Origin of the sequence: Micromonospora sp. NPDC050795 (assembly GCF_044456785.1) — a bacterium.
Lineage (GTDB): Bacteria > Actinomycetota > Actinomycetes > Mycobacteriales > Micromonosporaceae > Micromonospora.
Genome location: NZ_JBITGE010000016.1, coordinates 56233 through 113903, shown reverse-complemented (window position 1 = coordinate 113903; position 57671 = coordinate 56233). Strand labels below are relative to the sequence as shown.

Annotated in this window: 51 protein-coding genes (2 of these 51 only partly in view); 22 read left to right on the top strand and 29 right to left on the bottom strand. The window is 72.3% G+C overall.

Annotated elements, in window-relative coordinates; translation table 11 throughout:
• Positions 1–216, bottom strand: partial view of a glycine cleavage system aminomethyltransferase GcvT gene (gene gcvT / locus ACIBEF_RS16555; RefSeq protein ID WP_396794137.1) — the start only. It extends 915 nt beyond the left edge of the window; the window shows 216 of its 1131 coding nt (coding positions 1–216); it begins with the start codon at positions 214–216; its stop codon lies beyond the left edge, outside the window.
• A gap of 162 nt (positions 217–378) precedes the next feature.
• Here gcvT and ACIBEF_RS16550 point away from each other — a divergent pair, with 162 nt between their 5' ends.
• A complete protein-coding gene (locus ACIBEF_RS16550; protein ID WP_396794136.1) occupies positions 379–1953 on the top strand; it encodes a leucyl aminopeptidase in 1575 nt (524 codons plus the stop codon).
• 48 nt (positions 1954–2001) lie between these two features.
• Here ACIBEF_RS16550 and ACIBEF_RS16545 read toward each other — a convergent pair whose 3' ends face one another.
• Positions 2002–2328, bottom strand: a complete 327-nt coding sequence (locus ACIBEF_RS16545; RefSeq protein ID WP_355007761.1) for a hypothetical protein — start codon at positions 2326–2328, stop codon at positions 2002–2004.
• 178 nt (positions 2329–2506) lie between these two features.
• Between ACIBEF_RS16545 and lpdA the strand changes: the two genes are divergently transcribed.
• Together lpdA and sucB are read left to right on the top strand one after the other, a co-directional pair.
• Positions 2507–3898 (top strand): dihydrolipoyl dehydrogenase, encoded by a 1392-nt coding sequence (gene lpdA / locus ACIBEF_RS16540; protein WP_396794135.1) that lies wholly within the window; start codon positions 2507–2509, stop codon positions 3896–3898.
• 67 nt (positions 3899–3965) lie between these two features.
• Positions 3966–5810, top strand: coding sequence for a 2-oxoglutarate dehydrogenase, E2 component, dihydrolipoamide succinyltransferase (gene sucB / locus ACIBEF_RS16535; protein ID WP_396794134.1), 1845 nt, complete (start codon positions 3966–3968; stop codon positions 5808–5810).
• A gap of 62 nt (positions 5811–5872) precedes the next feature.
• Here the strand turns inward: sucB and ACIBEF_RS16530 are convergent, their stop codons facing one another.
• Positions 5873–6808 (bottom strand): SDR family NAD(P)-dependent oxidoreductase, encoded by a 936-nt coding sequence (locus ACIBEF_RS16530; RefSeq protein ID WP_396794133.1) that lies wholly within the window; start codon positions 6806–6808, stop codon positions 5873–5875.
• Positions 6809–6960: 152 nt separating this feature from the next.
• On the opposite strand from ACIBEF_RS16530, the gene ACIBEF_RS16525 reads away from it, so the two are divergent.
• Together ACIBEF_RS16525 and ACIBEF_RS16520 are read left to right on the top strand one after the other, a co-directional pair.
• Positions 6961–8298, top strand: a complete 1338-nt coding sequence (locus ACIBEF_RS16525; RefSeq protein ID WP_396794132.1) for a low temperature requirement protein A — start codon at positions 6961–6963, stop codon at positions 8296–8298.
• Positions 8299–8412: 114 nt separating this feature from the next.
• Entirely contained in the window at positions 8413–8895 is a 483-nt protein-coding gene (locus ACIBEF_RS16520) for a hemerythrin domain-containing protein (RefSeq protein WP_396794131.1), read from the top strand.
• Between the two features lie 55 nt (positions 8896–8950).
• On the opposite strand, the gene ACIBEF_RS16515 is transcribed toward ACIBEF_RS16520, so the two are convergent.
• Positions 8951–9346, bottom strand: a complete 396-nt coding sequence (locus ACIBEF_RS16515) for a MerR family transcriptional regulator (protein ID WP_396794130.1) — start codon at positions 9344–9346, stop codon at positions 8951–8953.
• A 56-nt stretch (positions 9347–9402) separates the two neighbouring features.
• On the opposite strand from ACIBEF_RS16515, the gene ACIBEF_RS16510 reads away from it, so the two are divergent.
• Positions 9403–10392 carry an aldo/keto reductase gene (locus ACIBEF_RS16510; RefSeq protein ID WP_396794129.1) on the top strand — a complete coding sequence of 330 codons (990 nt, stop codon included), beginning with the start codon at positions 9403–9405 and terminating at the stop codon, positions 10390–10392.
• Positions 10393–10555: 163 nt separating this feature from the next.
• Complete coding sequence (locus ACIBEF_RS16505; protein WP_396794128.1) at positions 10556–11455, top strand: TIGR01777 family oxidoreductase; 900 nt, start codon at positions 10556–10558, stop codon at positions 11453–11455.
• A 100-nt stretch (positions 11456–11555) separates the two neighbouring features.
• Here ACIBEF_RS16505 and ACIBEF_RS16500 read toward each other — a convergent pair whose 3' ends face one another.
• On the bottom strand, positions 11556–12797 hold the full coding sequence (locus tag ACIBEF_RS16500) for a PHB depolymerase family esterase (RefSeq protein ID WP_396794170.1): 1242 nt from the start codon (positions 12795–12797) through the stop codon (positions 11556–11558).
• 212 nt (positions 12798–13009) lie between these two features.
• Here ACIBEF_RS16500 and ACIBEF_RS16495 point away from each other — a divergent pair, with 212 nt between their 5' ends.
• The 4 genes from ACIBEF_RS16495 to ACIBEF_RS16480 all read left to right on the top strand — a co-directional run bounded on the left by ACIBEF_RS16495 (position 13010) and on the right by ACIBEF_RS16480 (position 17374).
• Positions 13010–14842, top strand: a complete 1833-nt coding sequence (locus ACIBEF_RS16495) for a DUF2079 domain-containing protein (protein ID WP_396794127.1) — start codon at positions 13010–13012, stop codon at positions 14840–14842.
• Between the two features lie 57 nt (positions 14843–14899).
• Positions 14900–16207, top strand: coding sequence for a hypothetical protein (locus ACIBEF_RS16490; protein ID WP_396794126.1), 1308 nt, complete (start codon positions 14900–14902; stop codon positions 16205–16207).
• An 85-nt stretch (positions 16208–16292) separates the two neighbouring features.
• Positions 16293–16934 carry a lipoyl(octanoyl) transferase LipB gene (gene lipB, locus ACIBEF_RS16485; protein WP_396794125.1) on the top strand — a complete coding sequence of 214 codons (642 nt, stop codon included), beginning with the start codon at positions 16293–16295 and terminating at the stop codon, positions 16932–16934.
• Between the two features lie 47 nt (positions 16935–16981).
• On the top strand, positions 16982–17374 hold the full coding sequence (locus ACIBEF_RS16480; RefSeq protein WP_355007775.1) for a VOC family protein: 393 nt from the start codon (positions 16982–16984) through the stop codon (positions 17372–17374).
• A gap of 49 nt (positions 17375–17423) precedes the next feature.
• Here ACIBEF_RS16480 and aspS read toward each other — a convergent pair whose 3' ends face one another.
• Entirely contained in the window at positions 17424–18710 is a 1287-nt protein-coding gene (gene aspS / locus ACIBEF_RS16475; protein WP_396794124.1) for an aspartate--tRNA(Asn) ligase, read from the bottom strand.
• A 453-nt stretch (positions 18711–19163) separates the two neighbouring features.
• On the opposite strand from aspS, the gene lipA reads away from it, so the two are divergent.
• Positions 19164–20159, top strand: coding sequence for a lipoyl synthase (gene lipA / locus ACIBEF_RS16470; RefSeq protein ID WP_355007777.1), 996 nt, complete (start codon positions 19164–19166; stop codon positions 20157–20159).
• Between the two features lie 53 nt (positions 20160–20212).
• Entirely contained in the window at positions 20213–21916 is a 1704-nt protein-coding gene (locus ACIBEF_RS16465) for a hypothetical protein (RefSeq protein ID WP_396794123.1), read from the top strand.
• Between the two features lie 171 nt (positions 21917–22087).
• Here the strand turns inward: ACIBEF_RS16465 and ACIBEF_RS16460 are convergent, their stop codons facing one another.
• Both ACIBEF_RS16460 and ACIBEF_RS16455 read right to left on the bottom strand, forming a co-directional pair.
• On the bottom strand, positions 22088–25195 hold the full coding sequence (locus tag ACIBEF_RS16460) for an AAA family ATPase (protein WP_396794122.1): 3108 nt from the start codon (positions 25193–25195) through the stop codon (positions 22088–22090).
• Complete coding sequence (locus ACIBEF_RS16455; RefSeq protein WP_167362519.1) at positions 25192–25362, bottom strand: hypothetical protein; 171 nt, start codon at positions 25360–25362, stop codon at positions 25192–25194. Before ACIBEF_RS16455 ends, ACIBEF_RS16460 begins: the two co-directional genes overlap by 4 nt.
• A gap of 207 nt (positions 25363–25569) precedes the next feature.
• Between ACIBEF_RS16455 and ACIBEF_RS16450 the strand changes: the two genes are divergently transcribed.
• Positions 25570–26256 (top strand): DUF4191 domain-containing protein, encoded by a 687-nt coding sequence (locus tag ACIBEF_RS16450; protein WP_145779624.1) that lies wholly within the window; start codon positions 25570–25572, stop codon positions 26254–26256.
• A gap of 372 nt (positions 26257–26628) precedes the next feature.
• On the opposite strand, the gene ACIBEF_RS16445 is transcribed toward ACIBEF_RS16450, so the two are convergent.
• Positions 26629–27027: an RDD family protein gene (locus ACIBEF_RS16445; protein WP_396794120.1), complete on the bottom strand. Its 399-nt coding sequence runs from the start codon at positions 27025–27027 to the stop codon at positions 26629–26631.
• A gap of 262 nt (positions 27028–27289) precedes the next feature.
• Here ACIBEF_RS16445 and glnA (ACIBEF_RS16440) point away from each other — a divergent pair, with 262 nt between their 5' ends.
• A complete protein-coding gene (glnA, locus tag ACIBEF_RS16440) occupies positions 27290–28714 on the top strand; it encodes a type I glutamate--ammonia ligase (protein ID WP_238647541.1) in 1425 nt (474 codons plus the stop codon).
• Between the two features lie 335 nt (positions 28715–29049).
• Here the strand turns inward: glnA (ACIBEF_RS16440) and mptB (ACIBEF_RS16435) are convergent, their stop codons facing one another.
• The 5 genes from mptB (ACIBEF_RS16435) to ACIBEF_RS16415 are packed head-to-tail and all read right to left on the bottom strand — an operon-like array spanning position 29050 to position 37352.
• Positions 29050–30492, bottom strand: coding sequence for a polyprenol phosphomannose-dependent alpha 1,6 mannosyltransferase MptB (gene mptB, locus ACIBEF_RS16435; RefSeq protein ID WP_396794119.1), 1443 nt, complete (start codon positions 30490–30492; stop codon positions 29050–29052).
• Between the two features lie 14 nt (positions 30493–30506).
• Positions 30507–31907 carry a polyprenol phosphomannose-dependent alpha 1,6 mannosyltransferase MptB gene (mptB, locus tag ACIBEF_RS16430; protein WP_396794118.1) on the bottom strand — a complete coding sequence of 467 codons (1401 nt, stop codon included), beginning with the start codon at positions 31905–31907 and terminating at the stop codon, positions 30507–30509.
• Between the two features lie 48 nt (positions 31908–31955).
• Positions 31956–33575 (bottom strand): hypothetical protein, encoded by a 1620-nt coding sequence (locus ACIBEF_RS16425; RefSeq protein WP_396794117.1) that lies wholly within the window; start codon positions 33573–33575, stop codon positions 31956–31958.
• Positions 33568–36585, bottom strand: a complete 3018-nt coding sequence (locus ACIBEF_RS16420; RefSeq protein WP_396794116.1) for a bifunctional [glutamine synthetase] adenylyltransferase/[glutamine synthetase]-adenylyl-L-tyrosine phosphorylase — start codon at positions 36583–36585, stop codon at positions 33568–33570. The genes ACIBEF_RS16425 and ACIBEF_RS16420 overlap by 8 nt, the downstream gene beginning before the upstream one ends.
• Positions 36585–37352 (bottom strand): type 1 glutamine amidotransferase, encoded by a 768-nt coding sequence (locus tag ACIBEF_RS16415; protein ID WP_396794115.1) that lies wholly within the window; start codon positions 37350–37352, stop codon positions 36585–36587. Before ACIBEF_RS16415 ends, ACIBEF_RS16420 begins: the two co-directional genes overlap by 1 nt.
• A 101-nt stretch (positions 37353–37453) precedes the next feature.
• Here ACIBEF_RS16415 and ACIBEF_RS16410 point away from each other — a divergent pair, with 101 nt between their 5' ends.
• Complete coding sequence (locus ACIBEF_RS16410) at positions 37454–38389, top strand: LD-carboxypeptidase (protein ID WP_396794114.1); 936 nt, start codon at positions 37454–37456, stop codon at positions 38387–38389.
• A 106-nt stretch (positions 38390–38495) separates the two neighbouring features.
• On the opposite strand, the gene ACIBEF_RS16405 is transcribed toward ACIBEF_RS16410, so the two are convergent.
• Complete coding sequence (locus tag ACIBEF_RS16405) at positions 38496–39374, bottom strand: virginiamycin B lyase (protein ID WP_396794113.1); 879 nt, start codon at positions 39372–39374, stop codon at positions 38496–38498.
• A 186-nt stretch (positions 39375–39560) separates the two neighbouring features.
• Here ACIBEF_RS16405 and ACIBEF_RS16400 point away from each other — a divergent pair, with 186 nt between their 5' ends.
• A complete protein-coding gene (locus tag ACIBEF_RS16400) occupies positions 39561–40031 on the top strand; it encodes a hypothetical protein (protein ID WP_396794168.1) in 471 nt (156 codons plus the stop codon).
• Positions 40032–40345: 314 nt separating this feature from the next.
• On the opposite strand, the gene ACIBEF_RS16395 is transcribed toward ACIBEF_RS16400, so the two are convergent.
• The 4 genes from ACIBEF_RS16395 to glnA (ACIBEF_RS16380) all read right to left on the bottom strand — a co-directional run bounded on the left by ACIBEF_RS16395 (position 40346) and on the right by glnA (ACIBEF_RS16380) (position 43615).
• A complete protein-coding gene (locus ACIBEF_RS16395; RefSeq protein ID WP_357207162.1) occupies positions 40346–40729 on the bottom strand; it encodes a VOC family protein in 384 nt (127 codons plus the stop codon).
• Positions 40730–40911: 182 nt separating this feature from the next.
• Positions 40912–41604, bottom strand: a complete 693-nt coding sequence (locus ACIBEF_RS16390; RefSeq protein WP_396794112.1) for a helix-turn-helix transcriptional regulator — start codon at positions 41602–41604, stop codon at positions 40912–40914.
• Between the two features lie 145 nt (positions 41605–41749).
• Positions 41750–42175 (bottom strand): DUF350 domain-containing protein, encoded by a 426-nt coding sequence (locus tag ACIBEF_RS16385; RefSeq protein ID WP_210787425.1) that lies wholly within the window; start codon positions 42173–42175, stop codon positions 41750–41752.
• A 90-nt stretch (positions 42176–42265) separates the two neighbouring features.
• Positions 42266–43615, bottom strand: a complete 1350-nt coding sequence (gene glnA, locus ACIBEF_RS16380) for a type I glutamate--ammonia ligase (protein WP_355008887.1) — start codon at positions 43613–43615, stop codon at positions 42266–42268.
• A gap of 320 nt (positions 43616–43935) precedes the next feature.
• Between glnA (ACIBEF_RS16380) and ACIBEF_RS16375 the strand changes: the two genes are divergently transcribed.
• Together ACIBEF_RS16375 and panB are read left to right on the top strand one after the other, a co-directional pair.
• Positions 43936–45693, top strand: a complete 1758-nt coding sequence (locus ACIBEF_RS16375) for an NAD+ synthase (protein ID WP_396794111.1) — start codon at positions 43936–43938, stop codon at positions 45691–45693.
• Between the two features lie 209 nt (positions 45694–45902).
• Positions 45903–46748, top strand: coding sequence for a 3-methyl-2-oxobutanoate hydroxymethyltransferase (gene panB, locus ACIBEF_RS16370; RefSeq protein ID WP_396794110.1), 846 nt, complete (start codon positions 45903–45905; stop codon positions 46746–46748).
• Between the two features lie 49 nt (positions 46749–46797).
• Here the strand turns inward: panB and npdG are convergent, their stop codons facing one another.
• From npdG to ACIBEF_RS16350, 4 genes are all read right to left on the bottom strand, one after another.
• The gene (gene npdG / locus ACIBEF_RS16365) at positions 46798–47496 is read right to left on the bottom strand and encodes an NADPH-dependent F420 reductase (RefSeq protein ID WP_091409546.1); all 699 of its coding nucleotides are present in this window, start codon (positions 47494–47496) and stop codon (positions 46798–46800) included.
• A 148-nt stretch (positions 47497–47644) separates the two neighbouring features.
• Positions 47645–49075 (bottom strand): RNB domain-containing ribonuclease, encoded by a 1431-nt coding sequence (locus ACIBEF_RS16360; RefSeq protein WP_396794109.1) that lies wholly within the window; start codon positions 49073–49075, stop codon positions 47645–47647.
• A gap of 80 nt (positions 49076–49155) precedes the next feature.
• Positions 49156–50007 (bottom strand): histone, encoded by an 852-nt coding sequence (locus tag ACIBEF_RS16355; RefSeq protein ID WP_396794108.1) that lies wholly within the window; start codon positions 50005–50007, stop codon positions 49156–49158.
• Positions 50008–50089: 82 nt separating this feature from the next.
• Entirely contained in the window at positions 50090–50293 is a 204-nt protein-coding gene (locus tag ACIBEF_RS16350) for a hypothetical protein (RefSeq protein ID WP_357194484.1), read from the bottom strand.
• Between the two features lie 174 nt (positions 50294–50467).
• Between ACIBEF_RS16350 and ACIBEF_RS16345 the strand changes: the two genes are divergently transcribed.
• The gene (locus ACIBEF_RS16345) at positions 50468–50965 is read left to right on the top strand and encodes an NUDIX hydrolase (RefSeq protein ID WP_396794107.1); all 498 of its coding nucleotides are present in this window, start codon (positions 50468–50470) and stop codon (positions 50963–50965) included.
• Between the two features lie 14 nt (positions 50966–50979).
• On the opposite strand, the gene ACIBEF_RS16340 is transcribed toward ACIBEF_RS16345, so the two are convergent.
• Both ACIBEF_RS16340 and ACIBEF_RS16335 read right to left on the bottom strand, forming a co-directional pair.
• Positions 50980–51315: a PadR family transcriptional regulator gene (locus tag ACIBEF_RS16340; RefSeq protein WP_396794106.1), complete on the bottom strand. Its 336-nt coding sequence runs from the start codon at positions 51313–51315 to the stop codon at positions 50980–50982.
• A 20-nt stretch (positions 51316–51335) separates the two neighbouring features.
• Positions 51336–52208, bottom strand: a complete 873-nt coding sequence (locus ACIBEF_RS16335; protein WP_396794105.1) for a GyrI-like domain-containing protein — start codon at positions 52206–52208, stop codon at positions 51336–51338.
• Positions 52209–52351: 143 nt separating this feature from the next.
• Here ACIBEF_RS16335 and ACIBEF_RS16330 point away from each other — a divergent pair, with 143 nt between their 5' ends.
• Entirely contained in the window at positions 52352–52942 is a 591-nt protein-coding gene (locus ACIBEF_RS16330) for a GrpB family protein (protein ID WP_396794104.1), read from the top strand.
• Positions 52943–52982: 40 nt separating this feature from the next.
• Here the strand turns inward: ACIBEF_RS16330 and ACIBEF_RS16325 are convergent, their stop codons facing one another.
• Complete coding sequence (locus ACIBEF_RS16325) at positions 52983–53585, bottom strand: GNAT family N-acetyltransferase (protein ID WP_396794103.1); 603 nt, start codon at positions 53583–53585, stop codon at positions 52983–52985.
• A 66-nt stretch (positions 53586–53651) separates the two neighbouring features.
• Here ACIBEF_RS16325 and ACIBEF_RS16320 point away from each other — a divergent pair, with 66 nt between their 5' ends.
• On the top strand, positions 53652–54527 hold the full coding sequence (locus tag ACIBEF_RS16320; protein WP_396794102.1) for a transglutaminase domain-containing protein: 876 nt from the start codon (positions 53652–53654) through the stop codon (positions 54525–54527).
• A 45-nt stretch (positions 54528–54572) separates the two neighbouring features.
• Here ACIBEF_RS16320 and ACIBEF_RS16315 read toward each other — a convergent pair whose 3' ends face one another.
• The 3 genes from ACIBEF_RS16315 to ACIBEF_RS16305 all read right to left on the bottom strand — a co-directional run.
• The gene (locus ACIBEF_RS16315; protein WP_396794101.1) at positions 54573–55514 is read right to left on the bottom strand and encodes a redoxin domain-containing protein; all 942 of its coding nucleotides are present in this window, start codon (positions 55512–55514) and stop codon (positions 54573–54575) included.
• Positions 55515–56741 (bottom strand): epoxide hydrolase family protein, encoded by a 1227-nt coding sequence (locus ACIBEF_RS16310; RefSeq protein ID WP_396794100.1) that lies wholly within the window; start codon positions 56739–56741, stop codon positions 55515–55517.
• 158 nt (positions 56742–56899) lie between these two features.
• A protein-coding gene (locus ACIBEF_RS16305; RefSeq protein ID WP_396794099.1) for an SDR family oxidoreductase crosses the window boundary here: on the bottom strand, positions 56900–57671 show its 3' portion. It continues 65 nt past the right edge of the window; 772 of the gene's 837 nt are visible here — the last part of the coding sequence; the start codon falls outside the window, past its right edge — the gene reads right to left on this strand; the stop codon is at positions 56900–56902.

Here is a 57671-nt window from a genome sequence, read left to right as displayed (position 1 = left end):
GCCGCTCACCCGGGCCTTGCCCAGGTGTGACACGTCGAAGACCCCGACCGCCGTACGCACCGCGGTGTGCTCCTTGAGCACCCCGCCGCCGGCGTACTCCAGGGGCATTTCCCAGCCCCCGAAGGGGGCGAACTTGGCTCCGGCGGCGGTGTGCCGCTCGTGCAGCGGGGAACGGCGCAGCCGGGTCGCGGCGGCGTCGGAGGTCACGTCGGTCATGGGTGGCAACTTACCGGGGGCAACGTCGCTGGTTAGCATCGGCGGGAGCCCGCTGGCGCTGTCGGCGGGACAGCCATGACGTCCGGCGGGTAGGTTCCGCCGGAGACCTTCACCGCTGGTACGCGACGCCGCGACCGGCCCGGCCCGCCCGGAGTAGCTTCAGTGACTTCACCCCGCACCACCAACCTGAGCCTGGTCGACACCGACCCGGCGGAGCTCGCCGTCGACGCGATCGTGATCGGCGTGCACAGCCAGACCGGAGAGCAGGGCGCCACCAGCGGCCTCGCCGGCACCCTGCTGCTCGCCAGCGGCGCCGAGAGCATCGCTGCCGCGTTCGACGGCAAGCTGACCGAGACCCTCGCGCTGCTCGGCGCGACCGGCGGGCCGGGTGAGGTCATCAAGCTGGCCACCCTGGGCACCGTGACGGCCCCGCTGGTCACCGCGGTCGGGCTCGGCCCGGAGCCATCGGGTGCCGCCCCGGCCCCGGAGACGCTGCGCCGGGCCGCGGGTGCGGCGATCCGGGCCCTGGCGGGCGCACCCACTGTCGCGCTGGCGCTGCCGCTGCCGGACGACGCAAACGCGTCGGCCGAGCTGCGCGCGGTCGCCGAGGGCGCGCTGCTGGGTGGGTACCGGTTCCCCGGTTACAAGACCCGGCCCCAGCCGACCCGGCGCGAGCCGGTGGCCGAGGTGCTCATCGCGGTTCCGGACGCCGCCGACGCGGGTGCCCAGGCGGAGGTCGTCCGGGCGCAGGCGGTGGCGGGCGCGGTCCGGATCAGCCGGGACTGGGTGAACACCGCGCCGAACGAGCTGCGTCCGCCGTCGTTCGCCGACGCGGTCGCCAGCGCGGCGCGCGAGGCGGGCCTCGGCGTCGAGGTGCTCGACGAGGCGGCGCTGGCCGCTGGCGGGTACGGCGGCATCGTCGCGGTCGGGCAGGGCTCGGAGGCCCCGCCGCGGCTGGTGAAGCTGACCTACACCCCGCAGGACGGCGGCAACGGCAAGCGGGTCGCGCTGGTCGGTAAGGGCATCACCTTCGACACCGGCGGCATCTCGATCAAGCCGGCGCAGGGTATGTGGGAGATGAAGTCCGACATGGCGGGCGCCGCCGCGGTGGGCGCGGCCATGCTGGCGATCGCCGCGCTGAAGCCGACGGTGGCGGTCAGCGCGTACCTGCCGATGGCGGAGAACATGCCGTCGGGCACCAGCTACCGGCCGGGTGACGTGATCACCATGTTCAACGGCAAGCGGGTCGAGGTGCTCAACACCGACGCCGAGGGCCGGATGATCCTGGGCGACGCCATGGCCCGTGCCTGCGCGGACGGCACCGACTACCTGTTCGAGACCTCCACCCTGACCGGCGGCCAGGTCATCTCGCTGGGCAAGCGGATGGCCGGCGTGATGGGCACCCCGCAGCTGTGCGACCGGGTGAAGGTGGCCGGCGACGCCGTCGGCGAGCCGGCCTGGCCGATGCCGCTGCCCGACGACGTCCGTAAGTGCATGGAGTCGGATGTGGCGGACATCTCGCAGGTCAACGCCGGGATGGACCGGGCCGGTCACATGCTGCAGGGCGGCGTGTTCCTGCGCGAGTTCGTGGCCGACGACGTGGCGTGGGCGCACATCGACATCGCCGGGCCGGGCTACCACTCGGGCGAGCCGTTCGGCTACTGGACCAAGGGCGGCACCGGCGTTCCGGTCCGCACGCTGGTGCAGCTCGTCGAGGATGTCGCCGCCAACGGCTGACGGAACGGAAAGCGAGGGGCCCCCGGTCGACGCCGGGGGCCCCTTTCACTACCGCTCGGGGCGGCGTTTGCGGCGTTCGTTGAAGTCGCGCATCCGCTGCGGGTAGCCCATCAGCCGGACGTCGTAGACCGGGATGCCCATCCGGTACGCGAAGCGCCGGGCTCCGTCCGGGCCGTCGATGCGCCGACGGGTCCACTCCCCGTCGTCAGCGATCAGGATGACGGTGGTCTCGGTCACCGTCGTACGGGGTTCGATGTACGCCTCGACGCCGCGCCGACTCCGGATGAAGTTCTCCAAATGGTCCAGATCCCCACGACTGGCAGCACGGTCATGGCTCGGCACAGCCGCCTGTTTGCGGCGCCGGAACAAGCCCACCGGTTCTCTCCCCCACCGAGCGTCATCGACAACGGTGCCAAGGGTACGTGTCGATGACGTGTCGTTGGGCACCTCGGTACGCACCCTGTGCCCAGTGGTGACAAGATGACCGAGGTGGGGTGTGTCCGTGTTACACCTCTGTGACCCCCGATGCAGCGACGCGACCTGGGAGTTGGACGTGAGCGAGCCGAACGAAGCGACCTTCGACATTGTCATTCTCGGAGGTGGCAGCGGCGGCTACGCGACCGCGCTGCGCGCCGTCCAGCTGGGCCTGAAGGTCGCGCTGGTCGAGAAGGGCAAACTCGGCGGCACCTGCCTGCACAACGGCTGCATCCCGACGAAGGCTCTGTTGCACGCCGCCGAGATCGCCGACCAGGCCCGTGAGTCGGAGCAGTTCGGGGTCAAGGCCGAGCTGATCGGCATCGACATGGCCGGCGTCAACTCGTACAAGGACGGCGTGATCGCCCGCCTCTACAAGGGCCTGCAGGGCATGTTGAAGGGCAACAAGGGCATCACGATCGTCGAGGGTGCCGGCAAGCTGGTCGGCAAGAACGTGGTCGAGGTGGACGGCAAGCGCTACACCGGCCGCAACATCGTCCTGGCCTCCGGCTCGTACGCGAAGAGCCTGCCCGGCCTGGAGGTCGACGGCGAGCGGATCATCACCAGCGACCACGCCCTCACGATGGACCGGGTGCCGTCGTCGGTGATCGTGCTCGGTGGCGGTGTGATCGGCGTCGAGTTCGCCAGCGTGTGGAAGTCCTTCGGCGTGGACGTGACGATCGTCGAGGCGCTGCCCCGGCTGGTCGCCGCCGAGGACGAGGAGTCGTCCAAGGCGCTGGAGCGGGCGTTCCGCAAGCGGAAGATCAACTTCAAGGTCGGCAAGCCGTTCGAGAAGGTCGAGAAGACCGAGGGCGGCGTCAAGCTGACCATCCAGGGCGGCGAGACCGTCGAGGCGGAGCTGCTGCTGGTCGCCGTGGGTCGCGGCCCGAACACCGCCAACCTCGGGTACGAGGAGCAGGGCGTCACGATGGACCGCGGCTTCGTGCTGACCGACGAGCGGCTGCGCACCAGCGTGCCGAACGTCTACGCGGTCGGCGACATCGTGCCCGGCCTCCAGCTCGCGCACCGCGGCTTCCAGCAGGGCATCTTCGTCGCCGAGGAGATCGCCGGCCAGACCCCCGCCGTGATCGACGAGGTCGGCATCCCGCGCGTCACGTACTGCGACCCGGAGCTGGCGTCGGTGGGCCTCACCGAGGCCAAGGCCAAGGAGCAGTACGGCGCCGACAAGGTCAAGACGTACAACTACAACCTCGGTGGCAACGGAAAGAGCCAGATCCTCAAGACCACCGGCTTCGTGAAGCTGGTCCGGGTCGAGGACGGCCCGGTCGTCGGCGTACACATGATCGGCGCCCGGGTGGGTGAGCTGATCGGTGAGGCGCAGCTCATCTACAACTGGGAGGCGTACCCGGCGGAGGTCGCCCAGCTCGTGCACGCCCACCCGACCCAGAACGAGGCCCTGGGCGAGGCGCACCTGGCCCTCGCCGGCAAGCCGCTGCACGCGCACGCCTGATCATCCACAACCGCGGCGTCCGGCGACGGGCGAAGATCCCACCAGGGGAATGAAGGAGTCTCAGAACATGCCGGTATCGGTCACCATGCCCCGGCTCGGCGAGAGCGTCACCGAGGGCACCGTCACTCGCTGGCTCAAGCAGGAGGGCGACACGGTCGAGGTCGACGAGCCCCTGCTCGAGGTCTCCACCGACAAGGTCGACACCGAGATCCCGTCACCCGCTGCCGGCGTGCTGAGCCGGATCGTTGTCGGCGAGGACGAGACCGCAGAGGTCGGCAGCGAGCTGGCCGTCATCGCCGGTGAGGGCGAGTCGACCGGTGGCGGCGAGGCAGCCCCGCAGGAGCAGGCCCCGGCCGAGTCGGTCGAGCCGGCCGCCGAGCCGACGGCCGCCGCCGAGGGCACCGCGGACGAGGTGGCCCAGGACGAGGCCCCGGCCGAGACGCCGGCTCCGGCCGCCGCCTCGTCGGGCGAGGGCACCGCGGTGAAGATGCCCGCCCTGGGCGAGAGCGTCACCGAGGGTACGGTCACCCGCTGGCTCAAGCAGGTCGGCGAGACCATCGAGGTCGACGAGCCGCTGCTGGAGGTCTCCACCGACAAGGTGGACACCGAGATCCCGTCGCCGGTCGCCGGCACCGTGCTGGAGATCAAGGTCGCCGAGGACGAGACCGCGGCGGTCGGCGCCGACCTGGCGATCATCGGCGCTGCCGGCGGGGCCCCCGCCCAGGCGCAGCCCGAGCCGAAGCCCGAGCCGAAGGCGGAGGCCAAGCCGGCCCCGAAGGCCGAGCCGAAGCCGGAGCCCAAGGTCGAGGAGCCGACACAGGGCGCCTCGTACAGCGAGCCCGCCGCGGAGACCGAGAGCTCGGCGCAGCCGGCGAAGACCGAGCAGGCCGCGCAGCCTGCCGCGCCGACCTCGGCGCCGGCACGCCCGTCCGCTCCGGCGCCGGGTGCCGGCGAAGAGGCCGCCGGGTACGTGACCCCGCTGGTGCGCAAGCTGGCCAGTGAGCACGGCGTCGACCTGTCCGCGCTCAACGGCACCGGCGTGGGTGGTCGGATCCGCAAGCAGGACGTGCTGGAGGCGGCCGAGAAGGCGAAGGCCGCCAAGGCCGCTCCCGCCGCCGCACCGGCGCCGTCGGCCGCACCGTCGGCGGCTGCGGCCACCCCGGCCGCGAAGCCGCAGCCGAGCGGCAAGCGGGGCACCACCGAGAAGCTCCCCCGGATCCGCAAGGCCATCGCCAAGCGGTTGCACGAGTCGCTGCATGAGATGGCGCAGCTCACCACGGTGGTCGAGGTGGACGTCACCCGGATCGCCAAGCTGCGGGCGCAGGCGAAGGACTCGTTCGTGCAGCGGCACGGCGTGAAGCTGTCCTTCCTGCCGTTCTTCGCGCTCGCCGCCATCGAGGCGCTCCAGATCCACCCGATCGTCCAGGCCAGCATGGACCTGGAGGGTGGCACGATCACCTACCCGGCTGCCGAGCACCTCGGCATCGCGGTGGACACCGAGCGGGGTCTGCTGACGCCGGTCATCCACAACGCCGGCGACCTCAACCTGGGCGGCATCGCCAAGCGGGTCGCCGACCTGGCCGAGCGGACCCGGACCAACAAGATCAGCCCGGACGAGCTGGCCGGGGCGACCTTCACGCTGACCAACACCGGCAGCCGGGGCGCGCTCTTCGACACCCCGATCGTGCCGTCGCCGCAGTCGGCGATGCTCGGCACCGGTGCCGTCGTCAAGCGGCCGGTCGTGGTCAACGACCCGGAGCTGGGCGAGGTCGTCGCGATCCGGTCGATGGTCTACCTGGCCATGTCCTACGACCACCGGCTGATCGACGGCGCCGACGCGGCCCGCTTCCTGACCACTGTCAAGGAGCGGCTGGAGGCCGGCAACTTCGAGTCGGAGCTCGGCCTGGCCTGATCTACCGCAACGCCGAAAGGGCGCCCCGGTCATCGACCGGGGCGCCCTTTCGTCTGCCGTCCTCAGCTCTTGAGCAGAGCGGTCGACACCTGCCAGAGCCGTTCGGCGGCCTCCGGGTCCAGCGCGTAGTCGGCGACCCCGGTCCGCTGGCCCGGCTGGGCGGGGGCGGCCTCCTGGCAGTCCTCGAAGTAGCGCCCACCCACCTCGTCGAGCAGCGGTGACGCGGCGACCAGCACGGAGGTGGCGGCGCCCTGCTCGACGGTCTTCCAGGCCGCCGCGTTGCCCGACCGTATCCGGTCCAGTTCCTCCTTGCTCACGTAGCGCTGCAGGTTGGTCTGGATCGCGCCGGGCATCAGCGAGTTGGTGTAGATGCCGTCGTCGGACCAGCGCCGGGTCGCTTCCACGGCGAACAGCACGTTCGCCGTCTTGGACTGCCCGTACGCCTGCCACGGCTCGTACTCCCGCTTGTCGTACTGGATGTCCTCGAAGACCACCGGTGAGCGCAGGTGGGCGGCGGAGCTGACCGAGACGATCCTGGCCCCGTCGCCGGCGGCGAGTGCCGGGCGGAGCCCGTTGGCGAGCGCGAAGTGCCCCAGGTGGTTGGTGGCGAACTGCATCTCCCAGCCCTGCGGTGTGCGGGACAGCGGTGCCGCCATGATCCCGGCGTTGTTGACCAGGATGTGCAGGGGGCCGTCCCAGTTGGCCACGAAGTCGGCGATCGAACCCTGGTCGGCGAGGTCGAGCGGGGCGACCAGGACCCGGTCGTTGCCGGTGGTGCCGGTGATGTCGTTGGCGGCCTGCTGGCCCGCGTCCGGGTTCCGGACGGCCAGGGTGACCTCCGCGCCTGCGCTGGCCAGGGCGCGGGCGGTCTCCACGCCGATCCCGGAGGACCCGCCGGTGACGATCGCCCGCCGCCCGGCGAGGTCCACGCCCCGGATCACGTCCATTGCGGTGGAGTGGTGGGCGAACGAAGTGGTGATCGGGTTGTTGGTCGTCATTGTCCATCCTTGTCCGGGGTGGGCGGACCGAACGGCCCGCTGCGGGAGGCCGTGGCCCCGGTGTTTCCCCGACCCGGGCCGGAGGTAACGCCGGGCCCGTCACCCTCGCCGTTCGGGCCTCCGACCAGCCCGGACGCTGCCAGAGTGGGACCGTGGGCGGCTACCGGCGGGGTGGACAGCTGGGACCGGCCGTCCCGATCGCCCCGGGTGCCCGGGTGGACAAGTTCGAGGTCTTCTTCGACCTGGTCTTCGTCTTCTCGTTCTTCATCATCACCCGGGCCACCGCCGCGAACATCTCCGGTCGGCAACTGCTGCACGCCAGCCTGGTGCTCGCCGTGCTCTGGTGGATCTGGGTGGTGCACAGCCTGGTCGCCACCCGGGTCCGGCTCGGCGAGGGCTACGTCCCGGTGCTCATGGTGATCGCGATGGTCGCCCTGTTCGCGTTCGCGTTGGCGCTTCCGCAGGCGTTCACCGACCCGAAGGGGAGCGCCGCCGGCCCGATGCTGGTGGCGATCAGCTACGTCGTGGTCCGCGGCATCCACTGGATCCTCTATCAGCACGTGGTGCGGGACAGCCCGCAGGAGCGGCGGCAACTGCGGCGCTTCGCCCCGGAGCTGGCGGTGAGCATCGTGCTGCTGCTGGCCGCCGCGCTCATCCCGCCGCAGATCACCGACCCCGACCGGGCCGCCCTGGTCCGCGACGGGCTGTGGATCGCCGTGGTGGTGGTGCAGTACGCCACCGGCTTCATCGTCGGTACCTGGGGCTGGGGGGTGACCAGCGCCGAGCACTGGACCGAGCGCTACGACCTCATCCTGATCATCGCGCTGGGCGAGTCGATCATCTCGACGGGAGTGGGCGGCAACCTGCTCGGCAAGCCGGTCACCTGGCCGGCGGTGGCCGCCGCCGCGCTCGGCATCGTGGTCACCGCAGCCCTCTGGTGGGCGCACTTCGACTTCATCGGGCCGGCCGCCCGGATTGCCCTGCACGCGGCGGAGGGCGGCCCCCGGGTGGCGATGGCCCGTGACGCGTACGCGTACGCGTACCTGCCGATGATCGCCGGGGTAATCCTCTTCTCGATCGGCAACGAGCAGATCCTCCACAAGATCACCGACCCGGCCGGCGGGATCGCCGAGAAGATCGAGGGACCGGCGATAGCGATGTTCTTCGGCGGTCTGATCTGCTACTTCGCCGTCAACCTGCTCTTCCAGTTGCGCACCCTGCACACCGTGAGCTGGACCCGTGTCGGCGTCATAGTGGTTCTCACGGCTGCCCTTCCGGTCGGCCAGCACCTGCCGGCGCTGGGCGCGCTCATTCTCGCGACAGTGATCTGCGTGGCGCTGGTGGCCGTGGAGGTGGTGGTGATGGCGCAATCCCGGCACGCCCTGCGGGCCGCCGTCTTTCAGGAGCGGACCAGCCACGAGGCCCATGAGGCCGCCTGGCGGGCGCGCTGGCACGACGTCGAGGAGACCGACGAGCCGACCACGCCGTGATTCCCGGGTTTGGGGGCGCGGACCGCCGGCCCTAGACTTCGGCCCAGCGTCGCGGTGCACCCGGCCCGAAGGCCGCCGTGGGCATGGAGGCGCGGGGACAGCATGGGACGACACGTGCACCCAACCAATACACCGGCCGGCCGGCTCGCCGCCGTCGGCAATCAGATGATCGAGATCCACCTCTGGCTCAGCGCGGAGCTGGCCCGACTGCAGGCAAGCCTCGACACCCCGTCACGGAACCTGCGGGCGCACTGCCTCACCTTCTGCGCCGCGCTCGGCCGACACCACACCGGTGAGGACGCGGGCGCGTTCCGGCTGCTGGCCGAGGAGGCCCCCGAGCTGCGCCCGGTCATCGACAACCTGATCACCGATCACGAGGTGGTGGCGGGGATCCTGGAACGGGTCGAGGCACTGCTGGGCGGCGACGCGGCGGTGCCGGTCGCCCAGGTACGCGCCGAGCTGGCCGGGCTCGCCGCCCTGCTGGAGTCGCACTTCCGCTACGAGGAGAAGCGGCCGGTCACCGCCCTGAACGCGCTCACCGGTCGAACCGGAACGACAGAGGACCTGCTCGGCCTGTCCGCGCCCGGTTCCGGCTAGCCGGCCTCGGCGCGCATGGTTCTCCCTAGTCGGCCTGAGCGCGCACGGTACCCCTCTAGCCGGCCTGCTCGGCCTCCGAGCCCGGGGCTACAGGGAGTTGTCGCTCGTAGAAGCGGATCTTCTCCCGGAGGTGGTCGTACTGGCGCTGGAGCAGGCGCATCTGCTCCTCGACCTGCGCCGCGTGGTGGCACAGCAACTCGTGCCGCTCGTCGGTGGTGTGCTCGCCGTCGCGGGCCAGTTGCGCGTAGCGGCGCATCTGCGCGATCGGCATCCCGGTGTCCCGCAGGCAGCGGAACAGCACCAGCCAACCGAGGTCGTCGTCGGTGAAGACCCGCTGCCCGCCCGCCGTACGCTCGACGTCCGCGAGCAGGCCGATCTTCTCGTAGTACCGCAGGGTGTCCAGGCTGAAGCCGCTGCGGCGGGCGGCCTCCGAAGGGGCGTAACCGCTCATCTCGCGAGATGGTAGCGCTTGACCTGGAGCGCGCTCCAGGTTGGAGGCTGGTGACCATGACGACGACACGGACGCTGGGACGCAGCGGCATCGCGGTGAGCGCGATCGGGATGGGGTGCTGGGCCATCGGCGGCCCGCTCTGGGGTGACGACGGGCAGCCGTTCGGCTGGGGTGAGGTGGACGACGACGAGTCGATCCGCACCATCCACCGGGCGCTCGATCTCGGGGTGACCCTGTTCGACACCGCCAGCAACTACGGCGCCGGGCACAGCGAGCGGATCCTCGGTCGAGCCCTGGCCGGGCGGCGGGACACCGTGGTCATCGCCACCAAGTTCGGCAACGTCAGCGACGAGAGCACCCGGCGGGCGCTCGGCACCGACGCCAGCCCGGCCTTCGCGGTGCGCAGCCTGGAAGACTCGCTGCGTCGGCTCGGCACCGACCACGTCGACCTCTACCAACTGCACATCAACGCACTGCCGGTGCCCGCCGCGCTCGATCTGGTCGACACCCTGGAGGCCCTGGTCGACCAGGGCAAGATCCGGGCGTACGGCTGGAGCACCGACGACCCGGCCTCGGCGGAGGCGTTCGCGGCCGCCGGCCCGCACTGCGCCGCGATCCAGCACGACGAGTCGGTGCTGCGCGACAACGCCGCGGTGCTGGCGGTCTGCGACAAGCACGACCTGGCCAGCCTCAACCGCGGCCCGTTGGCGATGGGGCTGCTCACCGGGTCGACCCGGGCGGTCGGGGCGGACGATGTGCGCGGACGGGCACCGGAGTGGCTGGAATGGTTCACCGACGGCCGGCCGACGCCACGCTGGGTGGCCCGGGTCGACCAGGTCCGCGCGGCGCTCACCGCCGACGGGCGCACCCTGGCGCAGGGCGCGCTGGGCTGGCTGCTGGCGCGCAGCCCCCGTACCGTGCCGATCCCCGGCCTGCGCACGGTCGCCCAGGCCGACGAGAACCTGGCCACCCTGGAGCTGGGCCCCCTGAGCCCCGAGTCCCACGCCGAGGTGGAGCGCCTCCTAACCGACCTCCGCACCCCCTAACCCCACCCCACCCCCACCCCCACCCCCACCCCCGTCGATCTTGCACTTTCTGTCCTGGCAAAAGGGGTGTAGCGGGGCAGAGCGGCGACCGAAAGTACAAGATCGGCGAGGGTTGGGGCCGGCAGGTGCGTCCGGGGGCGGCGGTTTGAACGAAGATGGGGGTATGCGGATCCTTCTGGCCGGCGCGTCCGGCTTCCTTGGCACCCGGCTGGCCGACCTGCTCGTCCGCGACGGGCACGAGGTCACCCGGCTGGTCCGCCGGGGGCCGGGCGGGCCGCAGCAGCGACTGTGGGACCCGGCCGCCGGGCAACTCGACCCGACCGTGGTCGCCGAGGCCGACGCCGTGGTCAACCTGGCCGGCGCGGGCGTCGGCGACAAACGCTGGAACGACGACTACCGGCGGTTGATCCGTACCAGCCGGGTGGACACCACCACCACGCTGGCGACCACGATCGCCGGGCTGCCCGCCACGGACCGGCCCCGGGTGCTGCTCAACTCATCGGCGGTCGGCTGGTACGGCAACACGGGCGACCGGGCGGTCGAGGAGGACGCCCCAGCCGGCGAGGGTTTCCTGGCCGACGTCTGCCGGGTGTGGGAGGCCGCGACCCGTCCGGCCGAGGACGCCGGCGTACGCGTGGTCCGGCTGCGTACCGGCCTGCCGCTGCACCGCGATGGCGGCCTGCTCAAGCCGCAGTTGCTGCCGTTCAAGCTCGGCATCGCCGGACGGCTGGGCAGCGGCCGGCAGTGGCTGCCGTGGATCTCGATGGCCGACTGGCTGGACGCGGTCCGCTTCCTGCTCGACCGCGACGACATCGCCGGCCCGGTCAACGTGGTGGGGCCGAGCCCGGTCACCAACGCCGAGTTCACCCGCGAGCTGGCCCGGCAACTGCATCGGCCGGCGGTCATCCCGATTCCCGCGCTGGCGCTCAAGGTGGCCCTCGGCGGCTTCTCCCACGAGGCCCTCACCAGCACCCGGGTCCTCCCCGGAGTCCTGACCAGAGCCGCCTACCCCTACCAGCACCCCACCCTCGACACTGCCCTGAAAGCAGCCCTGACCCCCTAACCCCGCCCCTGCCCGACCTCCTGTTGATCAAGAGGTTTGCGTCGGGATCCGGCTTCCGGATGACGCAAACCTCTTGATCAACGAAGGCGGGCGGGTGGCGTCAGCAGCCGATCACCCAGTAGTTGGGGGCGGTCTGCTTGAGGGCGCTGGTGTAGAACGTGTTGTAGAGGCCCATCCGCTGGTTGGAGCCGTTGGCGTAGGCGTAGCCGCCGGACTGGTACGCCCGACCGGCAGCCACGTGCGCGTAGTTGCTGGCCGTCACGCAGGTCGGCGGCGTGGTCGGGGTGGCCGTCGGGGTCGGCGTGGGGGTGGCGGTCGGCGTCGGCGTGGGGGTGGCCGTCGGGGTCGGGGTCGGGTTGGTCCCGCCGCCGTTCAGACCGAAGAAGAGCGCGTCACGGTACGTCGAGCAGATGGTGTCCAGGAAGTACGCGCCCGCGGTGCCGCACTGCTCGGCCGCCGAGCCCGGGTCGACCGGGGTGCCGTGGCCCATTCCGGAGATCCGGTAGAGGCGTACGTCGTCGTTGCCGTACACCTCCAGGCTGGTGTTGCCGGGCAGCGACGAGGTGCTGGTCGGGGTCTGCGACACGCCTCGCACGTTGGTCCACTGGTCGCGGGACTCGGTGCCGTTGAGCGGGGTGACCGTGGTGTCCGAGGTGCCGTGCCAGATCGCCACCCGGGGGCGCGGGCCGGTGTAACCGGAGTACGCGCCCCGCACCAGGTCGCCCCAGGCGGCCGGGGTCTTGTCCGCGCCCGGGTTCATGCAGCTGAACGCGTTGACCATGCTGGTGGCGCAGCGGTACGGGATTCCCGCGATGATCGATCCGGCGGCGAAGACGTCCGGGTAGGTGGCCAGCATGACCGCGCTCATCGCCCCGCCCGCGGAGAGCCCGCTGACGTAGACCCGGGAGCCGTTCACCCCGTAGTTCGTCTTGGCGTGGTCGACCATCTGCTTGATCGACAGCGCCTCACCCTGGCCTCGGGTGGTGTCTCCGGCCTCGAAGAAGTTGAAGCAGGAGTTGGCGTTGTTGCCGGACGGCTGCTGGGCGACGATCAGGGCGAACTTCCACTGGTCGGCGTACTTCTGCCAGCCGGAGTTGGCGAAGTAGCCGGAGGCGTTCTGGACGCAGCCGTGCAGGAGCACGACGGCCGGGGAGTTGGCCGGCAGGTTGTCCGGCCGGTAGGCGTACATGGCGAGGTTGCCCGGGTTGGAGCCGAACCCGGTGACCTGGGTGAGGGTGGCGGCCTGGGCGGGTGCGGCGACGGCGACCGCGCCCGTGACGGCGAGGGCGAGCCCGGCGACCGCACCGAGCAGCCTGGTGAGGGTGGACGTGGAGCGGCGCACGGCGGCCTCCTGGAAGGGGCGGACTGTGAACTGGGTCACTGTCGAGTTGCCGAGACGTTACGACGATGTGTCGCCGCTATGACATGGGGCAGACTCACACATTCACGACGGACGCTGTGTACGCCGAACCCCGCCCGCCGCCGCCGTACCGGAACCGACGACAACCGCCGGTCTGACCGGACCGTCCAGGTCCGGTTGGTAACGTCCGCTGCGTGCCGTCCTCCCCGTCGCTGGCCACCGGGCCCGCCCCCGCGTCACCGCCGCGCACCGTCCGGGACCGCCGGGCCGACCTGATCGTCGTGCTGGTGGCGCTCGCGCTCGCCGTCTGGGTGACAAGCGGACTGTGGCGGGATCCGAACACCCGCACCATCACCGTCAACTCCAGTGACCAGGCGCTGTTCGAATGGCTGCTGGCCTTCGGCGGGCACGCGGTCACCCACTGGGACAACCCGCTCTTCACCTACCTGATCAACGTCCCGGACGGCGTGAACCTCGCGGTCAACACGACGATCACCGTGTACGCGGTGGTCTTCGCCCCGCTCACGTACCTGATCGGGCCGCCGGCGACGTTCCTGGTGATCCTCACCCTGAACCTGCTCGCCACCGCGCTGGTCTGGTACTGGCTGCTCTCCCGGCACCTGGTCCGCAGCCGGCTGGCCGCCGGGGTCGGCGCCCTGTTCATCGCCTACTCCCCCGGCATGGTGTCGCACGCCAACGCGCACCTGAACTGGACTGCCGGTTGGCTGGTGCCGCTGTTGGTCTGGCGGCTGTTCGCGCTACGCCGCGCCGGGCACTGGCTTCTGGACGGGGTGATCCTCGGCGTGCTGGTGGCGGTGGCCTTCTCGATCGCCGCCGAAGGGCTCTTCTTCACCGCGCTGGCGCTGGGGGTGTTCGTCGCCATCTGGGCGCTGCACCCGGCCAACCGGGCGGAGGCCCGTGCCGTGCTGCCCACCTTCGTACGCGGGCTCGGGGTGACCGCCGTGGTCGCCGGCGTGCTGCTGTCGTACCCCCTGTGGTTGCACTTCGCCGGGCCGCAGCGGTTCCACGGCACCGGCTTCGACCCGGTGATCCACTCCGAGGACATCGCGGCGTTCGCCGCCTTCCCACGCCGTTCGCTGGCCGGCGAGGCCGGGTTGGGCACCTCGTTGGCGCCGAACCCGACCGAGGAGAACTCGTTCTTCGGCATTCCGCTGCTGGTGCTCACTGTGGTCTGTTTCGTCGTGCTCTGGCGGCGGGCCGACCCGCACCGCCGGGCCACCCTCTGGGCGCTGGGCGCCCTCGCGCTGATCTTCACGGTGCTCTCCTTCGGGCCGGTCGCCAAGGTCGACGGTCGGCGCACCGACCTCCCCATGCCGTTCGACCTGGTCGGGCAACTGCCGGTGGTGAACGCCGCGCTACCGGCCCGGCTGGCCCTGGTGGTCGCGCCCGTGGTCGGGCTGTTGCTGGCGTACGTCATCGACCAGTTGCGCGCCACGCCACCCCGGCACCGGTCCACGGAGTTGGCGTGGCTGCTCGGCTTCGCGGTGGCCCTGGTGCCGCTGCTGCCCACTCCGCTGCTGACCGACGAGCGGGAGCCGATCCCGCGTTTCATCACCTCCGGCACCTGGCGGGACTACGTCTCGCCCGACGGGGTGCTGACCCCGGTGCCGCTGACAGTGGACATCTACCCGGACGGCCAGCGGTGGCAGGCGTACGCGCTGTCGCACCGGCAGGGCGAGTTCGCCATCCCGGGCGGCTTCTTCCTCGGGCCCGGTGGGCCCGACGGGAGGGGCCGGATCGGTCCGGTGCCGCGCACGCTCAGCGCGTTGATGGACCAGGCAGGCCGCACCGGGCTGGTCCCCATCGTCACCGACGGCACGATCCGGGAGGTCCAGTCGGACCTGCGGCACTGGCGCATCGAGACGGTGGTGCTCGCCGACCAGGTGCACGGCGCGAAGTTCGAGGTCGACGAGGAGGCGCTGCTGCGTACCGGCACCGCCCTGTTCGGCGAGCCGCAACGGGTCGACGACGTCTGGCTCTGGCGCATACCGCCCACCGATCGGTAGGCCGCGACGCGGCCGGTCGGGGCATCACGACCGGCCGTCATCGCGTCTAATGGGCCGATGGAATCGACCGGCGGGCGACTGCGGCGTGCCACAGTTGTCGGGCTCGCGCTGGGGCTCGTCGCTCTCAGCGCGCCAGTGGCCACGGCCGCTGACAGCCCGGCAACGGCCGCGAGCAGCACTCTCACCGACAGCACGGCCATCGGAGGCGCTGTCACCGACAGCACGGCCGGCGTGGTGCCGAGCCGGGTGCGCGATCCGTGGCTGTGGCAGGCCACCGTGGGGCAACGCCCGGCCGGTCCGGCCGCGTTGGTGTTCTTCACCGACCGCACCCGCTATTTCGAGTCGACCGGCGTGCTGGTCGCCCGGGACGGCGCCTACCGGCTCATTCCGATCGGCATGGCGGAGGGGCACGGGCTGCTCTCCCCCGACGGGCGCCACTACCTGCGGCCGCAGTCCGGCGAGCTGCTGGACCTCACCACCGGCCGGCAGCGCCGCACAGTGAAACCCGGGCTGGACCCGTTCGCCTGGTCACCGGATGGGCGACGCGTGCTCGGCACCCGCAACAACGACGATCACGTCATCAGCTACGGGCCGGACAATCAGCAGCTCAACGACCCGGAGAAGCCCGACGACCTGCTCGTCGTCGACCCGTACCAGGGCACCGAGCAGGTGGTCGCGGCCGGCACCTTCGCCGCCCACACCGGGTCTGCCTGGTCACCCGGTGGCGACCTGGTGGCGGTCACCGGCTGGCCGGACGTGCCTGCCCGGCTCGCCGAGCGCCAGCGACTTGTGGTCCTGGACCCGACCGGCGGCGGCCCTCGCTGGCAGGTCGACCTGGGCGACCGGCGGATACTGGCCGGTCCCGCCGCCTGGCATCCGGACGGCCGACGGCTCGCCCTGCTCGCCTTCGACGGCTGCGCCGGACCCAGGTGCACGGCCGAGCAGTTGGCGGCGCGCAGCTGGCGAATCGAGTTCCTGGACACGGCCACCGGTCAGGCGGTCGGCCAGGCCCTGCCGGCCGGCAGCTCGGTCGGCGGGATCGTCGGCTGGCGCGGCGACGACCCGCTCCTGCGCTATGTCAGCAGAACGGAGGCGGACACGGACCGGCAGGCCACTCTCGCCGCGCTGTCGCCCGAGGGCGGTCGCGAGGTGCTGGTGACCACGCCGGTCGGGTCGACCAACCTGATGGTGCCGGGCGACCTGCTGACCCGGGCCGCGTTCGGTGGGCCGGAACCCCAACCGTCACCGTTCGCCGCCCCGCTCTGGGTCTACCTGACGCTGGCCGTGCCGACGCTGCTCGTGATCGCTCTCATCGTCCGCCGGATCCGCCGCCGCCGCGCTGCGACGGGCCCTGCACCGGCGTGACAACGAGCCGCCGAGCGGCTTGACGTGCTCCTCGTGAGGCGGCTCACCAGGGATGATCGCCCCGGACGGGACTAGGCTTGTTGCCGTGACAACGACGACCCCCGGCCTGACGGCCGTCCGCGCCGGTCTGCTGGACTACCAGGCCGCCTGGGACGAGCAGCGGAGCCTGCACGAGTCGGTGGTGACTGGCGAGCGCGGCGACACAGTGCTGCTGCTGGAGCACCCGAGCGTCTACACGGCGGGCAAGCGCACCGAACCGTGGGACCGGCCCATGGACGGCACCCCGGTCGTCGACGTGGACCGGGGCGGCAAGATCACCTGGCATGGGCCGGGGCAGCTCGTCGGTTACCCGATCCTGCGCCTGCCCGACCCGGTGGACGTGGTCGCCTACGTGCGCCGGACCGAAGAGCTGCTCATCGACGTGTGCGCGGAGTTCGGGCTGACCGCCGGCCGGGTCGAGGGGCGCAGCGGGGTCTGGGTGCCCGAGGACGACCGGGGGCCGGCCCGCAAGGTGGCGGCCATCGGCATCCGGGTGGCCCGGGGCGTCACCCTGCACGGCTTCTCGATCAACTGCGACTGCGACCTGACGTCCTTCGACCGGATCGTGCCGTGCGGCATCCGTGACGCTGGCGTCACCTCGCTCACCGCCGAGCTGGGTCGGCCGATCAGCGTCGCCGACGTGCTGCCGGTGGTCGAGCGCCGGCTCTCCACCCTTGTCACGATCTGAGACTCGGCCGCGCGTCGGGTGAGCGACGGGCGGCTTACCCTCGGTCGGTGCAGATTGATCTCGTCACCGTCGTCGTCACCGAGTACGACCCGGCCATCGCCTTCTTCACCGGGGTGCTCGGCTTCGAGCTGGCCGAGGACGCCCCCTCGCTGACCAATGACGGGCGGCCGAAGCGTTGGGTGGTGGTCCGTCCGCCGGGCGGCGGCACCGGCTTGCTGCTGGCTCGTGCCGACGGCGAGCGGCAGGAGGCCGCAGTGGGCGACCAGACCCACGGCCGGGTGGGGTTCTTCCTCCAGGTCGACGACTTCGACGCCACCTACCGCCGGATGGTCGAGAAGCGCGTCGAGTTCGTCAAACCGCCGCGCACCGAACCGTACGGCCGGGTCGCCGTCTTCCGCGACGTCGCCGGCAACCTCTGGGACCTCCTCGGCCCCGCCTGAGCCCCGGCCGGCCCGCTCCACGGATCGAGTGGGCCGGCAGGGCTCCCACCTACGGGGTCAGCCGGTGCAGGTCACGGGGGAACGCGGTGACCTCGCGGACGTTCGCCGCGCCGACCAGCCGGGCCACGAACCGTTCCAGGCCGATGGCGAAGCCACCGTGCGGCGGCATGCCGTGCCGGAACGCGTCCAGGTAGCCGGCGTACGGCTCGACCGGCTCACCCCGGGCCGCCAACGCCGCCAGGTAGTCGGCGTGCCGGTGCAACCGCTGCCCGCCGGTAACCAGCTCCAGACCACGGAACAGCAGGTCGAAACCGTTCGAGTACGCGGGCCGCGCCGGGTCCGAGTGGGTGTAGAAGGGTCGCTTCGCCATCGGGTAGCCGGTGACGAAGAGGAAGTCCGACCCGTGTTCGCGCCGGGCCCACTCGCCCAGCGCCCGTTCGTGGGCGGGCGCGAGGTCCGGCTCGTCGGCGGGCGCCCCGGCGATGGTCAGCGCCTCGGTGAAGTGCACCGCCGGGATCTCCGCCGGCACCTGCGGCGGCGTGACGCCGAGCGTGGCCAGTGCGCCCCCGGCCCGCTCGTGCACGGTGCCGAGCATCCCGGCCACCGTGTCGCGCAGGACGCGCATCACGTCCCGGTGGTCGGCGACGAAACCCAGCTCCGCGTCGAGCGACGTGTACTGCGCGAGGTGCCGGACCGTGTCGTGCGGTTCGGCCCGGAAGACCGGCCCGACCTCGTAGACACGTTCGAAGACGCCGACCATCAACTGCTTGTAGAACTGCGGTGACTGGGCCAGGTAGGCGGGTCGACCGAACCAGTCCAGCGCGAACACGTTCGCACCGCTCTCGGTGCTGGAGCTGACCACCTTCGGCGTGTGGACCTCCACGAAGTCCTGGGCGTCGAGTGCGGCCCGGAACCCGGCCACCGCCGCCGCCGAGATCCGCAGAGCGGCCGAACGGGTGGGGTGCCGCAGCGCGGTGGGCGCGTTGTCGAGCTGGGTGGGCAGGCTCGCGGTGAGTGCCGGCCGGTACAGGTCGAACGGCGGCGGCTCGGCGGGCGACCCGAGGAGACGTACCGTCGGGTCGGTCAGCTCGACCCCGGCGGGCGCCGTGCCGTTCGCGGTGGCCGTCGCGGTGACCTCGACGACCGTCTCCTCGGTGAGTTTCTCCAGCTCGGCGCGGACGGCCGGGTCGGTGACGACCACCTGGGCCAGGCCGGTGGCGTCCCGCACGATCAGGAAGGCCACCGACTTGAGCAGTCGGCGGCGGTGCACCCAGCCGGCGATCCGCACTGTCGTGCCGATCCTGGCGGGCAGTTGCTGGGACAGGGTTCGTTGCATGGCGGGCTGCTCCTCGGTCGATCGCCACGCCGTCGCCGCCCCGGGGTGGCGAAAGCGTCGCATCAGCCCCAGGGAGGTGTGGGCGAGCGGGAACCTCGCGGTGCCACCACACCTTCGCCCCCGCCGGAGCGGGGGCCTCGTTCGTCGCCTGATGACCGGGGCCAGCCGGGCGGGCTCTACTGGGCGCGGGGAACCCGCGGCCGTTCTTCCCGCAGCTCGGGAGGGTCTTCGCGCCCCGGCGCCAGACCGCCTCTCAGCACCGGCGGCTCTCTGCACTGGCGGGTCGGGGGCTACTCGGCTCCGTCGTCGCTGTTGGCGGTGACCGTAGCACCCGAACCCCGCTCGTGTGACGCACATTTTCGACACTGCGGTGTCTGGCGTCACAACGTTCGGGGCGTGACGCCGGTCGCCTGACGCACATAGACACCCGCCGTCCGGCGTAGGCTCATTTTCGTGACGATCGAGCACTCCGCGCCGACGACCGGCCAGGCAGCGCGCACCGCAACGGCGGCCCCCGAGGGGCGGCGTCTGCTGCGGATCGAGGCGCGTAACGCCGAGACGCCGATCGAGCGCAAACCGCCATGGATCAAGGTCAAGGCCAAGATGGGCCCGGAGTACACCCAGTTGCGCGGGCTCGTCTCGCGCGAAGGGCTGCACACCGTCTGCCAGGAGGCCGGCTGCCCCAACATCTACGAATGTTGGGAAGACCGGGAGGCCACCTTCCTCATCGGTGGTGACCAGTGCACCCGGCGCTGCGACTTCTGCCAGATCGACACCGGCAAACCGGCCGAGTTCGACGCCGACGAGCCGCGTCGCGTCGCCGAGTCGGTGGTCTCGATGGGGCTGCGTTACGCCACCATCACCGGTGTCGCCCGTGACGACCTGCCCGACGGCGGTGCCTGGCTGTACGCCGAGACCGTCCGACAGATCCACGCCCTGCAGCCCGGCTGCGGCGTCGAGCTGCTGATCCCGGACTTCAACGCCGTCCCCGAGCAGTTGGCCGAGGTCTTCAGCTCCCGTCCCGAGGTGCTGGCCCACAACGTGGAGACGGTGCCGCGCATCTTCAAGCGCATCCGGCCGGCGTTCCGCTACGACCGCTCGCTGGACGTGATCCGGCAGGCCCGCGCCGACGGCCTGGTCACCAAGAGCAACCTGATCCTGGGCATGGGTGAGGAGCGGGCCGAGGTTTCGCAGGCGCTGCGTGACCTGCACGAGTCCGGCTGCGAGCTGATCACCATCACCCAGTACCTGCGCCCCTCGCCCCGGCACCACCCGGTGACCCGCTGGGTCAAGCCGGAGGAGTTCGTGGAACTGCGCGAGGAGGCCGAGGAGATCGGCTTCGCCGGGGTGATGAGCGGGCCGCTGGTGCGTTCGTCGTACCGGGCCGGCCGGCTCTACAAGCAGGCCATCGACGCCCGCGCCGCCGCCTCGGTCGCCACCGCCAGCTGACTCCGCCGGCAGCGCCGCACGGCCGTTCGGCGTCCGGGTGTCATGATCCTGTGATGACCGTCGGCGTACGCGAGCAGCCGCGCGGCGCGGATCCGCCGCGCCCGCGACCCGGCGCGCGTCCCGGCCTGGTCGGTTGGCTCACCGGGTCGGCGGTGCTCGCCGGGGTGGGTTACCGGCTCTGGCTTCTGCTGCACGCCGCCCCGCCGACGAACAGCGACGAGGCCACCATGGGGCTGGCCGCGCTGCACATCGCCCGGGGCGAGGGCTTCCCGGTCTGGTTCTACGGCCAGCAGTACATGGGCACGCTGGAGGCGTACCTGGCCGCGCCGGTGTTCGCCCTCGCCGGCGGACCGTCGCTGCTCGGGCTGCGGTTGCCCACGCTGGCCCTGTACGCGCTGTTCCTGCTGCTGGCCTGGCGGTTGACGCTGCGGCTGACCGGGGACCGGTGGTTCGGGTTGCTGATGGTGGCGCTGCTGGCCCTCGGTTCCGACCGGATCGTCAAGAACCAGCTGATCGCCGGCGGCGGTTACCCCGAGATGAACGCGGCCGGGGCGGCGCTGGCCCTGCTCGCCGTCGATCTCGCCACCGGTCGACCGGGGCGACGGACGGCCGACGGGCCGACGGCCGACACCGGGCGACCCGGTCGGCGGCTGGCGCGCTGGGCCGCGTGGGGGTTCCTGGCCGGGCTGATGGTCTGGGTCGACCCACTCGTGCTGCCGTACGTCGCGGCGACCGGCGCGGTCCTCGTCGGGTTCTGCCGCCGCGAGCTGTGGGGTGCCGCCGGGGCGCTGCTCGGGGCGGCGGCCGTGCTGGGAGCGGCCCCGCTGCTGCTGCACAGCCTGCTGACCGGGCGTAACCCGCTGCACGCCGTGCTCGCGGCCAGCGGTACGAACGCCAGCGCGGGCTGGCCGGACCGGCTGCACGGCGGCCTGGTGCTCGGCCCCGGACTGGGCATGGGCTTCTGCGCTCCCGGCCAGTGCGCCACCTGGCAACTGTGGTGGGCGCTCGCCCTGCCGCTGCTGCTGGCCATCGCCGCCGCCACCGCCTGGCGGGCCCTGCGCACCTGCGAACCCGATCCCGCTGGCGCTGCCGCCGTGGTCCCCGACGCGGTGTCACCTCGGGTGGCCGCGGCGGCACGGCTGGCGCTCGTGCTGGCCGCGGTGGCCACCCTCGGCGCGTACACGGTGAGCAGTTCCGCCGGGCTCACCCCCGTGGAGAGTTCCCGCTACCTGTCCTGCCTGCTCATCTCCCTGCCGGCGCTGCTCTGGCCGGTGTGGACGGTGGCCCGGCACGGGCTGCGTCGGGCGGCGACCGGCCGACACGGCGTCGGGTCGACGCTGGCCCGGTCGGTCGCTGTGGTGATGCTCGCCGCCACGCTGGGCACCGCGGCCCACGCCACCTGGCGGGCAGCGGAGACCGTCCCGGCGACCCGGGCCGCCGAGGCCCGGCACACCGAACTGGTGAGCACCCTGCGTCAGCTCGGCGTACGGCACGTGCGCGCCGGCTACTGGACCTGCAACCGGCTCACCTTCGCCAGCGCGGAGCAGGTGGTCTGCGCGGTCGTCGACGACACCCTGCGCCCCGGTTTCGACCGCTACCCCGCGTACCGGCGGGAGGTGGACAGCGCGGCGGCACCGGCCTGGGTCGCTCCGACCGGCTCACCCCTGGCGGAGGTGCTCGACGAACGGCAGCGAGCCACACCGGGCAGCCTCGACCTGGTCACCATCGAGGGCTGGCGCATCTACCTGCCGCGCTGACCTCAGCGGCCCACGTCGGCGCGACGGCCTCGGCGCGCCAGCACGGCCGGCGGTCCCGGTGCGCGGACCGCCAACCCTCGGTGCGCGGACCGCCAACCTCGGCGCGCGGCCCGCCAGCTTCGGCGCGCGGCCCGGCAGCCTCGGTGCACGGACCGCCAACCTCGGTGGGCGTCAGCGCGGGCCGGCGGCCTCGGTGAGCAGGCCGAGGCGGTGGGCCAGGGCGGCGGCCTCCACCCGGTTGGTCACACCCAGCTTGGCGATGATCCGGGAGACGTGCACGCTCGCCGTCTTCGGCGAGATGAACAGCCGCTCGGCGATCCGGCTGTTGCTGTGCCCCTCAGCGACCAGGCGCAGCACCTCCCGCTCCCGGGCGGTCAACAGGTCCGCTCCGGCCCCGCCCCCGGCGCGCAAGCCGACCCGCCGCGCCAGGGTGGCCGCCGCCTCGACCAGCGGGGTCGCGCCCAGCCGCCGGCCGATCTCGGTGGCCTCGGTGACCGCCGTCGCCGCCTCGTCGCGTTCCCCGGCCGCGGCCGTCGCCTCGCCCAACGCCAGCAGCGCCCTGCCCAACGGGTAGGGCTGCCCGTCGGCCCGCCACGCGTCGACCGCCGCACGCCACGCCGGCAGCGCCTGGTCGCCGACCGCGAGCAGCGCGGTGACCTGGGCGGCGTGCGCGCGGGCCGCCGGGTGCCGCGCCGGCAGGTCGGTGGCGAGCGCCGCCACCGCTGCGGCCAACTCCCGGTCACCGACCCGCGCCGCGGTACGCGCGGCGGCGCTGAGCACCGGCCAACCCTCCCGGGGCAGGCGCGGCAGGCTCTCGTCGGCCACCGCGACGCGGGCCGCCCGTACCGCCTCGACCTTGTCATCCGCGGCCAGCGCCGCCTCGATCGCCAGCTCGTGCAGGGGCAGGCGGTGGTTCGGCCACAGGTACGGTCGATTGAGGAAGGTGAGCGCCCGGTCGACCAGTTCGTCGGCGCCCGGGTGGGCGCGGGCCAGTCGCAGCCCGGCACCCAACTGGAGCCAGTGCAGACCTGTGACACCGGACAGGTCGATGCGGGCGGCCTCCGCGCAGACCGCCTCCGCCTCGTCCCAGCGACCCAGCGCGATGAGCGCCTCGGCCCGGTTGGAGAGCAGGTACGCCCCGGTGGAGCGGCTGATCCCCACCCGTCGCGCCTCGGCCACACCGGCCTCGGCGGCCTGCGCGGACTCGGCGTATCGGCCCAACTCGCAGAGCATGTCCGACTCGAAGACCATGGCGAGCACCAGTGTCGGCACGTCCCCCGCGGCACGGGCAGCGGCGGCCGCCCGGCCCAGCTCGACCAACCCTCCGGTCAGGTCCCGCTCACCGTGACAGAGCAGCGCGATCCGTGTCGACAGCAGCGCCACGCTCGCCCCGAGCGCCTCGGCGTCCGCGCCGGCCTCGGCTGCCACCCGGGCCGCCTTCTGCGGGTCGATCTTGACCAGGTGGGTGGCGATGTCGGCGAGCAGACGGACCCGCTCCGCGCCGGGCGGGCTACCGGCCGCCAGCCGGTACGCCTCGTCCAGCTCGCGGCTGCCGTCACTCTTGCCGAGCAGGGCCATCAGCCGACCCCGCTGGTCCAGCAGGCGGGCGGCGCGCAGCGGTGCCACGTCGGCGTCCACCTCGGCCAGCCCGGCCCGGGTCAGGGTGATGGCCCGACTGAAGTCGCCGGCAGTCACCGCGGCGTCCAGGGTCTGCTCCAGCAACGCCAGGTGGTCCATGCCGAGCAGGTCGGCGGCGTCCGCCACCAGCTCCCACAACTCCAGCGCCCGCTCCAGCAGTCGGCGCTGCTCGGCGTACGCGTACCGGTCGGCTGCCGCGCACGCGGCGGCTCGTGCGGCGACGAGGGCGCGCGGGTGGTCGTGCGCGGCGTACCAGTGGTGGGCGATCTCGGCCGGGGCCCGGCCGGCGGCGACCAGATGCGGCTGGGCCTCGATGGCGGCGGCGAAGCGGGCGTGCAGCCGGGCGTGCTCACCGGGCAACAACTCGTCGTGTACGGCCTCGCGGACCAGCGCGTGTCGGAACTCGTAGTCACCGTCCCGGTCGGCCACCACCAACTGGGCGGCGACGGCGGCGCGTAACGCGTCCTCCAGCTCGGTTTCGGGCAGCCCGGCGACCTCGGCGAGCAGGTCGTGGGCGAACCGGGTGCCGCCGGCGGCGGCGATCCGCAACACCCGCTGCGCCGGCTCCGGAAGCCGGTCCACCCGGGCCAGCAGCAGGTCACGCAGCGTCTCGGGCAGCGCCGCACAGCCGATCGGGTCACCGGCGACGGCCAACTCCTCGATGAAGAAGGGGTTGCCCTGGGTGCGGTCGTGGACATCGTCGACGGCGCGGGCGAGCGGCTCGGCACCGAGCAGGTCGGCGAGGATCGCGGCGGTGCCGTCGCGGTCCAGGCGAGCCAGCTCGACCCGCTCCACACCCCGGGCCCGATCCAGCTCGGCGAGGAACGGGCGCAGCGGGTGCCCGCGCTGCAACTCGTCGGTGCGGTAGGTGCAGACCAGCAGCAGCCGGCCCGGCCTCGCCGCCCGGACGAGGAAACCGATGAGGTCGCGGGTGGAACGGTCGGCCCAGTGCAGGTCCTCGATGATCAGGACCAGCGGGCGAGCATCGGCCAGCCGCTGGAACAACTCGGCGACCAGGTCGAACAGGTAGCCGCGCGGGGCGTCGCTGAGCGGGACCGCGCGCGGGGTGGTCAGCGCCGCGGAGGCACGGCCCAGCTCCGGCAGGAGCGGAGCGAACTCCGCCTCGTAACCGGCGAAGACCTCGGGGCCGTCGGCGCGGAGCACCGCCCGCAACGCGGCGGCGAACGGCGCGAACGGCAGACCCGCCTCGCCCAACTCCAGGCACTGGCCGACGAGCACCCGCGCCGCGCCCTCGGTGGCCCAGCCCGCGAACTCCTCCAGCAGCCGGGTCTTACCCACCCCGGCCTCGCCGCCGACCAGCACGGCGGTCGGCTCCCCGGCCCGCGCCCGGCCCAGCGCGTCCCGTAGTGCAACGGTCTCGCGGTGGCGCCCGACGAGGACGGAGCTGGCGGCGCGTACGGTCACGTGTTCGAGCATGCCATGGCGGCCCGCCCCGCAGGCCCCGCAGATCGGCCGGCGGCCGGGCGGCGGGGTCGGATCGGGTCGAGCGGCCAGCCCGACGGGCGCGGTGGACGGGGCGGCCACGCTGAGCGCGGTGGACGTGGCAGCCACGCTGAGCGCGGTGGACGTGGCAGCCACGCTGAGCGCGGTGGACGTGGCATCCACGCTGAGCGCGGTCACCGGCGGGCGTCGCCGGTGCGACCGGCCTGCCTGCGCCGGCCCAACCACCCGCGGCTGACCGGACGGGACAGGGAGCGGGCGAGCCGGTCCGCGGCAGCGTCGGCGCGCAGCTCGGCGGCGTGGGTACGGTGCAGGGTGAGCAGGAAATCTGCGTCGTTGCCGAACATGTCGGGCTCCTTCGTGGCGTCGTCGTCCTCTGCTGACGACTCTTCGCGCGAAGGCCCCACCCGGGCATGGGCATGGCGCCTCATCTTCCCCGGCCACACCCTCCTTACCCGGCCGCTCCGGGCGCTCAGGGCGACGTAAGGTACTCAGCTGCCCCGGCACCCGGACGCGGATCAACCGGGCCGGCGGCGACCACTAGACTCTGCGGCATGGCAAAGCCCCAGGAGAAGGTCTCGTTCGGCCAGCGGCTGAAGCAGATCGGGATGGTGTTCCAGTTCACCGCCAAGCAGGACCGGTGGTTCGCGCCGTTGGTCGCCGCAGCGGTGCTGCTCCCGCTCGCGCTCACCGTGGTCGCGGTCATCCTCTGGGGCTGGATCTGGCTGCCGCTGGGCATCCTGTTCATCCTGCTCGCGGTGCTGATCGTGCTCAACCTGCGGTCCAACAAGGCGATGATGAACGCCGCCGAGGGGCAACCCGGCGCGGCGGCGCAGATCATGGAGAACATGCGCGGCGACTGGCGGGTGACCCCGGCGGTCAGCTCGACCACCCAGATGGACATGGTCCACCTGGTGATCGGCCGCCCGGGCGTGATCCTGCTGGCCGAGGGCAACCCGCAGCGGGTGCGCGGCCTGCTCGGCCAGGAGAAGCGGCGGCTGTCCAAGGTGATCGGCTCCGCTCCCCTGCACGACTACGTGATCGGGCAGGAGGAGGGCGAGCTGCCGATCCGCAAGCTGCGGACCACGCTGCTGCGCCTGCCCCGCGCCCTCTCCGGCAAGGACGTCAACTCGCTGGACAAGCGTCTCAAGGCGCTCACCGCCCGGCCGCAGATGCCCAAGGGCGCGATCCCGAAGAACATGCGGCCGCCAGGCGCCTTCCGCCAGTCGCGGGGCCGCTGACCCCTTTCGACGTACGCCGACAAGAGCCGGACCCGCACGGGCCCGGCTCTTTCGCGTCGTGGCGTCGAACGCGCCCCGCGCCCCGCGCCCCGCGCCCCGCGCCCCGCGCCCCGCGCCCCGCGCCCAAGATCTCCACAACATCCCCGATGTTGCTGCCTCGGACACGCGGGAGACACCAACATCCCCGATGTTGCGCGGATCTTGGCGAGGAGGCGCCTGGCGCGGGCGGCTCGGGCTCGAACGGCGCCAAGATCGTGCTCGAACCTGGATGTAGTGGTCTGCGGGCGCGTGGATGCCCCTACATCGATGATCGAGCACGATCTTGGATCGCTCAGGCGGGCTCCGCCGCTTCCGGGGGCGCAGAGGGTCGGGTCAGCCTCGGGGGGCGTCGACGATGACCGAGCCGGCGATCCGGTCGTGCAGGCCGCGTCGGCGCTCGTCCATGATCAGCGCGGGGACGACGAGGGCCAGCAGGAGGCCACGGATCAGCCCTCGGAGCACGCCGATCCGGCCGCCGTCGTTCCAGCTCACACAGCGGATCTTGGTGATGAACATGCCTGGAGTCTGGGCGAACAGGCCGAGGAAGATGCCGTACACCAGGACCAGCACCAGCACCGGGGCCCAGCCGTCGCGTACCGGGTCGGCGAAGAAGTTGGACACCAGCAGGCAGAGCACCCAGTCGATGATCAGCGCCCCGAACCGCCGACCGAGGCTCGGCGCGGTGAAGCTGGGGTCGGTGGCCGGCGCTGCCGGGAGGTGCGGATTGGTCACAGCGGTCAAGGGTATCCGCGCCGAATTGAGGGCTTGCCGGGTGCCGCCGCCACTGCGTGCCGATTCAGGCCAAAGCGATCAGATGTCATTACACTGGCACAGTCGGTACGGCGTCCCTGGCGGGCCGGAGGCGTGGACGGGGCGTGCCTGACGCTCCGCGAGGGACGTAACACGGCAGAAACAACGGAGACACGGCCGGGCAACCCCCCGGCCCTAGCGTCGCCAGAAGCCTAGCCACCCCGTGGACGTGCCAGGAGGATGTGTGTTCGCCAATCCCGAGGAACTGCTGCGATACCTCAAGAACGAGGACGTGAAGTTCGTCGACGTTCGTTTCTGTGACCTGCCCGGCGTGATGCAGCACTTCAACCTGCCGGTCGAGTCCGTCAACGACGACCTCTTCACCGACGGCCTCGCGTTCGACGGTTCGTCGATCCGCGGTTTCCAGGCGATCCACGAGTCGGACATGCTCCTGCTCCCGGATGTCGCCACCGCGTTCATCGACCCGTTCCGCGCGCAGAAGACGCTCGCGCTCAACTTCTTCATCCACGACCCGTTCACCCGCGAGGCCTACAGCCGCGACCCGCGCAACGTGGCGAAGAAGGCCGAGGCGTACCTGGCGGCGAGCGGCATCGCCGACACCGCCTACTTCGGCGCCGAGGCGGAGTTCTACATCTTCGACTCGATCCGCCACGAGACCTCGGCGCACCAGTCGTTCTACTACATCGACTCGATCGAGGGCGCCTGGAACACCGGCCGCGAAGAGCCGGGCGGCAACCGTGGTTACAAGACCGCGTACAAGGGCGGCTACTTCCCCGTCCCGCCGGTCGACCACTACGCCGACCTGCGCGACTCGATCGTGCGCCGCCTGGTCGACACCGGCTTCAACGTGGAGCGCTCGCACCACGAGGTGGGCACCGCCGGCCAGTCCGAGATCAACTACCGGTTCTCCACCCTGCTGCACGCCGGTGACCAGCTCCAGCTCTTCAAGTACATCGTGAAGAACGAGGCCTGGGCCAACGGCAAGACCGCGACGTTCATGCCCAAGCCGCTGTTCGGCGACAACGGCTCCGGCATGCACACCCACCAGAGCCTCTGGCTCAACGGTGAGCCGCTGTTCTACGACGAGACCGGCTACGCCGGCCTGTCCGATATGGCCCGCTGGTACATCGGCGGCCTGCTGCACCACGCGCCGTCGCTGCTGGCCTTCACCAACCCGACGGTGAACTCGTACCGTCGCCTGGTGCCGGGCTACGAGGCGCCGGTCAACCTGGTCTACTCGCAGCGCAACCGCTCCGCCTGCACCCGCATCCCGGTGACCGGCAGCAACGCCAAGGCCAAGCGCGTCGAGTTCCGCGTCCCGGACCCGTCGGCCAACGTCTACCTGGCCTTCTCGGCCATGATGATGGCCGGCCTGGACGGCATCAAGAGCAAGATGGAGCCGCCGACGCCGATCGACAAGGACCTCTACGACCTCCCGCCGGAGGAGTGGGGCGACGTCAAGCAGGTCCCCGGTTCGCTGCCGGCAGTGCTCGACTCGCTGGAGGCCGACCACGACTACCTGCTCGACGGCGGCGTCTTCACCCCCGACCTGATCTCCACCTGGGTCGACTGGAAGCGCGCCAACGAGGTCGACCCGGTGCGTCTGCGCCCGACCCCGCACGAGTTCGCCATGTACTACGACTGCTGAGCAGTCGCTCGACACACCGGCCGGGCCGGCTCCGCTCACCGCGGAGCCGGCCCGGCTCGCTGTGCGCCACCCCCCGACCTCGCCGCCCCACGCGAAGATCCGCTCAACTTCGGGGAAAGTGCTGCCTCCGGCGCGTCGGAGGCGGCACTTTCCCCGAACGTGCACAGATCTTGGGCCGGGCCCGAAGTGAGATCGCGCTCGATCCTGGTTCTAGTGGTGTCCGTCGCTCGGGAGACCACTACATCCATGTTCGAGCACGATCTTGACCGCACCGTGACGACGATCATGAGGTTGGCAAGGCGTCTCATCCGGATTGTCGCCCGCCAACCTCATGATCAACGGCGCTGGCGGCGGGCGACGGTGCGCAGGAGGACGGTCAGGAGCAGGGCTGTCATCGCCAGGGCGCCGGGAGCCTTCGTGAAGCGGGCCAGGTTGGTGCCGTCCGGCAGGGCGAGGAAGGCTGCCCCTGCGGCGGGCAGCACGAACCACGTCGTACGGGCGGCGGTGAGCGCGAGCAGCGCCAGCGGCCAGGTCGCGTACCAGGGGTGGAAGACCGGGGACAGGACGACTGTGGCGACAAGAGCCAGTGCCGCACCGTGCAGCGCCACCAGGGACCGCGCCACCCCATCCTCGGGATCCGCCGCGTCGTGGAACCCGCGCAGCACCTGCCAGGTCCGCCACCAGAGCACCAGCAGCACCCCGACGAGCAGCAGCAGCGCGACCGCTCGGACCACCGGCACCGCCTGCGGGTCCCGGCCGACCAGCGCGCCGGCGTAGTCGACCACGAAGCCCACGGCGGTGGGAGGCGACGTCCACTGCTCCGAGTCGCCACTGTGGGTCAGCCCTCCCACCCAGCCGAAGCCGAGGCCGGACACCCCGGAGGTGACCAGCAGCGCGGCGAGCAGCCCTCCGGCCAGCCATCCAGCATGGCGCAGCAGCGCCCGAACGGTGGGCTGGTCGGGCATCCCGGCCAGCACCGCGAACGGCACCACCACCGCGGCGCTGGCCTTCACCGTGACGGCCAGCCCGAGCAGCGCCCCGGCCAGCAGCAGCGCCGCCGGCCGACCTGGTCGCCGGACCACTACCAGCAGTCCACACAGCAGCAGACCCAGCATCACGGCGTCGTTGTGCGCGCCGGCCACCAGGTGTACGCCGACCAGCGGACCGGCCAGCGCCAACCAGACCGCCCGCCGGGCCGGCACCCCGGCCGCCCGGGCCAGAGCGGGCAGGCAGAGCGCGGCCAGCAGCAGCCCCGCCACGGCGATCACGCGCAGCGCCACGATGGTCCCGGTGAGCCCGCCGCCGAGGCCGACGGCGAGGGCCGCGAGCAGGACGAAGACCGGACCGTACGGCGCCGGGGTGTCCCGCCAGATCGGTGCCACGGTGTCCAGCCAGGGGCAGCCCGCCGCCGCCACCCCCACCGTGTACGGGTCGACGCCGTGCGCGTACGTCCAGCCCTGGCAGGCGTACGAGTAGACGTCCCGGCTGCCCAGCGGTGGCGCGAGCAGCAGCGGTAGCGCCCACAGCCCGGCGGTGACGTACGCCCAACGGGTCGACGGCGCACCCTCGCGTAGTGACCACCACGCCCCGACCAGCAGCACGGTGCCGATCAGCCAGCAGGTCAGCGTCGCCGGGCCGTCCGGGGTCCGCCAGATCGACGCGGGTGTCACGCCCAGCGGGGCGTCGGGCAGTGCCCCACCGAGGTGTCCGGCCACGGCGAGCAGGACCGCCCCGACCAGGCCGGCGTACCGGGAGAGAGAGGCACCGGGAGCGGTCACCGGCGCACCTTCCCTCAGTCGGCGGCGACCGGCTGACGGGCCGCCCGAGCCGACCGTACCAACCGGATGACCAGCACGATCACCAACAGGGTCATCAGCGGCGCCCCGACCGTCTTGGTGTAGCGGGGCAGCCCGGTGCCGTCGGGCAGCACCAGGAAGGACGCGACCAGGGCGACCACTGTGAACCATCTGGTCCGCTGGGCGGTGGCCGCGAGCACGAACAGCGGCCAGGTCCAGTACCAGGGGTGCACGACGGGGGCGAGCGCGACGGTGAGGGCGAGCGCGAGGCCGGCGTGGTACAGCGGGTCGCGGGTGCGGGCCCGCCACCAGAGCCAGACGAGTAGCACCGCCAGGAGGACCACGGCGATTCCGCGAGTGACGGGAAGCGCGTCGATGTGACCACCGAACAGCGCCGCGACGTAACCGACGGTCTGCCCCACGGCGGTCGACGGTGACGTCCAGGCGATGGCGGCGCCACCCTGGGACAGCCCGCCGATCCAACCGAAGTCCAGCCCACCGACGACGGTCACGCCGACCACTGTGGCGACGGTGCCGCCGACCACCCAGCCGCCGTCGCGGATCAGCGTGCGGATCCGGTACGGCCCGGCGGTGGCGGCCAGCGCGGCGAACGGCACCACCACCACGGCGGTCACCTTGATCGCCACCGCGACCCCGAGGAGCAGCCCGCCGACCAGCAGCATTCCGCGCCGGCCCGGGTGCGCCGCCACCACGGCCAGCCCACCGACCAACGCGGCGAGCATCAGCACGTCGTTGTGCGGGCCACCGATCAGGTGCGCGGCGACCAGCGGGGAACCCAACGCCAGCCACACCGCCCGCTTCGCCGGCACACCGGCCCGACGCGCCAGAGCCGGCAGGGCCCACGCGGTGAGGACGACGCCGACCAGCGACAGCGCACGGAAGAGCACGATGCTGGCGGTCAGCGACCCGGTGGCCTTCACCACGGCGCCCGCGACGAGCACGAACAGCGGCCCGTACGGCGCCGGGGTGTCGCGCCAGATGACCGAGACCGTGTCCAGCCAGGGGCAGGGCAGCGCGGAGACACCCTGCTCGTACGGGCTGAGGCCGCCGGCGAAGCTGGCGCCCTGGCAGGCGTACGCGTACACGTCCCGGCTGCCGAAAGGCGGTGCGATCAGCAACGGCAGCAGCCAGAGCCCGACGGTGACCAGGGCCCAGCGCGTCGAGGGTCCCCCGTCACGTAGCGCCCACCAGGCGTACGCCATCAGGCCGGTGCCGACCAGCCAGGCGGCGAGGATCAGCGGGCCGTTGGGCCCCTGCCAGATGCTGACCGGGGTGCTGCGCAGGGGGCCGCCGGGAAACGCGCCGCCGAGGAAGGCGGACAGCGCGAGCAGCATCGAGCCGGCCAGGCCGGTCCAGCGCGCGAGGTGGGAGGGCACGCCGGACATGCTGCCAGCCCGTCGGTGGGGGGCCGACGGCAGGCACGGTCAGCAGTGGCGCGTCGGTGCCAGCCCACTGGAGATCGAGTAGTCGCCGGCGGCGCGGATTCGCACCTCGGTCCACCCGTCCGCGCCCGGTCGCAGACAGCCGTCCGGGCCGCTCAACGTGAGCCAGCGCGACCAGCGCACCCGGACCGGCACGTCCCCGGGAGTTGCGGTCAGCCGGACCGCGCCCCGGTCGGCGGTGACGAGTCGACCCGGGGCACCGACCAGCGGGGTCGGGTCGACCACGGCGTACATCCGCCAGGTCGGGTCGCGCCAGACCTCCCGCAGGTACGGCAGGCCGGCCCGGATCAGCGCGGCCTCGTCGCGGCCCCACCGGTCGGCGGGTGCGTCCGGGGCGAGCACCACATAGCTCACCGCCTCGTGCCGTAGCCACTTCTCGTACGTCTGCGCGCTCAGGCTGCCGTCGTAGAACAGCGCGTTGCGGTCGCTGTCGACCTGGCGTTCCCAACCCCGGGCCAGTGGCACGGTCGGCGGCAGGTACGCGGACTCCCAGTGGTCGCGCAGCGGCACCACCTCGATCCGCCCGGCCGGCTGCCGCCTGTCGAGTTCGGCGACGAGCGGTTGGTAGAAGCTTTCGGCGCTCTCCGGGGCACCGGCCCGGGTCACGTCGCTGATCATCACCGGCGACTGCCACCACACGGTCGCGGCGAGCAACCCGGCCAGCCACGGCCCCGGCAGGGCGGCGTACCCGGCCAGCACGGGCAGGGCGAACAGCATCGGCAGTCGCAGGGCGTTGGAACCGATCGGGCTGGGCACGTAGTACGCCCCGATCAGCAGCAGCACGGTGAGCGCCGCGCCGACGCGCAGCACCCGACGGCGACGCGGCAGCACGACCGCCACCAGCACCGCGAGCGCGACGTTGATGCGCATCGACTCGGCCGAGTACGGCTGGGTGCCACCGTTGCCGAAGAGGAACGCCATCGGGGCGAGGGTGACGGCGGGCGCCACGGCCAGGACGAGCCCCTCGGCCAGTGGCCGGTCGGCCCGCCAGCCTCCGGGCAGCGGGCGGCCCGGCCCGTCACCGGTGCGCAGGGCGCTGAGCAGCAGCGCCGCGCCGGCCAGCCCGGTGAACAGGCCGGCGACCGGGCTGGCCGCCGTCGCCAGGGCGGCGCAGACGGCGGCGAGCGTCAGCCGCAGCCAGCGCGGTGGGCGTTCCGCGCTGACCGCGCAGAGCGCCAGCAGCCCGAACGCCAGCCCGACCGCGAAGGTGATCCGACCGCTGGCCAGGTTGCCGACCAGCACCACCGCGCCGAGGACGCCGGCCAGCAGCGGTCGGCGGGCCCGGTTGCGGGTGAACAGCCAACCCAGCGCGCCGGCGCCGACCACGGCGGCGACCGCCCCCAGCGGACGCACCCCGATCAGCGTGCCCAACCGGGCCGTGAAGAGGCTGTAGCCGTACTGGTTGACGCCGCCGTACCAGCCGAAATCGACCGGCGCGGCCCCGTACCGCTCGGTGAACCCGGCACGCGCCACCTGGGCGGCGAGGTCGGTGCCCATCGGTGGGGCGAGGAGGAACGCGACGGCGAGCAGCACCGCCACCCCGGTCGCCGCCCCCCAGCCCGCGACGCTCCGCCCGGTCGGGGGCGGCGACGCGTCAGGCATCGAGGACCCGTTCGGCAGCAGCGCGGGAGCGGCGGCCGGTGCGCAGGTATTCGTCGAGGAACTCCCCCGGGTCGTCGCGGCCGAGCAGCCGGGCCACCCCGGCCAACTCCACCCCGTGCCGGGGCAGTTGGTCGCCGGCCCGACCCCGGACCAGCATCAACGCGTTGCGGACCTGCGCGGCCAGGGCCCAACCGGCGGCCATCTCCGCGGCGTCCGCCGGGTCGATCAGGCCGGCCCGCTCGGCCGCCGCGAGGGCGTCGAGGGTACGCGTGCCGCGCAGCTCCGGGATCGCGCCGGCATGCCGAAGCTGGACGAGTTGCACAGCCCACTCCACGTCGGCGAGCCCACCCCGACCCAGCTTGGTGTGGGTGGCCGGGTCGGCGCCACGGGGCAGCCGTTCGGTCTCCACCCGGGCCTTGATCCGCCGGATCTCGACGACCTGCTCGCGGGTCAGCCCGTCGGCCGGGTAGCGCACCGGCTCGATCATCGCCTCGAACTCGGCGCCCAGGTCAGCGTCGCCGCAGACGAACCGGGCGCGCAGCAGTGCCTGCGCCTCCCACACCCGCGACCAGCGGGCGTAGTACTGCGCGTACGCGGCGAGGCTGCGGACCAGCGGGCCCTGGCGACCCTCCGGGCGCAGGTCGGCGTCGACGCCCAGCGGCGGGTCGGGGGCGGGTACGCCGAGCAGCCGGCGCAGTTCCTCGGCGACGGCGTGCGCGGCCGCGCTGGCGGCGCTCTCGCTGGTGCCCGGGGGCGGGTCGTAGACGAAGAGCACGTCGGCGTCGGAGAGGTAGTTCGACTCGTACCCGCCGAGCCGGCCCATGCCGATCACCGCGAACCGCAGCCCCGCCGGCGCCGGTTGGCTGGCCCGAGCGGCCCGCAGCGCGGCGGCCAGGGTGGCATCGGTGACGTCCGCGAGCGCCGTACCGACCTCGGTGATGTCGGACAGCCCGCGGGCCCGCTTCGCGCCGTCCGCCCGGGTGGGGCTGGGCGCGAGCGCGCCGGCCCGGCAGAGCAGATCGGCGCAGGCCACCCGGACCAGTTCGCGACGTCGCAGCGCGCGCACCGCGCTGGTGGCCTCGACCGGGTCGGTGTGCCGGGCCGCCGCCGCCACGAACCCCTCCCGCAGCACCTCCCGCGTGCGGGGCGCCAGCTCGTTCTCGTCGGCCAGCAGCCGCAGCGCCTCCGGGTCGCGGGCGAGCAGGTCGGCGACGTACCGGGACAGTGCGAGGACCCGGGCCAGCCGACGGGCGACCGGGCCGCCGTCGCGCAGCAGCCGCAGATACCAGGGGGTGCTGCCCAGCTTGTCGGAGACCTTGCGGTAGTTGAGCAGCCCCCGGTCCGGCTCCGGCGCGTCGGCGAACTCGCTGAGCAGCACCGGCAGCAGTGTGCGCTGGATGGCCGCCGTACGGCTCACCCCGCCGGTGAGCGCCTGGAGGTGGCGCAACGCCCCGGCCGGGTCGGCGAAGCCGAGGATCTCCAGGCGGTTCCTGGCCGCCTCCGGGGTGAGCCGCAACCCGTCGGCCGGCACCCGGGCCACCGACTCGAGCAGCGGCCGGTAGAGCAGTTTGGCGTGCAGTCGGCGTACCTCGGTGGCGTGGGTGACCCACTCGGCCCGGAAGCTCTCCACGGCGCTGCGACCCTGCGCGGCTGTGAAACCCAGCGCGGCGGCGAGCCAGCGCAGCGCGCCCGGCTCGGCGGGCACCGTGTGCGTACGACGCAGGCCCTGGAGTTGCAGCCGGTGCTCGACGCTGCGCAGGAAGCGGTAGCCGCGCAGCAGGGCCTCGCCGTCGGCCCGACCGACGTAGCCGCCGGCGACGAGCGCGCGCAACGCCGGGATGGTGCCGGGCGGACGCAGCGTCTCGTCGCCGCGACCGTGCACGAGTTGCAGCAACTGGACGGCGAACTCGATGTCGCGCAGCCCGCCGGGACCGCGCTTGATTTCGCGCTCCAGCTCCTTCGGCGGGATGTGGTCGATGATCCGGCGGCGCATGGCGCGGACGTCCTCGACCGCCTCGGGCCGCTCGGCCGCCCGCCAGAGCAGCGGCGCGAGCTGGTCGATCCATTCCTGGGCCAGCGGCAGGTCCCCGGCGGCGGGGCGGGCCTTGAGCAGCGCCTGGAACTCCCAGGTGCGCGCCCACCGCCGGTAGTAGGCCAGGTGGCTGGCGAGGGTCCGCACCAGCGGGCCGCGGCTGCCCTCGGGGCGCAGCGCGGCGTCCACCGGCCAGGCGACCAGCCCGCAGATGGAGATCAGCCGGGTCGCCACCTGAGTCGCGGCGGGCAGGTCGGCGTCCTCGGCGGCCACGAAGATGACGTCCACGTCGGAGACGTAGTTCAGTTCGCCGCCGCCGCACTTGCCCATCGCCACGACCGCCAGTCGGGGCCGCTCGGTGCCCTCCGCCAACTCCGCGACCGCGATCTCGTACGCCGCGGACAGCGTCGCGTCGGCCAGCGCGGAGAGCGCGGCCATGGTCTGCTCCAGGCCGCGACCGCCGGTCAGGTCGGCCGCCGCGATCCGCAACAACGCCAGGCGGTACGCGGTCCGCAGCGCCGCCACCGGGTTGCCGCCGTCGGCCGGCTCCAGCCGCCCCTCGGCGACCGGGGCGAGCCCGTCCGCTGCGGTCCGCAGCGCCCGGTAGTGCTCGGGGTGGGCCACCAGGTGGTCGCCGAGCGCCGCTGACGCGCCGAGCACCGCGATCAGCCGCCGCCGCAGTCCGGGGTCGGCGTGCACGTCCGCGAGCAGCGGCGATCCGGTGCCGCCTGCGGTGGTGCGGCCCTCGGCCTCCACGATGCGGTGCAGTTGGCGCAGCGCCAGGTCCGGGTCGGCGGCCCGGGACAGCGCGGAGAGCAGCTCCGCGGCGGCCTCGTCGACCGGCTCCTGCTCGACCGGCCGCCACAGTCGCAGCCCCTCCGGGCCGAGCAGGTCCGCGGCGCGCGCGCCACCATCGCCTTCGGCGGTGCCGAAGCCGTACCGGGCCAGTCGGCCCGACGCCCTGGTCGGCCGGCTCATCAGTGCCCGAGCAGCGGCAGGCCGCGCCGCGTCGTGCTGTCGTCCAACTCGCCGAGGGCCAGCGCGGCGAACCGGGCGGCGAACGGCTGCCAGACCTCCTCGACGTCGACCAGCACCGAGGCGCAGGCCGCGACGACCAGCTCCGGGTCGTAGCCCAGCTCGGCGAGTTGGGCCGAGTCGGTGGCCCAGTCGGCGATCATCGCGGCGTCGCACTCGATGTGGAACTGCAACCCCCACGCCCGGTCACCCAGGCGGAACGCCTGATGCGGGTAGCGGGTGGAGGCGGCGAGCAGGGTAGCGCCCCGAGGCAGCTCGGTGATCTCGTCGGCGTGCCACTGGAGCACGTCCGGGATCAACGGTACGTACCGGAACAGCGGGTCGTTCTCGGCGGCGTCGCGCCGCCCGACCACGCCGGGGCCGATCTCCGGCCCGGACGGGCTGCGCTCCACCAACCCGGCGTGTGCGGTGGCGAGCAGCTGCGCGCCCAGGCAGACCGCCAGGGTCGGCACCCGGTACCGGACCGCCTTGCGCAGCAGGCCCTCCACGGCGGGAAACCACTGTGCGCCGGGCGAGCCGTCCGGCAACGGGTACGCCTGTTGGTCGCCGCCGAGCACCACCAGCGCCGCGTACCCCTCCAGGTCGGCGGGGAGTTCGTCGCCGGCGTGCGGACGCACCACCCACAGCTCCAGCCCAGCCTCGGTCAGCCACTCACCCAGCCGGCGTGCGTCGTCCGTCGGGTCGTTCTCGATCACCAGCGCGGTTGCCACCCGTCGAGGCTAGCCGGTACGCCGCACGGCATCACGCCCCGGCACGGGCCGCGCGCCGGGTGGCGTTCCCGCCTCTGCCCGGGTCGTTAGGCTCTGCGGTTGTGATCAGCGAGGACGCCGCCGCCGTACGCCCGCCCGTGCTGCGCCCGGGTGACACAGTGCTGCTGGTGTCGCCGTCCGGGCCGACCTCGCCGGAGCGGGTGGCCAGGGGCATGGAACTGCTCACCGGCTGGGGCCTGCGCCCGGTGCCGGCACCGAACGCGTACGCCCGTCACGGCTATCTCGCCGGCACCGACGACCTGCGTGCCGCCGACCTGAACGCGGCCTTCGCCGACCCTGACGTGCGCGGGGTGATCTGCACCCGCGGCGGGTACGGGGCCCAACGGATCGTGGACGCGATCGACATGGCAGCCGTCCGCCGCGACCCGAAGGTGGTGGCCGGCTTCTCGGACATCACCGCGTTGCAGTTCGCACTGTGGCGGGGTGCCCGCCTGGCCGGGGTGCACGGCCCCGGGGCGGCCTGGCGCGACGAGCGGACGCCGCTGCGCTCCGCCGAATCCCTGCACGCGGCGCTGATGACGACCGAACCGGTGTCGATCACCGCGGTGCCCACCGAGGAGACCTTCGGCGTACGCGTCCCGGGTCGCGCCACCGGCACCCTGCTCGGCGGCAACCTGTGCATGATCGCCGCGTCGATCGGCACGCCCGACCTGCCCGACCTGACCGGCGCGGTGCTGTTGATCGAGGACGTGCAGGAACCCCCGTACAAGGTCGACCGGATGCTCACCCACCTGCGCCGGGCCGGCGCGCTGGACGGACTGGCCGGGGTGGCGGTCGGGCAGTTCACCGACTGCGGCGACGGGTGGGACACCACAATCGTCGACGTGCTCACCGAACGCCTCGGCGACCTGGGCGTACCGGTCCTCGGCGGCCTCCCCATCGGCCACGGCCGCAACCAACTCACAGTTCCCGTCGGCACCGAGGCAACCCTCGACACCACCACAGCCACCCTCACCGCAACCCCCGCAGTCCACTAACCCCGGGGGGCGCTCCCCGGGGCGCTCCCAGGGCGCTCCCGTTGATCATGAAGTTGTTGTCACTCGCCACGGCGTGTCCCGGCGATAACTTCATGATCATCACGGGTCAGAGGGCCAGGTGGGCTACTGCTCCGATTTCCAGGGCGGCCCAGATGCCGGTGGGGGTGCGGGTGATGCCGTGCGGTTCGGCGTTGGGGGTGGGTAGGGCGTAGCCCTCGAACCGTCCGGCGGGATCGAGGTGACCGATCCGGTTGGCACCCCACTCGGTGAACCACACGCCGCCGTCCGGATCGCCCACTATCGCGTGCGGGCGGGCCGCCCGGTCCGGCAGCGGAAACTCGACGATCCCGCCATCCGGGTCGAGGCGACCGAGCTGACCGGCGGCGATCTCCACGAACCAGATGACGCCGTCGACGCCCACGGTGATGCCGACCGGGCCCGCCTTCACTGTGGGTAGCGGATGCAGCGCCACCCTGCCGTCGAGATCGATCCGGCCGACAGCGTTCGCCTGGTTGAGGGTGAACCAGAGAGCCTGGTCTGCGCCCGCGGTGATCATCGAGGCGAACCCGCCGGTCACCGGCAGCGGGAAGGCGGTGTGGCTGCCGTCGGTCCCCACCCGGCCGATGGTGTCGGAGGTCATCCCGGCGTACCAGAGCGCGCCATCAGGCCCAGCCGCGATGCCGCCCGGCCCGGTGCCGGCCGGCAGGGCGATGGTGCGCTGCTCACCGTCGACGGTGATCCGACCGATCCGGTCGTCTCCTGAGCGGGTGAACCAGAGCGCCCCGTCCGGCCCGGCCGTGACGATCAACGGGCGACCGCCGGCCGGCTTCAGCGGGTAGGTCCGGACCGCGCCGTCGGGCGACAACCGGGCGATGCCACCTGCATGGGCCAACGTCAGCCACAACGCGCCGTCCGGGCCAGGCGTGATGCCGTACGGCCCGGCGTCCGGCTCGACGAGTGGAATCTCCCGAATATCGACGGTCATGCCGCGGTGTCCTTTCCGTCGGTGGATCGTCCACCCTGACCGCTCGGCCAGCGACCACACAACCGATTTCGCCCACCGCCGCCCCGGATTATCAGCTCGCTGACAGGGTCGCCACGGCTCCCGCCCAGACGGCCCGGTCACTGTCGGTGATGACAGCGCAGGATGACCGAACCTCTGGAGGACAGCATGTCCCGCACCATCCGCAGGAAGCACCTGCTGGCCGGCCTGGCCACCGCCGGCGTCCTCGGCGTCGGGATCGCGGCCCCGACGATCGCGTTCGCCGCCGACACCCCCACGCCGACACCGAACGCCAGCACCGCCCCGGCTCCCGACGCGGCGCCAGGTGCGAAGGCCGACCGGCAGGGCGCGTTCGCCGAGGAGCTCGCCAAGGAGCTTGGCGTGCCCACCGACAAGGTGACCGCCGCACTGGAGAAGATCCGCGAACAGCACCGTCCGGCCGACCGACCGCAGCGCCCGTCCGCCGAGGACCGTCAGGCCGCGATCAAGCAGCGCCTGGACCAAGCCGTCAAGGACGGCAAGCTCACCCAGGAGCAGGCCGACGCCATCACCAAGGCCGTCGAGGCCGGCGTCTTCCCCGGCCCCGGCGGCCCCCGCGGCATGGGCGGCCACCACGGCGCTGGTACGCCCGGCAAGTAGTCCGAAGAGCCCGGCCCCGGCAGGCATCAGCAGGCCGGGGCCGGGCTCGGTACGCCACTGGCAGGCCGGTCCGGCCCCGGGCCGGCCTGCCGTGCCCGGTCCGACCTGCCGTGCCGGGGCTGGATCGAGCCCGTCGCAGCTTGATCCACTCGGTTTCCGTGAAGTCGCGGTGTCCCGCGCGCCCAGACACCGCGACATCATGAAACCCGAGTCGATCACGCGCGCGGGTGCTGCCAGGCTGTCCGGGCCATCGCCCCCCAGCCCAAACCGGGGGCCAAACCAACCCGGGGGCACCAGCGGGACCTTGGAAGGGGTCAGGGCTGCGGGGGCGGGGGCGTGAACACGCCCAGGTGGTTGCCGGCCGGGTCGAGTAGGTGGGCCAACCGGAGACCGCTCGGTGCCGTACGGGCTGGTACCAGGACCCGGCCGCCGGCAGCTTCGGCCTGTCGGCAGGTCTCTGCCACGTCGGCGACTTCGGCGTAGAACACCGCGTAGTTCGGCGACGTTCCGTCGGTCGCCCGGATCGCCCCGCCGATCCCGGTGTCCCCACCGGCCCCGGTCACGCGGTAGGACCCGCCGTTGGGGGAGCCCTGCTCCTCGAAGGTCCAGCCGAACAGCTCTCCGTAGAACCGCTCCGCGTCTTCGGGCCGGTCGGTGCCGATCTCGAACCAGGTGATGGGCGTGGTGGACCTTGACATCTACTGCCTCCAGAATATTTTCGTGCCGGCCGCTCGGCCGTCGTCTGGAGCAGTCTCGGGGCCGTTGGCGACAGCGTCCTGTCGGTGTTTTCGGATCAACCAGCGGGTTTCCGGTGACGAGACCCACCCAGCCCGCCGCGCCACGCACGGGCCCAGGACCAGGCCGCCGAGCCGAGCCCGCTTCAGACCAGGCTCAGCGGGCGGACCCGCTCGTGCGGGATGTCGAGATCCGTGAGGCGTAGCTCCCGGGCCACCACGTCGGGCAGCGCCCACACGCTCCGGATCCGGTCGGTACGGAAGCACCGCAGCTCGTCGCGCAGACGGCACCAGGCGACCAGGTACCAGTGTCGGGAGTTGCCGAGGTAGCCGAGTGGCTCGACGTCACGGGTCGAGTCGGTGCCGGCGCGGTCGGCGTACCGGATGCGCAGCACCCGCCGCGCGGTGACCGCGTCGGCGACGGTGGCCGGGACGGGCGCGGCCGGCCCATCGCCGATCAGGTGCACCCGGTCGGCGAGGCGGTGTGCCTCGGCGGCATCGGTGGCCGGCAGCACCGCCACCAGCTTGCGCAGCGCGGTGGCGGCCGGCCCGGCGAACGGCGAGCCGGCAAGCCGGTGCAGCGCCACGGCCATCGCCACCGCCTCGGCGGCGGTCAGGTTGACCGGCGGCAGGGTGCGGGCGCGGTCCAGGACGTAGCCGCCGGTGCGCCCGGGCTCGGCCCAGATCGGCACCCCGGCCTCCTGCAACGCGCCGAGGTCCCGTTCGATGGTCCGGCTGCTCACCTCGAAGCGCGCGGCCAGCCAGCGGGCGCCGCGCGGCCGTGGTGACACCGCCCGCAGCTCCTCGACCAGCGCGTAGAGGCGATCGGTGCGGTTCATACCCGGCACCCTACGGACGAGGTACGACGACCCGCGGCGACTGCCCACAGACGCCCCGCCCACAGACGCCGGCCGCCCGCCAACGACCAGGCAGGCGCGACGGAATGCGGGCGGACCGCCCGCGGGGTGACGCGGAGAGCGGCCGTCAGGCGATGCAGGCGCAGACGATCAGCGCGGCCCCGAAGTGGGTGGCGGCGCTGACCCGGGCAGCCGGGTGCGGTTCGGGCGAGCAGATGACCTCGCCGAGCTTGCCGGGGGTGAGCAGGTCCAGCACCACGAAGGCCAGCGCCATGATCGCCAACCCGACCAGTCCGAAGACCACGGTGGAGGCGAGCCCCTTGCCGAAGTCGCTGTAGCTGGTCAGGATCGCGGTGAAGACGATCCCGGCGATGCCGAGCTGGTTGGCGGCGAGCAGCAACCCCGCGTTGGCGTTGCGCTCGACCCAGATCAGGTCTCGCAGCCGGCCCGGGGTGAGCAGGTCGACGAGCCCGAAGCCGGCGGCCATGAGGCCGACGCCGACGAGCCCGAACACGACGCTCTGCCAGGCACCGCTGAACAGATCCTCCAGCACCGACTTGCCTCCCGACTCTCCGCCCGGAGGGGTACCGGCGCGGTGATCGAGACGATAGCGGCAGCGCGCAACGGCGTCAGCCCCTGGCGTCTACAGGGCCAGGTAGCGCTGCCGCTCGTACGGGGTGACCTCACGGCGGTACTGCTCCCACTCGGCCCGCTTGTTGCGCAGGAAGAAGTCGAAGACGTGCTCGCCGAGCACCTCGGCGACCAGCTCGGACTCCGCCATGACGTCGATCGCCTCGGCGAGGTTCTCCGGCAGCGCCTCGTAGCCCATGGCACGCCGCTCGGCGCTGGTCAGCGACCAGACGTCGTCCTCGGCGCCCGGTGGCAGCTCGTATCCCTCCTCGATGCCCTTCAGGCCGGCGCCGAGCAGCACCGCGAAGGCGAGGTACGGGTTGGTCGCCGAGTCCAGCGAGCGGACCTCGACCCGGGCCGAGTTGGGCTTGCCGTACGCGGGAACCCGGACCAGCGCGGACCGGTTCAGGTGACCCCAGCAGACGTACGCCGGGCTCTCGGTGATCCGGTCGGGCAGGTGTTGCGGGAACAGCCGCTTGTACGAGTTGACCCACTGGTTGGTGACGGCCGTGTATTCCCGGGCGTGCACCAGCAGGCCGGCGATGAACGACTTCGCCACCTTGGACAGCTTCATCGGGTCGCCGCTGTCGTGGAAGGCGTTGCGCTCCCCCTCGAACAGCGACAGGTGGGTGTGCATCCCGCTTCCCGGCTGGTCGGTGAACGGCTTCGGCATGAAGCTGGCCTGCACACCGGTGGAGAGCGCGACCTCCTTGACCACGTGCCGGAAGGTCATGATGTTGTCGGCGGTGGTGAGCGCGTCGGCGTACCGCAGGTCGATCTCCTGCTGGCCGGGTGCGACCTCGTGGTGGCTGAACTCCACCGAGATGCCGATGCGTTCCAGCGCGAGTACGCCCTGACGGCGGAAGTCCCGGGCCACGGCGTGGGTGGTGTGCTCGAAGTAGCCGCCGGTGTCGACCGGGGTGGGCACGGTGCCGTCCTGCGGACCGTTCTCGAGCAGGAAGAACTCGATCTCGGGGTGGGTGTAGAAGGTGAAGCCCTTCTCGGCCGCCTTGGACAGCGCGCGGCGCAGCACGTGCCGGGGGTCGGCCCAGGACGGCCCGCCGTCGGGCAGCAGGATGTCGCAGAACATCCGGGCGCTCTCGCCGCTGACCCCGCCTTCGAAGGGGAAGACCTGGAAGGTGGTCGGGTCGGGCATGGCAACCATGTCCGATTCGAAGACCCGGGCGAAGCCCTCGATCGCCGAGCCGTCGAAGCCGATGCCTTCCTCGAAGGCCGCCTCCAGCTCGGCGGGTGCCACCGAAACGCTCTTGAGCGTGCCCAGAACGTCGGTGAACCACAGCCGGACGAACCGGATGTCCCGCTCTTCCAGCGTGCGGAGGACGAACTCCTGCTGACGGTCCACTTCCCCAACCCCTCGCGACACTCTTTTGTCCGCCTTGGCCGGGCTGCACCCGACCTGATCGCCCAGTGTTCCCGGGCCTGGTTACGCAGACGTTACGCGAACTGCCGCCGGCCGTCCCCTCGTGTCCCGCCGGACGAGCGCGGGCCCCACCCCTGCCGCCACGACGGCCGAACCACCACCGACGGCCGAGCCGCCGTCGACGGCTGCCACGACGGCCGAGCACCTGCCGCCGCGGCCTCGCGGACGCCCGTCGCGGCGGGTGGCGGCCATCTCATCGGAGGGTACGGACTGTCACGACGAGCCTGGGGCAAGATGAAGGCATGCCCACCCTGCGTCTCGCCCTTTCCCAGGTCAACCCGAGCGTCGGCGACCTCGCCGGAAACGCCGACCTGGTCCGCAGTTGGACTCGCCAGGCCGCCGACACCGGTGCCCAGCTGGTGCTCTTCCCGGAGATGATGCTGACCGGGTACCCGGTCGAGGACCTGGTCTTCCGGCGTTCCTTCGTCGCCGCGTCCCGGGCCGCCGTGGAGCGGCTGGCCGCCGACCTGGCCGCCGACGGTCTCGGCGAGTTGCCGGTCGTGGTCGGCTACCTGGACGCCGACGGCCCGCCGCAGGTCAGCGGGGACGCCGAGCCGGGCCGGGGCGCCCGCAACGCCGCCGCGCTGCTGCACCGGGGCGTGGTGGCTGCCCGCTACTTCAAGCACCACCTGCCCAACTACGGGGTCTTCGACGAGGACCGGTACTTCGTCTCCGGTGACGCGCTGACAGTGGTGCGGATCGGCGGCGTGGACGTCGCGCTGACCATCTGCGAGGACCTGTGGCAGGCCGGCGGTCCGTTCGCCGCCGCCCGGAGGGCCGGCGTCGGCCTGGTCGTCAACATCAACGGCTCGCCGTACGAGCTGAACAAGGACAACTTCCGGCTCCCGCTGGTCCGCCGCCGGGCCGCCGAGGCGGGCGCCACCGTCGCGTACGTCAACATGATCGGCGGGCAGGACGAGCTGGTCTTCGAGGGCGACTCGATGATCGTGACCGCCGACGGCGAGCTGCTCACCCGCGCACCGCAGTTCGTCGAACACCTGCTCGTGCACGACATCGAGCTGCCGGCCGCCGCCACCCCGCCGACGACCGAGACGCTGGCCGACGGGATGCGGATCGTGCACAGCACGCTGGACGGCATTCCGCCCACCCCGTCCGGCCCGGCCGCCACCGGCGGGCTGATCGAGCCGGTGGCCGACGAGGCCGAGGTGTGGCAGGCGCTGGTGCTGGGTCTGCGCGACTACGTCAACAAGAACCGGTTCCCGTCGGTGGTGCTCGGTCTCTCCGGGGGCATCGACTCGGCGGTGGTGGCCGCGCTCGCCGTCGACGCGCTCGGGCCGGACCGGGTGGTCGGGGTGTCGCTGCCCAGCCAGCACTCCTCGGAGCACTCCCGGGAGGACGCCGCCGACCTGGCCAAGCGCACCGGCCTGGACTACCGCGTCGAGCCGATCCAGCCGATGGTCGACGGCTTCCTGGCCAACCTGTCGCTGTCCGGCGTGGCAGTGGAGAACCTGCAGGCCCGGGTCCGTGGCGTGATCCTGATGGCGCTGTCGAACCAGGAGGGCCACCTGGTGCTGACCACCGGCAACAAGAGCGAGCTGGCGGTCGGCTACTCCACCCTGTACGGCGACTCGGTGGGCGGCTTCAACCCGGTCAAGGACGTCTGGAAGACGCTGATCTGGCGGCTGGCGAAGTGGCGCAACACGGACGCGGCTCGGCGCGGTGAGACGGCCCCGATCCCGGAGAACTCGATCGGCAAGCCACCGAGCGCCGAGCTGAGCCCGGGCCAGCTCGACAGCGACAGCCTGCCCGACTACGACGTCCTGGACCCGATCCTGATCGGCTACGTCGACGGCGATCTCGGCCGCGACGGGCTGATCGAGTCGGGTCACGACCCGGCCGTGGTGGACAGGGTGCTGCGGCTGGTGGATACCGCCGAGTACAAGCGACGGCAGTCCGCGCCGGGCACGAAGATCTCCATAAAGGCGTTCGGCCGGGACCGCCGTCTGCCGATCACCAACCGGTGGCGCGAGCACGGCTGAGCCGTACCCCTGGGAATGCCGGGTCGGTGGCGCGGCCCGGCGCCGCCGCGCGGTGGCCGCGCGGCGCGGTCCCGGGTGCCCAGGTGGGGCGGCCTCGCGCTGGTGGAGTGACATCTTGCACTGGGCCCTGCCGTCAGCCCGTCTCGCGGTGCGACGATCGCGACGGAACCCGGGGACCGCGCAGGCGGCCTCGAGGAAGGGAGACAGAGATGGTGGAGTCCACTCCGCACGAGGTGACCGCGTTGTACGGCGGCCCGGCCACCCGACGGGTCCGCACCCGCGACCTGATGGCCGCCAAGGAGCGCGGCGAGCGCTGGCCGATGCTCACCTCGTACGACCAGTACACGGCGTCGATCTTCGACCAGGCCGGTGTTCCGGTGCTGCTGGTCGGCGACTCGGCCGCGAACAACGTGTTCGGCTACGAGACCACCCTGCCGATCACCGCCGACGAACTGCTGCCGCTGGTCCGGGCCGTGGTGCGGGCGACCCGGCAGGCACTGGTCGTCGGTGACCTGCCGTTCGGCTCGTACGAGGAGGGCCCGGCCCAGGCGCTGCGCACCGCCGTCCGGTTCATGAAGGAGGGTGGCTGTCACGCGGTGAAGTTGGAGGGTGGCCGCCGTAACGCCGCGCAGATCGCCGCGATCGTCGGTGCCGGCATCCCGGTGATGGCGCACATCGGTTTCACCCCGCAGAGCGAGCACACCCTGGGCGGCTACCGCGTGCAGGGTCGCGGCGACACCGCCGACGAGGTGCTGGCCGACGCGCGGGCGGTGGCGGAGGCGGGCGCGTTCGCCGTGGTGCTGGAGATGGTGCCCGGCGAGGTGGCCAAGCGGATCACCCACGAGCTGCCGATCCCCACGGTGGGCATCGGCGCGGGCCCGGACACCGACGCGCAGGTGCTGGTCTGGCAGGACATGGCCGGGCTGCGGACGGGCAGGGCGCCCCGTTTCGTCAAGCGGTACGCGGATCTGGCCGGTGCTCTCACCGACGCCACCCGCCGTTTCGCCGACGAGGTCCGCGGCGGCGAGTTCCCCGCCGCCGAGCACACCTTCTAGCGTGATCCGCCCCGGTTCCGTGGGACCGGGGCGGATCACACCGCTCGGGTCAGAGGTCGGTGACGCGGATGCCGGCGTGTGCCTTGTAGCGCTTGTTGATCGCGATCAGGTTGGCGGTGAACGCCTCGATCTGGTGGGCGTTGCGCAGCCGCCCGGCGTAGATGCCCCGCATGCCGGGGATCCGGGCGGCGAGCGCGCCGACGATGTCGACCAGCTCACGGTCCTCGGTGCAGATCAGCACGTCCAGGTCGATCCGGTCGACCTCGGGGTCGGCCAGCAGCGGAGCGCTGACGTGGTTGAACGCGGCGCAGACCCGGGAGTCGGGCAGCAGCGCGGCGGCCTGCTGCACGGCGCTGCCCTCGGCGACGGTCAGCGCGTACGGGCCCTGCTTGTCGAAGCCGAGCGGGTTGACGCAGTCGACGACGATCCGGCCGGCGAGCGGCTCGGCGAGGGCGGCGACGGTGGCGGCGTGCCCGTCCCACGGCACCGCGATGATCACCACGTCGCTGCGTCGGGCCACCTCGTCGTTGGCCGCGCCGGTGACGCTGCCGCCGGCCGGCACCCCGGGCAGGGCAGCGATTTCGGCAGCGGACTCGGCGGCCCGCTCAGCCGACCGGGATCCGATCAGCACCGTCTGGCCGGCCCGCGCGAACCGGTAGGCGAGGCCTCGCCCCTGGTCGCCGGTGCCGCCGATGATGCCGACCGTCAGCCCGGACACGTCGGGCAGCGTGCTCGCGTCGTATGCCATGGCCTCATCCTCGCAAACCGCCCGGCCCGTCAGCAGCGGCGAGCGCTGTGAGAATCCCCGCTGCCGCGAGCGACAGCGCCGCCCAGGACCGAGCCACGGCGGGCGACCGCGCCCACGGGGGAGGATCGGGCCGGCGACGGCGGCCCGGTCAGGCCAGCTCGAACAGGACGGTACGGGCCGCCGGGTCGGCGGTGACCAGGCGGACCCGGACCCGTTCGCCGAGCGGCAGTTGGCCGAGGCAGCGGGCGCGGACCGGCGGGGCGTCCAACGCGACGGTGCCGCCGGGCGGTCGAGGCCGGGACTTGCCGTTGGGCGGGGCGTCGACGTCGAGAACGGCCGCGTCGAAGGTCTCGCCCACCCGGTGCTCCAGCACCGCCGCCTCGGCCAACTCCACGGCGCCGCGAGCCGCCGCCGAGGCGACCCGGTCGGTGCTCGCCATGACCTCGGGCAGCCGGGGCAACGCGGCGCGGGCCCAGTCGGGCACCGCCTGGCCGGCGTGCAGGGCCAGGCAGACCTCGGTGGCGTACCGGTCGGCCAGCCGCCGCAACGGTGCCGTCACGTGGGCGTACGCGGCCGCCACGCCACCGTGCTCCGGATGCTCCGGCAGCTCCCCGTCGAAGGCGGTGTACGCGGCACCGCGCATCAGCTCGGCCGCCTGGTCGATGAACGCGGCGGCGCGCGGCTGGGCGGCGTCCAGACCGGCGAGAACCTGACCCGGGCCCACGTCGTCCGGCCAGTGCACGCCCAGCGGCGCGGCGGCGGCCCGGAGCCGCTGGACCGCTTCCGGCTTGGGCGCCGGCATCGTCCGCAGCAGACCCACCCGGCCGGCCAGCATGATGTCGGCGGCAGCCATTCCGGTCAGCAGGGAGATCTGCGCGTTGTGCTCTTCCATCGGCACCGGCGCGCGCAGCACCAGCCGCCAGCCCTCACCGTCGGGTTCCAGATCCTGCTCGGGCAGCGGCAGGTTGATGGCGCCCCGGCTCAGCCCACGGGCGGTCAGCCGGTCGCCGATCTCCGGCAGCAGCGCGATCGGATCGGGTAGCCGCCCGACCTCGGCTGCCGCCTGCACCCCGGTGTAGTCGAGTTTGGCGCGGCTGCGGACCAGGGCGCGTTCCAGCTCGACGGCAACGGTGCCGCCGTCGGGGTCCAGGTCGATGGTCCAGAGCACCGCGGCCCGGTCGTCGTCGGGCAGCAGGCTGGCCGCACCCTCGCTGAGGGTGCGCGGGTGCAGCGGCACGTTGCCGTCGGGCAGGTAGATGGTCTGCCCCCGCCGCCAGGTCTCCGCCTCCAACGCCCCACCCGGGGTGACGTGCGCGGCGACGTCGGCGATCGCGTACCGCACCCGGTAGCCGCCACCGGGGCGGCGGGCGAGGTGCATCGCCTGGTCCAGGTCCCGCGAGGTGGCGGGGTCGACAGTGACGAACGGTATGTCGGTGCGGTCGACGGGCGGCTGCGGCGGTGCCGCGGCCGCCTCGTCGGCTTCACGCTGGGCGTCGGCCGGGAACTCCTCGGGCAGGCCGAGCTCGCGGCGCAACGCGCCGAAGTCGATGCGGGGCGCGAGTACGCGTCGGATGACCACGGGTCAATCCTGACAGCGCCACGGATGATCCGCTTCCGGTGACCGGCCGGAAATCCGCCCGCTGAGGGGATGCTCCGCGCTCAGCCGGTCGCCTTGCGGGCGGCGCTGCGGGCCCCCCTGGGGGCGGTGGCTCGGGCGGCGACCGGGCGGGCCGGCGACTTGCGGGCGGTCACCTTGCGGGCCGGTGCCTTGGCCGCGACGGTCTTCTTCGCCGGCGCCTTCTTCGCCGCCGCCTTACGGGCGGTGGTCGACGACGTACCCGACACCTTCGCGGCCGGGGCCTTCCTGGCCGGAGCCTTGCGGGCGCCGCCGCTGGGGCGGGTCGACGCGGTCTTCTTCGCCGCCGCCGTCTTCTTCGCCGCCGCCGTCTTCTTGGCGGCGGACGCCGTGGTCGCGACCTTCCGCGCCGGGGCCTTCGCCGCGGTGGTGGTCCTGCGCGCCGGGGCCTTCGCCGCGGTGGTGGTCTTCCGCGCCGGGGCCTTCGCGGCGGTAGTGGTCTTCTTCGCCGCGCTGGTGGTGGTCTTCTTCGCCGCGCTCACTGTCTTCTTCGCCGCGCCGGTGGTCTTCTTCGCGGCGGTGGTCTTCTTCGCGGCGGTGGTCGTCTTGCGCGTGGTCGACGCCGGGGCCCGCTTGGCGGCGGTCGTCTTGCGGGTGGTGGTCGAGGCCTTCGCGGGGGCCTTCTTGGCCGCTGCCGTGGTCTTGGTCGTGGCCTTCTTCGCGGGGGCCTTCGTCGCCGCCGTGGTGGTCTTCTTGGCCGGGGCGCGGCCCGCCCCGCCGGCGGCCTTGCGGGCCGGCGCCTTCGCGGCAGCCGTGGTGGACTTGCGCACGGGGGTGGTGCGGCTCGCCGCGGTGTTCCGCTCCGCCGCGGCGGTCTTCTTCGCGGTGGTGCGTCGGGCGGCCGGGCGCTTGGTGGCCTGCTGTGCTTCGGCCATCGTGGTTCCCTCCTTGGGGGACGTGCTCTCGCGTGCGTCCTCGCGGAGCACGAAAACCTCGGCGCGAGCCGTCCCGCGCCGCCTATCTGTCGTCACCGGCCCAACGAGCGTCCTCGGCATCCCACGCCTCGTTCCGCTCCTGCACTCGTTGCAGGGCGTTCTCCGCGTCGGCCGCCGAGTCGTACGGGCCGAGAACGTGCTTCGCCGGACACACGTTGGAGTCCGTCTCGACCCGGTGATGCCGGGTGCACCAGTAGAACTGCCCACTACGTCCGCTGTCGCTCATGGGAATCACTGTGCACCGCGAACCGGCCGGCCGCCACCGGATCGCACAAGTCGCCGACGATCTCCACAGTAGATATGCATTGCGTTCGTCGGGCCGAAATGGCGAAACGCGTGGGACTGGAACACCAGAAGATGCGCAGGTGAGCCCCGCTGTGGGCACCTCTATGATCGCGGGATGGCGATACCGGACTACATCGTGGGGTTGCGTAAGCACGTCGGCCACGACCTGCTCTGGCTGCCGAGCGTCAGCGCGGTGGTCCGCAACGAGGCCGGGGAGCTGCTGCTCGGTCAGCGCGCCGACGACGGGCGGTGGTCGGTGATCAGCGGTTTCGTCGAGCCGGGCGAGCAGCCGGCCACCGCGCTGGTCCGCGAGGTGCGCGAGGAGACGGGCGTGGACGTGGCGCCGGTGCGGATGTCCAGCGCCGTGTCGCACCCGCACACGTACCCGAACGGGGACCGCTGTGAGTACCTGAACATGGGGTTCCTGTGCCGGGCGATCGGCGGCACCGCGCGGGTCAACGACGACGAGTCGTTGGCCGTGCGGTGGTTTCCGTTGGACCGGCTGCCCGAGCTGGACAAGCACGCCCTGCTGGTCATCGCGTACGCGTTGCGCGAGAAGCAGGTGGCCGGTTACCTGGAGCCGGGTACGACGTGGGACGACGTACCCGGCTGAGGTTCACACCGGGGTCACCACGCCGGTGCTCCGGTGGGCTCGGTGCCGCCCCACGAGCGACGGCCACCGTCGGGGATCGCGGCCCGCAGGTCGGCGAGCGCCTGGCGGGCCTGCGTCACCCCGACGGCGGTCAGTCGGTAGTAGCGGCGGGCCGGCCGCCCGGCCGCGACGGGGTCGATCGTCTCCCAGTCGGCGGCCAGCCAGCCGGCCCCCTGCAACCGGTGCAGCACCGGGTAGAGGGTGCCGCTGGGCAGGCCGGTCAATCGCATCAGGTCGAGCCCGTAGCGCTGCTCGTCGGGCTCGGCGAGCAGCGCCGCGAGCACCTTCGCGACCGGAATGGTCATCCGCATCCGACCACTGTATCGAAACTCTACATAGGGGTGGGTACCCGTTCGACGGGAATCCACAACTCGGCGTCCGCCTGGGTGCCGTCCGCCGACACCCGGACCCGGGAGATCTCCGGTCCAGGTCGGCTGCGGTACGGGTTGGACGGAAACCACTGGGTGAACACGTCACGCCAGAGGAACTGCACCGCCTGCGGAAACGCACCGGAGGTGGTGAACACCGCCCACGACCCGGCCTGCACCGGCAGCGCGTCCAGGTCCTCCGGCGGCTCGGTGCCGGTCACCACCCCGTGCCAGTAGTCCAGCTCGGTGCCCTCCTGCCGGCTGTCGGTGAGGTTGTCGCTGACGTTGACGATCCCCTTCGGTTCCTGATCGGAGAGCGCCTCGATCCGCTCGGTCGTCTCCTTGTCGATGCCCCTGATGAACGCGACGATCGCCGGGTTCATCCCCTCGTGCACCAGCGGGACCCGGGCCTTGCGCCCCACCAGCGCGAACGCGTCCTTGTCGACGATCCGGTACTCCATGCTGCCGCTCCCTTCGACGGTGAGTCGGAAGGACATCCGGGGCTGGGCACGCAGCGCTGCCCCCGTACGCCGAGCTTCTCCTGGCCCCACACCGTGCACGGCGTGGAACGCCCGGGCGAACGCCTCCGCCGAGCCGTAGCCGTAGTGCACGGCGACGTCGAGCAACGTCCGCTCCCCCGCCAGCACGTCCGCACCGGCGACGGTGAGCCGACGCCGACGGATGTACTCCGACAGCGGCATTCCGGCCAGCGCGGAGAACAGCCGCCGGAAGTGGTACTCCGACGTCAGCGCGATCCGCGCCAGCTCCGCCACCTCGATCTTCCGGTCGAGGTGACGCTCGATGTACGTCATGGCCTCGTTGAGCCGATCCAGCACCCGGGCCTCCTTCCCTTTCGAGCACCGACGTTAGGTCGCAGGGTCGGTCACCCACCCGACATCCGATGCCCGCATCGGTCGGGTACGGCCACAGCGACCGCCGTGTCGTAGCCTGGCGGACTTCGCTTCCCGAGGAGGTCGACGTGGCCGAGTATCCGCAGGACGTCGTACAGCGCTTCCACGGCAGCCCCGAACAGGTCGACGCCGGCCTGGTGGGCGAGCCGCCGAGGACGTGGGAGTCCGTCGTCATTGAGGAGTACGACCCGTCCTGGGCGCAGCGGTTCGTCGACGTCCGGTCGTCGCTCACCGAGGCGCTGGGCGATCTGGTCATCGGGGTGGAACACGTCGGATCGACGGCGGTGCCAGGGCTCGCGGCCAAGCCCGTCATCGATGTCGACCTCGTCATCAAGGACACCGCCGACGAGGCGTCCTATCTCCCCGCCCTGGAACGGCTCGGGTACCGGCTCGTCCTTCGGGAACCCTGGTGGCACGGGCACCGGATGCTGCTCAGCCCCGCCGAGGACGTCAACCTGCACGTCTGGCCGCAGGGTGCTCCGGAACCGGTCCGGCATCAGCTTTTCCGCGACTGGCTGCGCGCGCATCCGGACGACCGGGAGCGGTACGCCGCGACCAAGCGCCGCCTCGCGCGGGACACCGCGCACCGGCCCCGCGACTACAGCCTCGCGAAGAACGACGTCATCGACGAGATCTACGCCCGCATCTTCGCCACCTGATGACCTGACGTCGCCGACGGCCACGCGCAGATCAGTCTGATCAGCGCGGCGGCTGCTGCATCATGAGCCAGGTGGGTACGGGCTCCGGCAGGAAGCTCATCACCTCCCAGCCGGCCCGGCGGTACAGCTCGACGTTGCCCGGGTTGCTGGTCTCCAGGATCGCCGGCCGACCGTCGGCGGCGGCGCGATCCAGCCCGGCCCGCATCACGGCGCGACCCCAACCGCGTCCGGCACTGTCCGGGTGGGTGCCCAGGACACCGAGGTACCAGAACGGGAACGCCGGCAGGGCGTCGTGCAGGATGTCGTCGTAGCCCTGCACGCGGGCCAGCACGTCGGCCGGGTACGGAGGGACCTCCGGCACCCCGTGCGCAGCGGCCGGCACGGCGGCCGTGCCGGCAGCCGGTTGCCCGGTCGGCGGGTCCCAGAGGGCGACCGCCGCACCCCCGTCGATTATCCAGATGGACTTCTGGTGCACCCGCTTGTCGAAGAGGCGCCCGAAGAAGGCGGCGCAGTACCGGGGATAGGTCTCCTCGTCGGGGAACAGCCACCGCAGGATCGGATCCTTGACGAACGCGGCGACGAGCGTGTCGACAACTCTGGCGCGGTCGGCGGGCGTGGCGATGGTGATCTCGGGCGTCGTCACATCAGTCGACACTAGTCGGGAAAAGCGCCTTGACCCTGACACGGTGGCGGACCGGAGACTGGCCCCATGGACCTCGATGACTACCGGAAACACTCCGCGTACAGCGACCCGGGTCGGCACGGCGGGCTCCTCGATGCCGTGGCGACCGACTTTTCCACCGTGGCGGCGACCGCCCGCAACGTGATCGTCCACTACCGGGCCGGCGGCGTCGAGTTGCCCGACGACCGGCTCGACGAGGTGCACCGCCGCTGGGTGGACCGCATCCTCGACACTGACCAGTCCCGCTTTCCGCTGCCCCTCGCGGCGGAGCGTCCGGCCGTCGACCGGGTGGCAGGCTGCTGTCGGGACCACACGCTGCTCTCGGTCGCGGTGCTGCGTCAGCACGGCATCCCCAGCCGCAGCCGGGTCGGTTTCGCCTCGTACTTCGCGCCCGACTGGCACCACGACCACGTGCTGGTGGAGTACTGGAACGGCGACCGGTGGGTCTGGGCCGACCCGGAGCTCGACCCAGCCGGCGACTGGGGGTTCGACGGATACGACATCGACCCGAAGGCAGGGCTTTTCGACTCGGCGGCGCGGGTGTGGTCGGCGTACCGGGCCGGGACGATCGACCCCGAGCGCTACGGCGTCAGCCCGGAGCTGCCGATCCGAGGCGACTGGTTCATCCACGACTACGTCCTGATCGAGCTGGCCCACCGGCAGAAGGACGAGCTGCTGCTCTGGGACAGCCTCGGCGCGATGACCGACGACGTCGCCACCGCCGACCTCACGCTCGTGGACGAGATCGCCGCGTTGTTGCTCGCCGCCGACGACGGCGACGAGACCGCGGAGAAAGCCCTCGCCGACCGGTACGCCAGCGACGTCCGACTCCGCCCCGGCCCGCAGGTGCACAGCGTCTCGCCGGTCTCCGGCACCGTCAGCATCGTCGACCTGCGCCGCTGAGCGGCCGGGCGTCGTGTCGACGTCCCCGGATGCGACACACACGCCCTACCCGAAGGTGAAGGCGTACGCCTCGGCGCCAGGCTCGCCGAACGTGATCTCCACGGTCCGCTCCCGGACCGCGCCGTCCTGGCGGACGAGCTGGTAGAGCCGGCCGTCCTGGAGCACGCCGTTGCCGTCCTCGTCGACGTCGACGCCGCGTGACGGGCCGGGAGCGTCGCCGTCGAGCAGCACGCGGAACGGGATACGCCCTCCCGCCCCGGGGGCCAGCACGAGATGCGCGTCGCGGGCGTGGAAGCGGAAGGCGATGCCGCCACCGGCCTGGTTCAGAACAACGTTCTCCGACCCGATTGTCCACTCTCCTGCCAGCGCCCACTGGTTGAGGCCGAGGCTGTCCGGCACCTGGTAGGCGCGACGTTCGTCGAGGGCCGGGCCGTTCGGCGACGCGAAGTGTTCGCCGCGACCGAAACCGAGGTACGTCTCGGGCGTCCGCAGGTTGTTCCAGTCGGCCTCCGCCTCCGGGCCGAGCCCGTTGACGGGTACGGGTTCGCGCTCGATACCGAGCAGTTGTTGGAGCACCCGCTCGGACTGCTCGTAGCGTCCCTCGCCGAAGTGCTCGTCGCGGATGACGCCGTCGGTGTCGACGAAGTAGAGCGCCGGCCAGTAGTGGTTGTCGAAGGCGCTCCAGATCGTGTAGTCGTTGTCGACCGCCACCGGGTAGTCGATCGATCGGGCCGCCACCGCCCGCCGCACCCAGTCGGCCTCGTGCTCGAAGCCGAACTCCGGGGTGTGCACCCCGATGACCACCAGCCCGTCATCGCGGTATGCCTGCGACCAGGCACGCACGTACGGCTCCTGGCGCAGCCAGTTGATGCAGGTCAGCGTCCAGAAGTTGACCAGCACGACGCGTCCGCCCAGGTCGGCGGGGCCGAGTGGCTCGGAGTTGAGCCACTCGGCCGCCCCGTTGAGCGGGGGCAGGTGCACGGCCATCTAGCGCAGCGACCGGAAGGCGGTGCGAAGCTCTTCGGAGAAGATCTTCGGCTGTTCCCAGGCTGCGAAGTGCCCGCCCACGTCGAGCGTGTTGTAGTAGATGAGGTTGGAGTACGCCTGCTCGGCCCAACTCTGTGGCGCCTCGTACAGCTCGTCGGGGAAGACGCTCACGGCGACCGGAACCTTCACGCCCTTGGCGGCGAAGAACGAGAGTTTGTTCTCCGCGTACAGACGGGACGCGGAGATCGCGGTGTTCGTCAACCAGTAGAGCGAGATGTTGTCCAGGATGTCGTCGCGGGTGAGGCCCGCTTTGGCCCCGTCGAACACCTGCGAGATCAGGGCCAGACTCTTCGCGTCGTGGTCGAGCAGGAAGGACGCCAGGCCGACCGGAGAATCCGCCAGCCCGGTCAGCGTCTGCGGACGTGTCGCCATCATGAGGGCGTAGGCGACGTGTTTCCAGACGAAGTTGGCTTCCTCGGCGGCACGCATCTCGTCGTCGGAGAGCCCTGACGGCAGCGAGCCCATGGCGTTGTTCGCACCGGTGGTGTCGCCCTGGAACAACAGGTCGATCTCGGTGGGGATCGCACCGGGCATGTTGGTGTGGATGCCGAGCAGTTCCGGAGGCGCCTGGAGGCCCATCTGGTCGACGATGACCGCACCCCAGTCGCCGCCCTGCGCGACGAACCGGTTGTAGCCGAGCCGCTTCATCAGCTCCGTCCAGGCGGTCGCGATCTTCTGCGGGTTCCAACCCGACTCGGTCGGCTTGCCGGAGAAGCCGTGGCCGGGCAGCGACGGAATCACCAGGTGGAAGGCGTCCGACGCGCTCGCGCCGTGCTTGGTGGGATCGGTGAGCGGCTCAATGATCTTCATCTGCTCGATCACCGAGCCCGGCCACCCGTGGGTGACGATGAGCGGCATCGCGTCCTCGTGCTTCGAGCGCACGTGGATGAAGTGGATGTCCACCCCGTCGATGGTGGTCATGAACTGCGGTAGGGCGTTCAGCCGCGCCTCGACCTTGCGCCAGTCGTACTCTTTCTCCCAATAGCGGGCGACGGCCTGAATCGTCGCGAGTGGCACGCCCTGTGACTGGTCGTCCACCGTTTCCTTGTCCGGCCAGCGGGTGGCCTTGATGCGCCTCTTCAGGTCATCAAGGTCGGCCTGAGGAATGTCGACCGAGAACGGTCGAATCTCCGTGGTGCCCGGACGAGTCTTGGTTTTGACAGCCATGCGTGTTTCCTCTCCGTCTAGGTTTGCGCCTCGCGAGGAGAAATCATGGGGTGAAGGCTCTGCCCGGGCTTATGTGCCATTGGGATTGGGCACGCCGCCGCCATATCTCGGAGCCTAGAACGCCGGACCTGCCGCTCGTGGCGATACGAGCAGCCCTCTCATTGGTGCGGTCCAGGGCCTCCGACGGCCTTTTCCGCGGCTCGGCTGACCTGCTCCCAGCTCGCCCAGGTGTCCATCCGCCGACGGGTGATGTCGAACGCCAGGTCGTACACCATGCTGCCGAGCAGGAGCCGCAGCGGCGGGTCGTCGCTGTCGACGAGTCGCAGCAGCGCCTCGGCGGCCAGCCGGGGTTCGCTGTCGATCGAGCCGTCCGCCCACTGGCGCTCCAGCTCGGCGCGCAGTGGCGCGTAGGCGTCCATCGGGGTGGTGGCACTCAGACTGGTGTAGAGGTCGGTCCAGTAGCCGCCCGGCTGCACGATGCTGACGGTGATGTCGAAGGTCGCCGCCTCCATCGCCAGCGCCTCGCTCATGCCTTCCAGGGCGAACTTGCTCGCGCTGTAGAGGCCGGTGCTCGGGAAGCCCCCGAGCGCGGCGATGCTGGAGACCTGCACGATGTGGCCGGACCGCTGGGCGCGCAGGTGTGGCAGCACGGCCTGACCGACCCAGAGCGCGCCGAAGACGTTGACCTCGAACTGGGCGCGCGCCTCGGCCTCGGTGAACTCCTCGATCATGCCCATGGACAGGGTGCCGGCGTTGCTGACGACGATGTCGAGCCCGCCGAAGTGCTCGACGGCGGTGTCCACGGCGGCGATGACCGCCGCCCGGTCGGTCACGTCGAGGGTCAGGGCCAACAGCCGGTCGGCGTACTTCTCGTCGAAGTCGGCCTGGGCGATGGTCCGGGCGGCGGCGACCACCCGGTCACCCCGGTCG

Coding starts and splice junctions, on each gene's coding strand:
- ACIBEF_RS16405 (WP_396794113.1), bottom strand. CDS start 39,374: ATGACCGTCGATATTCGGGAGATTCCACTCGTCGAGCCGGACGCCGGG.
- ACIBEF_RS16425 (WP_396794117.1), bottom strand. CDS start 33,575: ATGCCTGACGCGTCGCCGCCCCCGACCGGGCGGAGCGTCGCGGGCTGG.
- ACIBEF_RS16310 (WP_396794100.1), bottom strand. CDS start 56,741: ATGGCTGTCAAAACCAAGACTCGTCCGGGCACCACGGAGATTCGACCG.
- panB (WP_396794110.1), top strand. CDS start 45,903: ATGGTGGAGTCCACTCCGCACGAGGTGACCGCGTTGTACGGCGGCCCG.
- ACIBEF_RS16490 (WP_396794126.1), top strand. CDS start 14,900: ATGGAATCGACCGGCGGGCGACTGCGGCGTGCCACAGTTGTCGGGCTC.
- ACIBEF_RS16390 (WP_396794112.1), bottom strand. CDS start 41,604: ATGAACCGCACCGATCGCCTCTACGCGCTGGTCGAGGAGCTGCGGGCG.
- ACIBEF_RS16455 (WP_167362519.1), bottom strand. CDS start 25,362: ATGTTCGGCAACGACGCAGATTTCCTGCTCACCCTGCACCGTACCCAC.
- ACIBEF_RS16510 (WP_396794129.1), top strand. CDS start 9,403: ATGACGACGACACGGACGCTGGGACGCAGCGGCATCGCGGTGAGCGCG.
- ACIBEF_RS16355 (WP_396794108.1), bottom strand. CDS start 50,007: ATGGCCGAAGCACAGCAGGCCACCAAGCGCCCGGCCGCCCGACGCACC.
- ACIBEF_RS16530 (WP_396794133.1), bottom strand. CDS start 6,808: ATGACGACCAACAACCCGATCACCACTTCGTTCGCCCACCACTCCACC.
- aspS (WP_396794124.1), bottom strand. CDS start 18,710: ATGCAACGAACCCTGTCCCAGCAACTGCCCGCCAGGATCGGCACGACA.
- ACIBEF_RS16345 (WP_396794107.1), top strand. CDS start 50,468: ATGGCGATACCGGACTACATCGTGGGGTTGCGTAAGCACGTCGGCCAC.
- ACIBEF_RS16395 (WP_357207162.1), bottom strand. CDS start 40,729: ATGTCAAGGTCCACCACGCCCATCACCTGGTTCGAGATCGGCACCGAC.
- ACIBEF_RS16315 (WP_396794101.1), bottom strand. CDS start 55,514: ATGGCCGTGCACCTGCCCCCGCTCAACGGGGCGGCCGAGTGGCTCAAC.
- ACIBEF_RS16400 (WP_396794168.1), top strand. CDS start 39,561: ATGTCCCGCACCATCCGCAGGAAGCACCTGCTGGCCGGCCTGGCCACC.
- ACIBEF_RS16340 (WP_396794106.1), bottom strand. CDS start 51,315: ATGCGGATGACCATTCCGGTCGCGAAGGTGCTCGCGGCGCTGCTCGCC.
- ACIBEF_RS16375 (WP_396794111.1), top strand. CDS start 43,936: ATGCCCACCCTGCGTCTCGCCCTTTCCCAGGTCAACCCGAGCGTCGGC.
- npdG (WP_091409546.1), bottom strand. CDS start 47,496: ATGGCATACGACGCGAGCACGCTGCCCGACGTGTCCGGGCTGACGGTC.
- ACIBEF_RS16320 (WP_396794102.1), top strand. CDS start 53,652: ATGGACCTCGATGACTACCGGAAACACTCCGCGTACAGCGACCCGGGT.
- ACIBEF_RS16350 (WP_357194484.1), bottom strand. CDS start 50,293: ATGAGCGACAGCGGACGTAGTGGGCAGTTCTACTGGTGCACCCGGCAT.
- ACIBEF_RS16465 (WP_396794123.1), top strand. CDS start 20,213: ATGACCGTCGGCGTACGCGAGCAGCCGCGCGGCGCGGATCCGCCGCGC.
- ACIBEF_RS16450 (WP_145779624.1), top strand. CDS start 25,570: ATGGCAAAGCCCCAGGAGAAGGTCTCGTTCGGCCAGCGGCTGAAGCAG.
- ACIBEF_RS16515 (WP_396794130.1), bottom strand. CDS start 9,346: ATGAGCGGTTACGCCCCTTCGGAGGCCGCCCGCCGCAGCGGCTTCAGC.
- sucB (WP_396794134.1), top strand. CDS start 3,966: ATGCCGGTATCGGTCACCATGCCCCGGCTCGGCGAGAGCGTCACCGAG.
- ACIBEF_RS16505 (WP_396794128.1), top strand. CDS start 10,556: ATGCGGATCCTTCTGGCCGGCGCGTCCGGCTTCCTTGGCACCCGGCTG.
- ACIBEF_RS16420 (WP_396794116.1), bottom strand. CDS start 36,585: ATGAGCCGGCCGACCAGGGCGTCGGGCCGACTGGCCCGGTACGGCTTC.